Here is a 54,252-nt window from a genome sequence, read left to right on the forward strand (position 1 = left end):
CGTCGGCGGCGGCCCACTCCAGCGCGAGGGCACCGGCCACGGCTGCGGTGAGCGCGCCGGCGCAGCCGACGGGTTCCTCGCCGGTGACGCGGTGGAGGCCGCGGCTGACGGTCACCACCCGGGTGGGGCCGTCAGCGCAGGCGGCGCGGTGCGCCTGCACGGCGAGGACGAGGGAGAGACCGGCGCCGTCGAGAACCGGTCGGAGTTCACCGGGGGTGATGTCCAGCGGCACCGGTTCGGCACAGCCCGCCAGGTGCAGGAGCGTCGTGGGAGTCCGGTTCAGCTCGCGGAGTTCGGCCCACAGGGCGTCCCACTGGGTGCGCTCGGCGAAGTCCAGGGTGTAGCGGCCGAGGCCGATGCAGGCGTATGAGTCGCCCTGGGTCACGACGACAGCAGCCGCGAACGGTCCTCCTCCGGCAGTGAGTTCGGCGGCGAGGCCCGTCCGGTCGGCCAGCACCAGGGTGGTGGCCGGGTCGACGGGCGGCGCCGTCCGGCCGGTCCCGGGCAGAGGTTCCCAGACGGCGCGGTGGAGGGCGTCGGGGACGGTGCGGGCGTTGCCCTCGGCGAGATCGAGCTCCCGCAGGACGTCGTCGAAGCCGCCGTCCAGGAAGCGCCGGCGGATACCCGTCCGCTGGATCTTGCCGCTGGTGGTCTTGGGAAAATCCGCTGCGGTCACCGGCACCACCTGGGCGCCTGCGAGCTGGAAGCGCCGGGCCAGTTCGGCTCTGATCCGGCGGACGGCCGGTACCGGGTCCGCGGGCGCCACGGCGGTCTCTGCGGGAACGAAGAACACCACGAGTTGCTCGCTGCCGGTGCCGGGCGCGGGCACGCCGCAGGCGGCGACGGATCCGGCGGTGACACCGTCGATCGAACCGACCGCGTCCTCGAGTTCGTGGCAGAAGTAGTGGCTGCCGTTGATGATGATGACTTCTTTGCGGCGGCCGGTGATCGTCAGCTCGCCGTTGCGGAGGAACGCGAGGTCGCCGGTGTCGAACCAGCCTTCGCCGCGGAACGCCTCGGCGTTGGCTTCAGGGTTGTCCAGGTAGCCGGGGGTGACCCGGCCGCCGGCGACCTGGAGTCTGCCGATGCGGCCCTCGGGCAGGACACGGTCCTCGTCGTCGCAGATCCTGAACCGGGCGCCGAGGGTGGGAGCACCCATGCTGAGGAAGGTGGTCCGCTCGGCCTCCGCCACCTCGTCGCCCACCCATTCCAGGTCGCCGGTGAGCGATGACTTGCGCACGCGGTGCACGGTTCCGGGAGAGCCGAACCGCTTGTAGCTGATGGCGGTGCAGGTCTCGGCCATGCCCCAGGCCAGGAGCATCGCATCCTCGGCGACGCCGAACGGGGCGGTGGCGGCGAGGAAGTCCGTCACCACGGGCAGGGTGCACTGTTCGCCGGCGTTGATCAGCGAGCGTACGGCGGACAGGTCCCAGCGCCGGTCCGGCCTGCGGCGCAGTGCCTCGACGACCAGCTTGTAGCCGAAGTTCGGGGACCAGGAGTGGGCGGCCCCGTGGCGTTCCAGGAGGTCGAGCCAGAGCAGAGGGTCGGCGACGACGAGGTCGGTGGGGGTGTGCACGGCGGGGCATCCCAGGACCGTGTCGCGCAGATGGAACATCAGCAGTCCGGCGACGTGGTCCAGCGGCAGCCAGTTGACGGTGGTGTCGCCCGGTCCGGTGCCCTGGGCGCGGGCGCCGGCCACGTACTCCATCACGCCGCGGTGGGTGATCCGGATGGCCTTGGAGTGGCCGGTGCTGCCCGAGGAGAGCTGGAGCAGGGCCGTCTCGCCCGGGTCGGGAAGGTGCGGTTCGGTGACGGGCTCGGCCCGTTCCAGTTCCTCGACGTCCAGGACGCTCACGTCCTGCATCGGGTAGAGGGCGGTCATGGCGCGCACGCCGTCCACCGATGCCCCGGAGGCGACCACCACGGGTTCGCGCAAGGTCTGCCAGGCGTGGTGAAGCTTGTCGAGCACGGCTCCCCGGGTGTCGTAGCCGGGGGGGCCGGCGACCGTGACCGGCTGGATGCCACCCAGCAGACAGGCCCAGAGGGCCGGGAAATACCGGTCCAGGGAAGGAACTTGGAGGATCGCGCGATCGCCGGCGGCCACTCCTGCTGCCCGGAGTCCGCCGAGTATCCGCTGGGCGCGGCTCAGCAGTTCGGGGTAGCTCAGGAAGACCGTACGGTCACGTTCGAGAACCAGGTGCAGTCCCGAGTCGGGCCGTTGCCCGGCGGTGCGCAGCAGGGCCTCGGGCAGGGTGCGCGGAGCCCCGGGGTCGGGGACCGGATCGGGTCCCCTGCTGAGGGCGGGCGTCGCGGGGGCGGCGTGCAAAGTGGCGCTCCCGGCCCGGGCATCGGAGGCAGGCCGGGCGTGACCGGCCGAGGGCGGGGCCTCGGCGGGCGGTTCGGGGTCGAGCCCGGCCAGGTGCAGCCGGCCTGCCGCGAACGGGGTGGGTTCCAGGGCGAGCGCGGTTCCCGCTCCGCAGTGCGCGTCGCCGTGGCGTCGCAGCAGGGCCTCACTGAGGACGGGGACCCGGTCCAGCGCTCCGAGGTCCACGGTCCCGTCCGGCAGCCGCGGAACGTCGTCGACCAGGACCGGCTGCACGGGCAGGCCGGCTTCGAGCGCGGTCACGGCGACACGTCGTTTGAGACCGGCGAAGCCGGCCTGGGCGGCGGGCACGACGAAGGCCACCGGTTCGGCCGGAGTTGTGGCGGGGCCGTCGCCGGTGGGGACGATGGCGCAGTCGAGCACATCCCGCAGGGTGCGCAGGCGTGCTTCGAGCCGGGATACGGACGGGTCGGTCGCCATCGTTGCTGTTTCCTGGAGTCGTGGGGAGGCGGACGGGGCACGGTTCGGGACGTTCACGTGTCCCGGGGCGCAGGCAAGGACGGTGCCGCGGGACCGAGCGGGCGACGGGCCGGGATCAGCCGGGGGAGGTACGGGACGCGGCGGTCTCCTGGGCCGGGGCCCCCACCGGTGGCCCGGAGGCGTCCCTGCCCGGAGAAGTGCGCGCGAGCGCGGGGACGGTGACGAGGAGCAGGAGGAAGCCCAGGGCGAGAACGATGGCCGTGCCGTGCGCCAGGGCGACGACGGTGAAGGGCGCCAGCCGGTCGAGCAGTGTGGCGCACAGCACCGTACCGATGCCCAGGGCCGCGGTCTCCGCCATGGCGGCCGTGCCGAGCAGCCGGCCGCGCTGGTCGTCCGGGAGGGCCTGGAGTCGTGAGTCGTAGACGATCTGGGTGAAGCCGTCCGCCAGTCCGGCGCCGGCCGCCACCACGATCAGGGCCGCGGTGGGCAGTCCGCTGAAGGCGACGATGAAGAAGCCGGACATCAGGCACGTCCCCACGGCGAACGCCCGCTCCCCGCCGCCCCGGCCGTCCCGGCCGCCGGCCCACCGGTTCAGCAGCGGGACGCGGGAGACGAGTTGGTGGGCGATCAGGCAGCCCACGGCCCAGGCGGACCAGAAGCGGCCGACGAAGGCCGCTGCGGTGTCCTCGTCGATCTGCGCCGCGTAGACGGGAAGGCCCACCTGGTGGGAGGCCGAGCCGAGGTTGTCGACGGCGCGCACGGCGACCAGGCAGAGCACCACGGGTGCGTACCGCCGCAGCCCCGTCAGCCACACGCGGGCGGCGAACCGCCCGCTTGCAGCGCGGACTTCGCCGTTCTCGGCTCCGGTGTGCGCGTCCCGCCCGGCTTCCTGCGGGCCGCTGACGCGCCGCCCCGACGCGGTCAGGGGAAGCAGGGCGAGGGTCGCGGCGGACACGAGGAAGGTCCCGGCATCGAGGACGAAGGCCGCGGTGTACCCGGCCCAGGCGACGACGACACCGGCGGAGGCGAACCCGAACACCATGGCCAGTGAACGGCCGGTCACCAGCAGTCCGTTGGCCCGCACCCGGAGGTCCTGGCCGACGATCTCCGGAACGCTGCTGCGCAACGCGACACCGGACAGGGTGGAGCATGCACCCATGACCGCCGCCAGCCCGTACAGCAGCACCTCGCGGGCACTGTCGGGTGACAGGGCGAAGCCGAGCAGGGCGAGTGCCTGGGTGAAGTCGCCGCCGATCATGAGGTGTTTGCGGTTGAACCGGCCGACCAGACGCCCGGCCGCGAAGCCGGCGAGGAAGGAGGACCCGATCCGCAGCAGCAGGAAGATTCCGACGGAGAGCGCGCTGCCGGTCGTCTGCAGGGCGAACAGGTTGAGCGCCACCATGTTGAGGAACGAGCCGTAGGACGAGACGGCGTTGCCCACGACCAGGTACAGGAAGGGGCGGCCGACCCGCCCGGCCCGGAGCGGAGCGGACGTCATCGCACGACTCCTCGTGGGCCTCGGTCGCTCGGGTCCGGTGCGCTGACGCCGGTCTCCGCAATCCCCGCGGCGGGTTGTCCGGGCATGCGTGCCGGATGCCGGTGCCCGGGCTGCAGCGCTCGGCGTGAGCACGTCCCTCGGCGGTTCTCCATGTGCTCTTCCCCCTGTGCCGACCCGTCGGACGGCCGCGCGTGAAGGTGTGCGTCCCGTGGGGCGGCCGGCGGCTGCCGCCGGTTCCCGGGGCGGAGGCAGTGGCCTGTCCGCCTCGCGTGGAGCTCTCGTGCCCGGGTGCGCAGGGGCCCGCGGCACACGGACGGCCTGTGCAACCCGGGGGTCGCACAGGCCGTCGTCATGCATCCCGCCTGGCGCAACGGCGTTCTGCGACAGGGCGGTTCCGGTGAACTACGACCGGATCAGGCGTGTACTGCTCGGCGCGGGGCCGGTCAGTAGACGCTGACGCCGTAGTAGCTGAGCGCCTCGGTGATGGGCTGGAAGAACGTGGTGCCGCCCGAGGAGCAGTTTCCGCTGCCGCCCGAGGTCAGGCCGACCGCGCTGTTGCCGGAGCGCAGCGAGCCGCCGGAGTCGCCCGGCTCGGCGCAGACGTTGGTCTGGATCATGCCGTACACGATGTCGCCGCCGCCGTAGTTGACGGTCGCGTTCGTGCCGGTCACGGTTCCGCTGTGGGTACCGGTGGTGGAGCCGTGACGGGTGACATACATGCCGACGTAGGCGTTGGCCGCGCCGGTGATGTCGGTACCGCCGGCGGTGCCCGGGTGGGTGACCGAGCCGTCGTAGCGGACGATGCCGAAGTCGTTGGTCGGGAAGTACGAGTCGACCGTGGGGCCGATGTAGGCGCCGGAGCCGGTGGTCCAGCTCGGGTAACCGTCGGTGCAGTGACCGGCGGTGATCATGTAGTAGGTGCCGCTGCCGCTGCGGACGTTGAAGCCGGCGGAGCAGCGCCATCCGGCGCTCGCGTAGATCGCGTCGCCGCCCTGGAGGAGCTTGGTGAACTTGCCCTCGGTGCGGTTGACCTCGATGGCACCGGCGTTGGCGCCGGCCTCCTTCTTGATCTTCGCTATCTCGGCCTTGGAGACCGTGGAGTCGGCCGTGACGACGACCTTGTCCGTCTTCTGGTCGACGTACCAGGCGGTGCCGGCCACGTCGGCCGTCTTCACCGCGTCGCTGACCTTGGACAGCGCCGAGGCGCTGAACGTGGTCGGGGCGGACTGCGCCGAGGCAGTGGCTGCCGGGACGGCGAGGGCGGCGGTGGCCGCGAGACCGGCGGTCAGAGCCATGAGACGCGCGCGTCTCGCGGTGGAGCGACCGGTGAAGGCAGAGGGGATCTTCACGTATTCCTCCAGGTTGGGGGGATCTCCAAGACCGCCGGGAGGCGGACCCGAACAGCGAAGCCGGAGACATCGGCTGCGATTCGCCGTGCCCCTGACAAGCGCCGCTCAGGAGTATTCGGCTCGTCACTCCCCGGCGCAAGAGCACCGGCGGGAGTTCATCGGCAGAAACACGCCAGAAACAGCACACGGGAAGTAAATGGTCGCTTTGGTCACCGTATGAACGTTGAGAGCCGGCAGCCGACCGGCATGTGCGGAAACCCCCAACCTTCGTTCCTGAGCTGGGACTTGGGGTGAACGGACGCTCGGTGGGGCAGGTGCGGCCCTCATCCCGGCAGAGCTTCTCCCGGACGAGACGGCGCAGCTCGGCCGGGCCCGTTTTCGAGCGATTCCCGGCGACCGCCCGGTCCGGCGCGACGGGACGGAAGGGGACATGTCGCTTGCGCCGTCGACTCCCTCGGGCCGGCGGCGCACGGCCGAAAACCGTTCGTCGAGTTGCGTGGCAGAGGCAGCCCCTCGCTGCGGACGGTCGTCCGTGCCACTGAGGACGACTCAGGCAGCCTCACCGGCAGGGTGGATGCGGAATGTTCCGCCCGCCGGGGCCGCGGCGGCGCGCCGAGGCCGTCCGAGAGGGTTCGTCAGGCCGTCGGCGAGCCCCACACGTCGGGTCTGCCGACGGGCGCCAACGGGCATCGGCGTTCGCCGTGTTCCGCCCCTGCCGGGGGCCGGCTCAGTGCGGGCCGAAGAAGGTGACCGGGCGTTCCCGGCGTTCACCGTCGACGACGATGTCGGCCCGCTCGTTGTAGAAGGCCACCCTGCCCCTGATCGCGTCCACCGCGGGCAGGGGGTCCGGGTAGCTCCAGGCGACCCCGGATTCGCCGCCCGCGCTCCAGTATTCGGTCGCCGCCCCCTTGTACGGGCAACGGGTGTGCTGCGACTCGGCGGTGAGGAGATCGAACCGCACGTCCTCGCGGGGGATGTAGTAGCGGACGGGCAGCCCGGTCTCGAACAGGAGCACCGGATCCCGGGTGTCCGCGACGACCGTACCGCCGATCGCGACCCTGACATGACGGCTGCTCGGCAGCGCATCCACCCGTTTGTGCGGGTCACGGGGGTGGACGAAGACCTCCTCGTCCTCCTCGTACCAGTGGTCCAGCACGTCGCGCCCGAACCAGTCGAAGGAAACGTAACCGGCGAGTTCCTCTCCGGGGTACGTCCAGGCCGCGGATCCGGCGCGTTCGCCCGCGGCCTCCAGGTCGTAGAACCGTGTCGCCCCGGCATGCCGCCCGGTGGGCGGGTGTTCGGCCGGACGCAGCAGGTCGGTGCGGACGTCCCTCTCGGGGAAGGCGTACAGCGGTACGGGGCGGCCCGGCTCCCAGACCAGCAGCGGCCGACGGCTGTCGACGACGGTGACGTCGCCCTTGACCGCCCGGACCCAGCGTTCGCAGGGCTCCCAGACGACGCTGTCCTCCGGGTCCGGCGGGCGGCGGACGACCCGGGGGGGTTCGCCTGCGTTCTCTCCCGGCATGTGGCACTCTCCTTCCCGGGGGCGGTTCTTCCGGCACCCACCCTGCCCGGCAGGGGCACGGTCTGCCACCACCGACCGTCAGAACGGGCCGTGGAGTTCCCCGAGCCGGTCGGTCAGCCGCAGGTTCTCCGCATAGTCCACGGGACAGGCGATGACGGAGACGGCGTCCGCGGCCAGGGTGTCCCGGAGGACGGGCAGCAGATCGTCCGCCGCTTCGATCCGGTGCCCGTGCGCGCCGAAGCTCTCCGCGTAGGCCACGAGGTCCGGATTGGTGAAGCGGGTGTGGCTGTGCCGTCCGAGTTCGAGCTCCATCTTCCAGGTGATCAGCCCGTACTCGCGGTCCACGAGCACGAGCACCACCAGCGCAATGTTCTCCCGCACGGCGGTCTCGAGCTCCTGCGAGTTCATCAGGAACGCCCCGTCCCCCGTCATCGCCAGCACCCGGCGGGCGGGCCGGGCGAGTTTGGCGCCGAGCGCGCCGGGCAGGGCGAAGCCCATGGTGGACAGCCCGTTGGACAGCAGACAGGTCTCGGGGGCGAGCGTCGGGTACAGGCGGGCCATCCACATCTTTCCGGCGCCGGTGTCGGCGAGCACGATGTCCTCCGGGTCCAGGGCGGCCCGTACGTCCGCCACGATGCGCTGCGGCACCAGCGGGCAGGACTCCGAGTCCCGGCCGTAGTCCAGTTCGCCTGCCAGCAGTGCCCGGATGCGCGCGGGCTCCCCGTCGCCGAAGCGCCGGCCGACGGCAGCGGCCAATTCGTCCAGCGCCTGCGGGAGATCGCCCTCGACGCCCACCTCGACCGGGTAGTGGGCGTCGACCTCGGCCGGGAAGCGGTGCAGGTGCACGATGCGCTTGTCGGCATCCGGATTGATCTTGGCCGGATCGAACTCCTGGATCTCGTAACCGACGCAGACCAGGACGTCCGCTGCGTCGAAACCGAAGTTGCCGTAGTCGTGCCGCATGAACCCGACTGCGCCGAGCGCATTGGGGTGGTCGTCGGGGAAGACACCCTTGCCGTGGAACGTCGTCGCGACCGGCAGCCCCAGCTTCTCGGCGAACCGGACGAGGGCCGCGCCGGCCCGTGCACGGGCGGCGCCGTGACCGGCCAGCACCACCGGGTTGCGGGCGTCGGCCAGCACCTTCGCGGCCCGCGAGATCTGCACCGGGTGCGGGGCATCGGCCCGTACCCGGTCGAACGGCAGGGGCGTCAGGGGCTCGGCCGGCCGAGCGGCCTCGATGTCCTCGGGAACGGCGAGGAACACGGCGCCCGGGCGCTCGCTCTGGGCCGTCTTGAACGCCCTGCGCATCATCTCCGGTACGGCCTGCGGACACTGGACCCGGGCCGACCACTGGGTGACCGGGGCGAACATCGTCGCCAGGTCGATGACCTGGTGGGACTCCTTGTGCGTACGGTTCAGCGCGCCCTGCGCGGCGAGCGCGACGAGCGGTGTGCTGTTGGTCGACGCGTCGGCGGTTCCCAGCAGCAGGTTGATCGCGCCCGGGCCGAGAGTCGCCGAACAGACCCCGGCGCGGCCGGTGAGCCTGCCGTACATCTCGGCCATGAACGAGGCGGCCTGCTCGTGGCGGGCCAGGACGTAGCGGATGCCCGAGCCGTTCAGGGCATCCACGAAGCGGATGTTCTCCTCGCCGGGTATCCCGAAGACGTACTTGACACCTTCGGCCTCCAGGCAACGCACCAGCAGATGGGCGACATCCTGGCCACCGCTCCCGGGGGTCCGGCTCCCGGCCTGTGAACCCATGTGTCGAGCCTAGGCCGAAGTGCGGCAGGTGTCGCGACGAGTGCCGGGGGCACTACACAGGCTGCGGGAGCGGCAGGCCCGTCCACCCGTTGTCCGCCTACCGGCCGGGCCGTGTCAGGCGCGGGCGTGCGCCAGCAACGCGGTGTGCGGCAGCGCCAGGATCCCGTCGGCGACGGCGAACTCCCCGCTCATCTCCAGGTAGTGGCGCCGGATCTCCGCGGTCACGGCCGGTGTCTGGCGCGCCACGGTCTGCCCGATCGTCCCGACCCCATCGGCGTGTCCGGCCCACCACACCTCCGTGTCGACCCGGTGCTTCCAGGCGAGCGTCCGGCACCCGGCATCCTCCAGTCCGGCCGACTCCATGAGCGCCGCGAGACCATCCCCCGTGCGCGGGAAGTCGTCCTCGGGCCGCAGGGCCGGCAGGTCGGCCGGGCGGCGGGCACCCGATGCCTCGACCGCCCGTCCGACCAGCGCCTGACCGGCCCCGGGGGGCCTGGCCCAGATCGTCACCGCAACCCGGCCCCCGGGCCGGGTGATGCGTTTCAGCTCGGCGAGGGCGGAGCGGGGCCGGCCGACGTGGTTCAGCACGAAGTTGCCGGCCACGGCGTCGAATTCGTCGTCTGCAAAGGGCAGTCGGGGCAGGGCGGCCAGGCGTACATCGGCCTGCGGCGCATTCCGGCGGGCGAGCACGGCCATGTCCGGGTCGGCGTCCACCGCGACGACGTCCGCGCCGCGGGCCGAAGCCGCCGCCACCACCGCGCCCGCCCCGGTTCCGACGTCCAGGACCCGGTCACCCGGCCTGACATGCGCGGCATCGAGGAGCAGCGGAATCGGGTACGCGCACAGGTGTGCGAAGCTCTGCGCGTAGGCCCGGGCCCGACCGGCCCAGATCCGCCGCTCGCTCTCGTCGAACACGGTCGTCGCCACGGAGGGCGGGACGGATGCCTCGCGGGGCCTGCTGCGCTCGCCGGGAACGGTCAAGGAATCAGGCCTTGCTCGCCATTCCGGCGACGATGAGTTCTTCCCACACCGTCAGTTCGCTCTTGCCGCCCGCGATCCGGGAGACGCCCTCGGGCTCCGCGTCGGGCTTCCACAGGACGGTCGGGACGATGCCCGGCTCGAGGATCTCCATGGGGCCGAAGAGGGCGGATATCTCGTCGTCGCTGCGCCACCGGCCGCGGCCGAACGTGCTCTGCAGCAGGTTCTCGGCCGCTTCGGTCTCGGGGTTCTCCCCGGTGCGGAAGTGGCTGATGAAGATGTGGCTGCCGGAGGGAACTCGATCGTGCCAGAAGCGGACGATGCCGGCCGGGTCCTCGTCGTCGTTGATGTGGTGCAGGATCGCCGACATGATGACGGCCACGGGCTGTTCGAAGTCGATGAGGGCTTCTACGTCGGGGTGGTTCCGGATCGCCTCGGGATCGCGCACGTCCGCCTTGATGACGCTCGTGAACTCGTTCTCCTGCAGGAGCGCGCGACCGTGGGCGAGGACGATCGGGTCCGCGTCGACGTAGACGACCCGGGCATCGGGAGTGTGGCGCTGGACGATCTGGTGGACGTTCTCCGCGGTGGGCAGACCGCTGCCCATGTCGATGAACTGGCGTATCCCGGTGTTCGCCACGAGGTCGCGGACAGCACGTCCGAGCACCTTGCGGTTGCCCAGGGCGATGGCGATCGAACCGGGCAGGTCCTTCTTGAAGCGGTCGCCGATCGCCCGGTCGACGGCGTAGTTGTCCTTGCCGCCGAGGAGGTAGTCGTAGACGCGAGCGATGCTCGGCTTCTCCTGGTCGATCCCGGAGGCGGTGCCGTCGTCCATGAGCGTTCGTTCCCTTCCCAGGCGTCGTACCGATCATCGTAGGCGGTGGCGATCGTCCCGGGGGGAGCGGATTCCCGGCAATCGACCCGCGCCCGCCGTAGGCCGGATCCGCGGGCGGGCGCTGGGAGTTGTGCGTGGTCAGGGGCGTATGGACCTGACGGGCCACCAGGCACGGGAGCCGATGTCACGCACCAGTGCCGGCACCAGGAGCGACCGGACGACCAGGGTGTCGAGCAGCACGCCGAAGGCGACGATGAAGGCGATCTGCGCCAGGAAGGCGAGCGGGATGACGACGAGCGCGGCGAAGGTGGCCGCGAGCACGACACCCGCGGAGGTGATCACGCCTCCGGTGGCGGTCAGTCCGCGCAGTGTTCCGGCGCGCGTTCCGTGCAGCAGTGCCTCCTCACGAACGCGCGTCATCAGGAAGATGTTGTAGTCGACGCCGAGTGCGACGAGGAACACGAACCCGTAGAGCGGCACGGAGGCGTCGGTCCCGCCGAATCCGAGGAGATGGGTGAAGACGAGTGCCGAAACGCCCATCGTCGCACCGTAGTTGAGGGCGACGGTCGCCACGAGGAGCAGCGGCAGCAGCAGGCATCGCAGCAGGACCACCAGGATGACCAGGATGATCGCGAGAACCACCGGGATGATGAGGTTCCGGTCGTGCACGGCCGTCTGCTGGGTGTCGTACTGCTGGGCGGTGTAGCCCCCGACCAGGGCGCCCGCTCCGGGCACGGCGTGCACCTCGTCGCGCAGCCGTACGACCGTCTCCTTCGCGGCATCGCTGTCGGCGGCGTCGCGCAGGGTCACGTTGACAAGGACCCGGCCGTCCACGACGACCGGCTCGGACCCGGGCCGGCCCGAGGCCGTCATGGGAACGGCTGTGGCGACGCCCTCGGTCTTCCGCGTCGCGGCGATCACCTCTGCCGCCCGGCCGGCGTCGGCGATGACGACCGCCGGGTTGCCCGAGCCCCCGGGGAAGTGCTCGCCGAGCACGCGCTGGCCCTGCGCCGACGGTGCGTCGTTGATGAAGATCTCGTTCAGCGGGACGCCGCGGGCGTCGAGCGTGGGTGCGAAGGCCGCACCGGCGACGAGCAGGAGGAGGGTGGCCGCCCAGATGCGGCGGGGCCTGCGGTCGACGGCCCGCGCGATGCGGGCCCACAGCCCGCGGCTCCCGGATTCTGCGGCGCCCTCGTCACCGTCGCCGGCCTGCAGCGTCCCGTGCCGCGGCCGGACCGGCCAGAAGGCGACGGAGCCGAGCAGGGCGAGCACGGCCGGCAGGAAGGTGAGCGCGCTGAGCAGCGCGCAGGCGATGCCGATGGCGCCGACCGGACCGAGTGCACGGTTGTTGGTGAGGTTGCTCAGCAGCAGGGCGAGCAGGCCCAGTGCCACGGTCGCCGCGCTGGCGGTGATGGCGCCGAACGACCCGCGCACAGCGGCCCCGACGGCCCGGAACCGGTCCCCGTGCACCGCGAGTTCCTCGCGGAAGCGAGCCGTGAGCAGCAGGGCGTAGTCGGTCGCGGCGCCGATGACCAGGATGGAGAGGATGCCCTGGACCTGTCCGTCGACGCGCACCACGTCGCGCTCGGCCAGGTAATAGACGACGGCGCAGGCCAGGCCGAGCGCGAACACCGACCCGGTGATCACGACGACGGGCAGCAGCACGCTGCGGTAGACGAGCAGCAGGATGAGCAGCACGACGCCGAGCGCCGCGCCGAGAAGGATCCCGTCGATCCCCGCGAACGCCTCGGACAGATCCTTCTGGGCGGCTGCGGGGCCGGCGACGTGGACGTCCGTGCCCGGGACGTCCCGCGCCCCGGCCTCGATGCGCTCGACGGCCGGCCCGAGCTTCTTGCCGAGGTCCGCGCGGAGCTTGACGACCCCCTGGAGCGCCATGCCGTCCTCGGAGGGCAGCGGGGGCGAGACCTTTCCGGTGGCGCCGGGGACCTCGGCGGCCTCGGCGAGGGCGCGGGCTGCGGCCGCGCGCTGCTGCGCTGCGACGCTGCCGTCCCGGGCGACCCAGACGACGACGGCGGGCAGGGTGTCGGACGTCCGGAAGGAGTCCTGGAGGTCGTTGACGCGGGTGGATTCGGCGCTCTGCGGCAGGAACGCCGCCCGGTCGTTGGTGGAGACCTCCCCGAGCTTGCCCGCGAAGGGGCCCAGTGCTCCGCCGATGCCCAGCCAGACGGCGAGCAGGAGCAGGGGGAGCAGCCATCGCAGACGGCTTGCCGCGGGTTTCATCCGTTCCTCCGAGCGGTCGCAGTTGTGTCGCGTCTTCCTCGCACCTAGAAACCTTAATCATTAAGATTTCGTACTCTTGACGGGTGCCATCTACCGATCTGCAGGCGTTCGCCGTCCTGCTGCGCCGGATGAACGCCGAGTTCACCCGGATCGCCCACGAGTTCGCCCGCTCACACCGGCTTCACCCCACCGACGTGCAGGCACTCGTCGAGATCCTGGACGGCAGGAAGGCCGAGGCCTTGGCGGAGGGGCGTGAGGTCTCGCCGGAACCCGAGCCGGTCACCCCCGGGCTGCTCGCCGAGCGGCTCAACCTCACCTCGGGGGCCGTCACCGCCTGCCTGGGCCGCCTGGAGCGGGCGGGCCACGTACGGCGGGAACGCGATGCGATGGACCGCCGTGTGGTCCATGTCCACTACGAGCTGAGGGGAATGGAGGTGGCCCGCGAGTTCTTCGCGCCCCTGGCCCGCGGCACCGAGAGCGCGCTGCACCGCTTCGACGGCGGCGAGCTCGAGGTGGTCGCCCGGTTCCTCGCCGCCATGAACGAGGAACTGACGGCCGTACGGGCGTCCGCGGAGGCCGAGCCTCCGGAGTGACGCCGGGTGCCGCGACCGTCACCGCCGGCGGAACTCCCGCCGCATCCGCACCTGCTGTACCGCGCGTCTCCCGGCGGGTCACGGAATTCCGTACCGTGGTGCGGGGACGTGCGGCCCTCCCCCGGCGGCGCATCAACACCGCGGCCGAGGGTATCCGCCGGGAACCCGGAAAGCAGCCGCGGGCAGGTACGTCACGGTGACGCGCGGCCGAATCGCGGACGAAAAGCAACGGCCTCGGGATGCTCAATGTCGATGCATGGTGCACTGCGCAAGCACAGGGCGGACCTGGAGAACGAGTGGGCGCGGCTGGTGCCCGGCCCCCGCACGCCGCAAAGCCTCCCCGTCGCCGGCACGGCGCTGCGTCCCGAGGTGACCGAGTCCTGGATGCGCTCGCTGGGCAGGGTGGACCCCGCCACGGACAGCGCCCCGGTGACGGACGGGGGGCGGGTGGGCCCCGGGTGGCCGGGGTCGCCGTTGCGGAACGCCGTCGGGAGGGTCGCCGGGGAACTGCGGAGCATCGCCGACGACGCCGGTTTCGTCGCCGCGGTCACCGACGAGACGGGAACCATCCAGTGGACCTGCGGTGGCCGGGTGATGCGGCGGCGGGCGGAGCGCGTGAACTTCGCCCCGGGCGGCCGGTGGGACGAAGGGGCGATGGGCACCAACGCGCTCTCGCTCGCCCTGCTCACCGGCCGCCCGAGCTCGGTGTTCTCGGCGGAGCACCTGGTCGCCGCGCTGCACGGCTGGGTCTGCTACTGCGCGCCCGTCCGCGGACCGGGCGGGCGGATCCTCGGCGTGCTGGACCTGTCGACGACCTGGGACCGGTCCCATCCGCTGGCGATGTCGACGGTGCGCAGCGTGGTGTCGACGATGGAGGCCGCGTTGCGGGAGAACGGCGGTGCGTCCCCGCAGGCCGGATTGCCGCTGCTGGTGCGGTGCCTGGGCCGGGAGGAAGTGATCAGTGACGGGAGCATGCTGCACCTGCCGCCGCGTCAACAGGAGATCCTGACGCTGCTCGCCCTGAACCCGGAGGGCCTCGGATCCGAGCAGCTTCGCTGGGCGCTCTACGGGGAGCGTCCGGTGAGCTCGTCCACCTTCAAGGCGGAGGTGTCCCATCTGCGGCGGGCCCTCGGCGGCGCCATCACACCCCGGCGCTACACCCTGACCGCTGCGGTGGACTGCGATGCCGTCGAGGTGCTGCGCGCGCTGGGCCGGGGCGACACCACCACGGCCGTCCGCCTGTACCGGGGGCCGCTGCTGCCGCGGTCGCAGGCGCCGGGAATCGCCGAGTGGCGTGAACAGTTGGCGGTCGGCGTGCGTGAGGCGGTACTGGCGAGCTCGCGTGCCGAGCACGCGCTGCGGCTGGGGGAGCACGCACCCTTCGACACGGAGATCCACGAGCACGCACTGCGGCTGCTCGGCCCCGAGGACGTGCGCCGGGCGGTGGCGGCGGGCCGGTTGAGCACCGCGTTGCACGACTGATCGCGGGTCCCCGGCCCGAGAGGTGACGGACCGAGCGGTCGCGAACTCCGACACCACGAGCAGCCCGATGCCGGGCCACTGAGCACTTCCGAAGACGTCGACCGGTGGCCTCGCGCCGGTGGACGCCGGCATCAGGACAGCACCCGGCGGCGGAAGTTGCGCAGCCCCAGCCCGAGGAAGAGGGCGCAGAACAGCACCAGCACCGGGTAGATGATCCACAGATGCATGTGGGAGATGTCGGTGAATGCCGCCCGCATGCCCTCGCTGATGTAGATCAGCGGGTTCACGAGCACCAGGGTCTGGAGCCAGTGGAATCCGCCGATGTCGACCAGGGACAGCTTGGTCCACTGGTAGTAGGTGCCACCGAGAAAGACCAGCGGAAGAATCACGAAGCCGAACATGACTCCGATGTTCCGCGGTTCGAAGGAGGTTCCGAGGAAGAGTCCGAGTGCGGTCATCGCGAGACACGACAAGGGGATCAGGGTGACCGCGGTCCACCAGTGGATCCTCAGGTCCGGGTGGACCCCGGGTGCGTGGACCACCGCGGCGATCGGCAGCACGATGACGGCCGAGATCAGCCCCTGGGCCGCGCCGGAGAGGACCCGCGCCAGGGCCACCAGCCAGATCGGGCAGGGAGCCTGCACCCGGTCCTCGATCTCCCGGGTGTAGCCGAACTCCTGGGACATCTGAATGGCGACCGACTGGATGCCCTGGAACATGATCGCGACGGCGACGACACCGGGGACCAGGACGGTGGCGAATGCGGATTCACCGCGCGCCCCGCCGGAGGAACCGATGCCCTGCCCGATCGAGGGGAAGACGTAGAGGAACACGAACACCAGCAGGAACGGCTGCATGACGGTACGGCCCACGAATTCGCCGAAGTTCTTTCTCAGCACGGTCAGGTCCCGCTGGACGAGAGCCGAGAGTGCGGCACGGCTGGAGGACATCACGGACCGCCCCGGTGGCGTGGGGCGTTGCCGCGGCGCAGGGTCCACGGGCCGGGAGGGCGTCGGGGAGCCGGAAGACATCAGTCCCTGAGCTCCTTTCCCGTGAGGCTGATGAACACGGTCTCCAGCGTGCTCTCGGTGATCGAGAGGTCGACGAGGTCGAAACCGCCCCGTTCGGCGCTGGCGACGACCTGGGGCAGGAGCCGGTCGTTCCCCTTGACCTGGAGTTCCACCCCGCCCTCGAGCAGCCGGGTGCGCACCACGTCGGGGATGTCGTGGCCGAGCCGGCTCGCCAGTTCCTCCGGCCGGCCGGAGGTGGCCACCGTGACGATGGTGTCGGCTCCCAGGCTCTGCTTGAGTTCGGTGGGAGTGCCGAGGGCGAGAATCCGGCCGTGGTCGATGATCGCCACCCGGTCGCAGAGATGGTCCGCCTCCTCCATGTTGTGCGTCGTGAGCAGGATCGTCTGCCCCTCGTGGATCAACTGGTCGAGCGTTTCCCAGAGAGCCAGCCTGCTCTGCGGGTCCAGACCGGCGGTCGGCTCGTCGAGGAAGAGGACGGTCGGACGGTGGAAGACCGCTCGTGCCAGCATCAGCCGCTGCGCCATGCCCCCGGACAGGTCGTACACGGAGGAGTCGGCCCATCGCGAGAGGCGGAACTGGCCGAGCAGTTCGTCGGCTCTCCTTCCCGACTCACGGCGGGGGAAGCCGAACAGGAGCCCGTGGAAGAAGAGGTTCTCCCGCACCGTCAGCGCCCTGTCCAGGGTGTTCTGCTGGGACACCACGGCGATGTGCTGCTTGGCCGACGTGGGTCTGTGCACCACGTCCACTCCCGCGACACGAACGGTTCCGGCGGTGGGAACCACGCGGGTGGTCAGCATTCCGACCGTCGTGGTCTTTCCCGCACCGTTGGGACCGAGCAGTCCGAAGATCTCCCCGCGGCTCACACGCAGGTCGAGGCCGTCCACCGCCAGGAAGTCGGCCTTCGGGTACCTCTTGGTCAGGCCGGACGCGACGATCGCAGCGTCGATGGCGGGGCGCGGTGAGGACCGTCCCTCGGTGACACCGCTGTCCGGCTTCATCCGCCATCCCTCGAGTCCGTGCCCCGGGCAGCCACTCGACGGGGCGGGGCCGGCCTTCACGCGACGGCGGCGGCCGGGCCCGGCCGCCTGTGACCACGGCCGGCCGGTGCCGGTGGCGGTCCTGCCACCCACCAGTCGACCACCGTGACGGCGGCTCCGCATCCCGGACGGGGCGCTCCCGGCTCCCCTGTGCGCCCGCACCGGTGCGCGGTCGCGGGGCCCGGACCGGATGCCCGTCACGGGATCCGCCCGGGCCGCCATGCACCCCGTCGGCGCGGCGGGCGGTCCCGCGCCGTGCCGAGCAGCCACCCGGCGACGGTCACCAACCTTTCGCCAACCTCGGGCTGCCACGGTGTGCGGTGCGGCGGTCGTCCGGCCGCCGCGGGACACCCCACGCATCCGAAGGAGCCGCAGCATGATGTACGCGCAGCCGGGTACCGAAGGAAGCATCGTCAGCTTCGGCCGGCGCTACGACAACTTCATCGGCGGCGACTGGGTCGCCCCGGTCGAGGGCGAGTACTTCGAGAATCCCTCGCCCGTCACGGGTGAGGTGTTCTGCGAGGTCGCCCGCTCGACCGCCGCGGACATCGAACTCGCCCTGGACGCGGCACACTCGGCCGCCGGCTCGTGGAACCGGACGTCCGCCACCGAACGCTCGGTCCTCCTCAACAGGATCGCGGACCGGATCGAGGAGAACCTCGAAATGCTGGCCGTGGCCGAGACCTGGGAGAACGGGAAGCCGGTCCGCGAAACGCTCGCGGCCGACCTTCCGCTGGCCGTCGACCACTTCCGCTACTTCGCCGGAGTGGTGCGGGCCCAGGAGGGCAGCATCGCCGAGATCGACGCGGACACGGTCGCCTACCACTTCCACGAGCCGCTGGGCGTGGTCGGCCAGATCATCCCCTGGAACTTCCCGATCCTGATGGCGACCTGGAAACTCGCTCCCGCACTGGCGGCGGGCAACTGCGTCGTGATCAAACCCGCCGAGCAGACCCCGGTCAGCCTGCTGAAGCTCATCGAACTGATCGCCGACCTGCTGCCGCCGGGTGTGGTCAACGTGGTCAACGGCTTCGGTGCGGAAGCCGGCAAGCCGCTCGCCTCCAGCCCCCGGGTGGCCAAGGTGGCGTTCACCGGTGAGACCACGACCGGCCGCCTGATCATGCAGTACGCGAGTGAGAACATCATCCCGGTCACACTGGAGCTCGGCGGGAAGAGCCCGAACATCTTCCTGCCCGACGTCACGGAGGCCGACGACGACTTCCTCGACAAGGCGGTCGAGGGCTTCGTGATGTTCGCGCTCAACCAGGGGGAGGTGTGCACCTGCCCGTCCCGGGCCCTGATCCACTCGTCGGTCTACGACGAGTTCATGAGCCGGTGCATCGCCCGGACCGAGGCGATCACCCGCGGCAACCCGCTGGACCCGGCCACCATGATCGGCGCGCAGGCCAGCAACGACCAGTACGAGAAGATCCTCTCCTACATCGACATCGGCAAGCGGGAGGGTGCGGAGATCCTCACCGGAGGCTCACCGCGCACGGTCGAGGGGCTGGAGAACGGCTTCTACATCGAGCCCACCGTCTTCCGCGGCAGCAACGACATGAGGATCTTCCAGGAGGAGATCTTCGGCCCGGTGGTCTCCGTCACCACGTTCGACTCGGTGGACGAGGCGCTGAAGATCGCCAACGACACCCTGTACGGACTGGGTGCGGGCGTCTGGACCCGGGACGGCAACACCGCCTACCGCCTCGGCCGCGAGATCAAGGCCGGACGGGTCTGGACGAACTGCTACCACGCCTATCCCGCACACGCGGCATTCGGCGGATACAAGAAGTCGGGCATCGGGCGTGAGAACCACCGGATGATGCTCGACCACTACCAGCAGACGAAGAACCTGCTGGTGAGCTACTCGGCGAAGAAGCTCGGATTCTTCTGATGGACGACCGGACCGAGCGCGTACGGCTGACGGCCGAGGCGGAGGCCCTGCTGCACCGGCTCGCATCGCGGCACGGCCCGCTGATGTTCCATCAGTCCGGCGGTTGCTGCGACGGCAGCGCGCCGATGTGTTATCCGCGGGGCGAGTTCCGGGTCGGGTCCTCGGACGTGCTCCTCGGACGGGTCGTCGGGGAGACGCCCTTCTGGATGAGCTCCGACCAGTACGGCTACTGGCGGCACACCCACCTCACCGTGGACGTGGTCAAGGGCCGGGGCAGTGGTTTCTCCCTGGAAGCCCCCGAGGGAGTGAGGTTCCTGATCCGGTCGCGGCTCCTGACCGACGAGGAGAGCGAACGGATCGCCGCCGAACCACCTTTGGCCACGGGGGCGGACCATCCCGACGGTACGGCCGGCTGACACCGGCGGGGCCGTCCCACCGGCCCTCCGGCACGGGCCCGGGCACGGGCAGTACGAGCCGTGCCCGGGCCCGCGCCGATCCGGGGTACCCGAACGGCGGTACTTCCCGGGCGCCACGGGCCGTCCCGCTTGACGATGGGCGAGATGGGCCGTCACGGCTCAGCCGAATCGTCGGAAGTGGGAAGACCATGGCTGACATGCACAGCGGCAAAGAACCCAAGGTGCCCACGTTGCTGGCCGAGCTCTCGGCGGAGTTCGCGGGCACCATGATCCTCATCCTGTTCGGCTGCGGCGTCGTGGCCCAGGTGGTGACGGGCGGTCTGCTTGTCGACGGGGCGCTGGGCGACCACGACAGCATCGCCTGGGCCTGGGGACTGGGTGTCACCCTCGGCGTGTATGTGGCGGCACGGGTCAGTGGTGCGCACATCAACCCGGCGGTCACGCTCTCCTTCGCCCTGTTCAAGGGGTTTCCCTGGCAGAAGGTCGGGCCGTACGTGCTGGCGCAGACGGCGGGCGCCTTCGTCGCCGCGCTCATCGTCCGGTGGAACTACACCGAGGTGCTGGCGGCGGCCGACCCCGGTCACACGCTGAAGACCCAGTTCGTGTTCTCCACCCTCCCCGGCAACGGTGCGCTGCCCGTCAGCGAGTGGGGCGCCTTCCGCGACCAGATCATCGGCACGGCCATCCTCGTGATGCTGATCTTCGCGGTCATCGACCTGCTCAACACCCCGCCCGGGTCGAACCTCGGACCGTTCATCATCGGCCTGATCGTGGTGGCCATCGGTATGGCCTGGGGCACGGACGCGGGCTACGCGATCAATCCCGCACGTGACTTCGGCCCCCGGCTGGCCAGTTTCATCACGGGATACGGCGACGCCTGGCGCGACCAGTACGGCAACATCTACTTCTGGGTGCCGATCGTCGGTCCCCTCATCGGCGGACCGGTGGGCGCCGCCGCGTACAAGCTCTTCATCTCCCGCTATCTCCCGGTGGCCGAACCCACGGTGGCGCGGACCCCCGAGCCGTAGTCCCCGCCGCCCGGCCGCCTGCGCACGGCACTGCTCCGGGACCCGGCGCGCCCGGGTCCCGGAGCCCCGCCTCGCGGCGGACGGCACACCCGGCCGGGCAGGCCCGGTACGGCCGTCATGGCGAGTCAACGGGCCCCGTACGACGTCTGTCTGAGAGGGAGCAGCGATGCCTGAATTCGTCGGTGCAGTGGACCAGGGCACCACCAGCACACGCTTCATGATCTTCGACCACTCCGGCAACGAAGTGGCGCGCGACCAGCTCGAGCACCGTCAGATCCTGCCGCGGGCGGGCTGGGTGGAGCACGACCCGGTGGAGATCTGGGAGCGCACCAACACCGTGATGCAGAACGCGCTGCGCAACGGCGGGCTTTCGGCCACGGACCTGGTGGCCATCGGCATCACCAACCAGCGCGAGACCACGGTCGTCTGGGACCCGCGGACGGGCCGGCCGTACCACAACGCGATCGTGTGGCAGGACACCCGCACGGACACCATCGCGTCCGCCCTCGAGCGGGACGGGCACGGTGACGTGATCCGCCGCAAGGCGGGGCTGCCCCCGGCCACGTACTTCTCCGGCGGCAAGATCAAGTGGCTGCTGGAGAACGTGGACGGCCTGCGGGAGGCAGCGGAGTCCGGGAACGCCGTCTTCGGAACCACCGACTGCTGGGTGCTGTGGAACCTCACCGGCGGGCCGGACGGCGGAATCCACGCCACCGACGTCACGAACGCCAGCCGCACGATGCTGATGGACCTCGAGAGCCTCGACTGGGACGACGAGCTCCTGGGCATCTTCGGCATCCCCCGCGCCATGCTGCCGACCATCAATCCCTCGTCCCACCCGGAGGCGTTCGGGAAGGCCAGGTCGTCGCGGCCGCTGCGGGCAGCGGTGCCCATCACCGGTGTGCTCGGCGACCAGCAGGCGGCCACCGTGGGCCAGGTGTGCTTCACCCCCGGCGAGGCCAAGAACACCTACGGCACCGGCAACTTCCTGCTGCTCAACACCGGTACGGAGCTGGTGCGTTCGAAGTCCGGTCTGCTGACGACCGTCTGCTACCGGTTCGGCGACGAGCCGGCGGTCTACGCCCTGGAGGGCTCGATCGCAGTGACCGGCGCGGCCGTGCAGTGGCTGCGCGACCAGCTGAAGATCATTGCGGCGGCGGCGGACAGCGAACGGCTGGCCGCCACGGTCGACGACAACGGCGGGTGCTACTTCGTCCCGGCCTTCTCCGGGCTGTTCGCACCGTACTGGCGCTCCGACGCCCGTGGCGCGATCGTCGGCCTCACCCGCTTCAACGACGGCGGTCACATCGCGCGGGCGACGCTGGAGTCCATCTGCTATCAGAGCCGGGACGTCGCCGAGGCCATGGAGAAGGACTCGGGCGTCCACCTGGACGTGCTCAAGGTGGACGGCGGCGTGACGGCCAACGAACTGTGCATGCAGATCCAGGCGGATGTCCTCGGCGTACCGGTCAGCCGTCCGGTCGTCGCCGAGACGACCGCGCTCGGTGCCGCCTACGCGGCCGGTCTGGCCACCGGTTTCTGGCAGAGCACCGACGAACTGCGCACCCACTGGCAGGAGTCGAAGCGCTGGGAGCCCCGGTGGAGCGAAGAGCAGCGCCGGACGGGCTATGACGGGTGGAAGAAGGCGGTGCAGCGCACGCTCGACTGGGTCAAGGTGGACTGAGAAGCGCGACCGCCGATATCCGTGCCGGTCACGGCCCTGCCGGGGCCCGTGACCGGCACGGCACTGCCGGGGCCCGTCCCGCAAGAGGCCGGGCGCCGCCGGGCCCCCGTCGCGGAGCATCCGAGGTGCCGAACTCCCCTCACCGCGCGGCGTGATCGGGTAACCTCACCGTTCCCAGTAACCGGACGGCCGAGGAGGTGGCACCCATCACCGCTGTGTCGCACAGGGTGCACTCCTCCCGGAGCCCGAGGGCCGGCCGGCCCGGCTGACGGGACGGGGCGCCCTTCGGTTTCCGGAAAGGCTCCCATGCCCGCCACCTCGTGGTCACATCCGCCCGTCGTCCCTCCCACTGTCGTCACCAGACTGCGCGCCTCCGGCTGCGTGTTCGCCGAGGACGAGGCACAGGTGCTCGTCTCCTCGGCCCGGACCCCGGCCGAGCTCGAGGCCATGCTGGAACAGCGGATCTCCGGTCTGCCCCTGGAACACGTCGTCGGCTGGGCCGAGTTCTGCGGCAGGCGGACAGCCGTGGACCCGGGGGTGTTCGTCCCCCGGCGCCGCACCGAGTGCCTCGTCCGACGGGCCGTCGCTCTGGCCCGTCCGCGGCCCGTCGTCGTGGACCTGTGCTGCGGCTCGGGCGCGCTGGGCGCAGCGTTGGCCTCCGCCCTGGAGGGCTGTGAGCTGCACGCTGCGGACATCGATCCCGCCGCGGTGCGGTGCGCCCGCCGCAACCTCGCCCCCCTGGGCGGGCACGTTCACGAGGGCGACCTGTTCGTTCCGCTGCCGGTCCGGCTGCGCGGCCGGGTCGGACTGCTGCTCGCCAACGTCCCCTACGTGCCCACCTCCGACCTCGGGCTGCTGCCACCCGAGGCCCGCCTCCACGAGGCGCGAGTGGCGCTCGACGGCGGACCGGACGGGCTCGACGTCGTGCGGCGGGTGGCCGCGGAGGCGCCGGCGTGGCTGGAGCCGGGCGGTCATCTGCTGTTCGAGGCGAGCGAGCGCCAGCTCCCCCGGGCCGTGGAGGCCGTGGCCGGCAACGGGCTGATCGCGCGCGTGACGGTGTCGGACGAACTGCACGCCACGGTGGTCGTCGCGACCCGTCCCGTCTCCGGCCGCACGGATCCGTAGCCTGCGGAGGGCGCGCGGTCAGTCGGTGTCCGCCGGCTGCTCCTCCCGGCGGAACAGCAGTTCCCTCCCGTCCGGGTCCACGTCGACATGCACCCGGTTGTGCGGCCGGAGCTCGCCGCCGAGCAGCATCCGCGAGAGCTGGTTGTCGACCTCCCGCTGGATGGTGCGCCGCAGCGGACGGGCCCCGTACTCGGGCTGATAACCGCGGTGAACGATCCAGTCCACCGCGGTCCGGGTGAAGTCGATGTCCACCTCCTGGTCGTGCAGCCGGCGACGGGTGTCGTCGAGCAGCACGTCGGTGATCATCCGCAGCTGTTCGTCCTCGAGACTGCGGAAGACGACGATCTCGTCGATCCGGTTGAGGAATTCGGGCCTGAAGTGCTCGCGGAGGGGGCGCAGGACGCGTTCGCGGCGCGCCTCCTCGTCGCTCTCGTCGCCGCCGCCGAATCCCAGCATGGCCCCGCGTCCGGTGATCGCCTCGGAGCCGAGGTTGCTGGTCATCACCACGACGGTGTTCGTGAAGTCGATGGTGCGGCCCTGGGAATCGGTGAGCCGGCCGTCGTCGAGGACCTGCAGGAGGATGTTGAACACATCGGGGTGGGCTTTCTCGACCTCGTCCAGGAGGAGCAGGGAGTACGGGTGGCGGCGCACCTTCTCGGTGAAGTGCCCGGCCTCCTCGTGCCCGACGTAGCCGGGCGGCGCCCCGATGAGCCGGCTTACGGTGTGCCGCTCCTGGAACTCGCTCATGTCGAGGCGGACCATGCGGTCCTCGCTGCCGAAGAGCGCCTCGGCGAGCGCGCGCGCCAGTTCCGTCTTGCCGACGCCGGACGGGCCGAGGAAGAGGAAGCTGCCGATCGGGCGCTTCTCGCTGGCCAGTCCGGCCCGGGAACGCAGCACGGCGTCGGCCACGGTGGTGACCGCCTCGTCCTGCCCGACGACCCGCCGGCGCAGGTGGTCCTCGAGCCCGAGGAGGCGTTCGCGTTCCTCCTGGGTGAGGCTGCTGACGGGGATGCCGGTCTGCCGGGAGACGATGTCGGCGATGTCGTCCACGGTGACCTCGTCGATGTGGTGGGCAGGCAGGGTCCGGGTGCCCTGCTGGGCCCGCTGTTCGAGGTCGCGGATGCGGTCGCGCAGCTGCATCGCCCGTTCGTACTGTTCGGCACCCACCGCTTGCGCCTTGTCGAGCGCGAGCTGTTCCAGTTCGCGCTCGAGGGTCCGGGCGTCGGCGCCGCGGGTGGAGGAGCGCAGCCGGACGCGGGCGCCGGCCTGGTCCATCAGGTCGATCGCCTTGTCGGGCAGGTAGCGGTCGGTGAGATAGCGGTCGGACAGTTCGACGGCGGCGACCAGCGACTCGTCGGTGTAGCGGACCTGGTGGTGCGCCTCGTAGCGGTCGCTCAGACCGCGCAGGATCTCCACGGCGTCCGCGGCGGACGGCTCCGGCACCATGATGGGCTGGAATCGCCGGGCGAGCGCTGCGTCCTTCTCGATGTAGCGCCGGTACTCCTCGAAGGTGCTGGCCCCGATGACGTGCAGCTCGCCCCGGGCGAGCGGCGGCTTGAGCATGTTGCCGGCGTCCATCGGGCTGCCGTCGGATCCTCCGCCCGCCCCGACGACGGTGTGCAGTTCGTCGATGAAGACGATCAGCTCGTCGGAGTGTGCGCGGATCTCGTCCAGGATTCCGTTGAGCCGCTCCTCGAAGTCGCCTCGGTAGCGGGTGCCGGAGACGACCGCGGAGAGGTCGAGCTGGATGACGCGCCGGTGGAGCAGCGTGTCCGGGACGTCGCCGTCGTCGATGCGCTGGGCCAGCCCCTCGACCACGGCTGTCTTGCCGACGCCTGCCTCGCCGACGAGGGCCGGGTTGTTCTTGCCCCGGCGGGCCAGGACCTCGATGGTCTGCTCGATCTGCTCGTCGCGGCCGATCACCGGGTCGATCCGGCCCCGGCCGGCCAGCTCCGTGAGGTCGCGGCCGTAGCGGTCCAGCTCGGGTGTGTTGCGTTCCTTGGTCTCGGCGCGCTTTTCGCCGACGCCTCCGACGTTGCCGACGGCGCCGGGTGCGGCGGCGGGCATGTTCGCGGCGCCGGCACGCGGGTCGAAATGGGCTGCGCTGAGCATCTGTCCGGCAGCGGAGTCCCGGTTGGCGGCCAGGGCGATCAGGACGTGCTCGGGCCCGATGTAAGGCGCTCCGGTGGACCGGGCTATCTCGTGGGCGTCCAGCAGCGCCCGCTTGACCGCCGGGCTGACGGCGATGGAGGTGCGCGGCGCCCCCTTCCCGACCTGTTGGTCGATCCGCTCGGCGAGGGCATCGGGGTCGGCCCCGGAGCGGGACAGCATGGCCCGGGTCGGCTCCGTCGTCAGCGCGGCGCGCAGGAGGTGTTCGGTGTCGAGGTCGGTGTTCCCGTGCTTCGCGGCGTAGGACGCCGCGGCGGACACGAGTTCCCTGGCCGACTCGCTCATCAGACGGCGGAAGTCGACGTACCGGGGGTCGGCTCGCCGTCCCTGCGAGCCCGTGCTGAGGAAGTGCGCCAGAAAGTCTCCGAGCGGGTCCTGGCCGTAGCTCTCGGGACCCGTGTCGCCGCTGTTCATAGGAATCCGTCCCGCCGGCCCGGGATGACCGGGCTGTGCTGTGTCGAACCGTGCGTGCCGCAGGGCTGGGCCTGTGACGTGCCGGTGGTGTGCCGACATCTCCAGACTGCGGCCTTTCGGCCGCTTCGGCAGTCGGAGGGGCCGGAGGCCGACCGGGCCTCGGCGTGCCGGGCAGTCCGGGGAGGCGACCGGCCCCGCCGCGGGCGCCGGGCGGCGGTGGCCACCGGCTCGCCACGCTCCCCCGGCGGCCGCATTCCGGTCTCCGCCCGGGGAGCGTTCCGGGCAGGCCCTAGGATGCGAGCGTGAGGACAGCGGGATCCGGCGATGTCGGCAGCGAGCGCGGAACCACCGGCCAGAGGCCTCCCCGGCACCTGATCGTGACGCTCTACGGACTCCACTCCCGCGCCGGCGGCGGCTGGATGTCGGTGGCCTCGCTGATCAGGCTGCTGGCGGACCTGGGCGCGGACGAGTCGGCGGTCCGTTCCGCCGTCTCCCGGCTCAAGCGCCGGGGCATTCTCGAGCCGTCCACGGTTTCCGGGGCAGCGGGCTACACGCTGTCCGACGAGGCCCAGCACATGCTGCGCCAGGGAGACCGGCGGATCTTCTCCCCGCGGCGGGCGACCCTGGACGAGGGATGGCTCCTGGTCGTGTTCTCGGTGCCGGAGTCGGTGCGCAGCAAGCGGCACATGCTGCGCACCCAGCTCACCCGCCTCGGGTTCGGGACCACGGCTCCGGGGGTCTGGATAGCCCCGGCACAGGTGCACGACGAGGCCGAGGACGTGCTCGCCCGGCTGGGTCTGCGGGAGTACGCGGACCTGTTCCGCGCCGACTACCTGTCGTCCGTGGCCGATCTGCCGGCCAAGGCACGGCAGTGGTGGGACACCGAGCGGGTGCAAACGCTCTGCTCGGACTTCCTGCTGGCGCACCGCCCCTCGGCGGCGCGCTGGGCCGGTGACGGGGGTTCCGACGCCGAGGCCTTCGTCGACCACACCGCTCTGGTGACCGACTGGCGGCGGCTGGTGTACCTCGATCCGGGCCTGCCCCGGGAACTGCTTCCGTCCAAGTGGAGCGGCAGTGAAGCCTCCGCCCTGTTCCGCGAGCTCCACGGGCGCCTGGAGGGTCCGGCCCGCCGTCACGTCAACCGGGTGCGCTCGAGCTGACGCCCGGGCGGCGGCCCCCCGTCCGCAAGGGACGGGGGACCGCCGGGACGGGCCGGGGGTGCGGGTCAGACGCCGCAGGTGGGGGCTGACCAGACCTGGCCCGAGCGCCCGTCGACGTGCACGTGGTCGTCGTGGCCGGGGTAGCCCGGACCGAAGATGCCGCCGAAGCCGTGGTTCCGGGCCTGCTTGGCGAGGGTGCACAGCGAATGCGGTCCGGCCCCGATGTCCGCCGCGTCCCCGTACAGGTGACGGCTGTTGGACGCACCGCCGACCGCGCTGTTGCAGGCCTGGGAACGGAATCCGCTGGTGATGCGCAGTGGCTCGTCGCCGAGTGCGTGACGCATGGCCTCGAGCTTCCACATGGTGCGCAGGGCGTTGGACTTGGCGGTCGCGGCGGAGACGGCACCGCCGCCCCAGGTGCTGTTGCACGTGTTGAGCTCGGCGTAGCTGAAGTGGGCGGGTGTGCAGTCGTCGTCCTGGAGCTCGTAGAGCTTCTGGAAGGTCTGCGGCCCCGCCACACCGTCCGCGGAGAGGCCGTAGGCCTGCTGGAAGCGGGTCACGGCGGCTCTGGTCGCCGGGCCGTAGGAGCCGTCGGTGGCGAGCTGTGCGCCGTAGCCGGGGTATCCGCCGACGCGGATCTGGAGCTGGGTGACGTCGGCACCCGAGGCGCCCTCGGAGAGGGTCCGGCTCCAGGTGTAGCAGCCGTCGGCGTGCGCGGGGGCGGCGGTCAGCACCGTCACTCCGGAGAAGACTGTCGCGATCATGACAAATGTGAGCAGGAATCTCAGGGCGCGTCTGTGCATGCGGACCTCCGCACGGTCGGGGAAACGGGTCAACCGAGCCTGACCGCAGCGGACTCGACCCGTCAATACCGCACCGGCCGCCCCGCATGGGAATCCGACGGCCGCGCAGACGTGCGCCGATCGGGTCCATTGCCCCCCGTTCTGCGGAACCCGGCGGTGCGTCCAGTGGTCCGGGCGGCCCTGCCGCACGATGTTGGACGCGCCGTGTGTTTTCCGTGTCCGCACACGCAGAGGAGGGGTCGAGATGCCCGACCTGTACATCGACGGCGAGTGGACCGCCGCATCGACGGGTTCCCGGCGTGACGTGATCAACCCCTTCGACGCCTCGGTGGTGGCAGCCGTCGACGAGGCCGGGGTCGCGGAGGCCGACCGTGCAGTGCGGGCGGCCCGCCGAGCCTTCGACCAAGGCGGTTGGTCGCAGGGCCCGACCCGGCGGCGCGCCGACATCCTGTACCGGGTCTCCCAGCTGCTCCTGCGCGACCGGGAGGACATCGCCCGGACGGAGACGCTGGATACGGGCAAGACACTGACCGAGGCCCGCATCGACGTCGAGGACGTCTCGAACGCCTTCCGCTACTACGCGGAGATCGCGGACAAGGACGGCGGACGGGTGCTCGACGTCGGCCCGGACGTCCTCAGCCGGGTGGTGCACCAGCCCGTCGGCGTGTGCGCACTGATCGCGCCGTGGAACTACCCGCTCCTCCAGGCGTCCTGGAAGGTCGCTCCCGCCCTCGCCGCCGGCAACACCTTCGTGCTCAAGCCCAGCGAGGTCACCCCGCTGTCCACGATCCGGATGATCAGACTGATCGAGGAGGCCGGGGCACCGCCGGGGGTGGCCAATCTCGTCCTCGGCCCCGGCTCGGTCGGTGCCGCCCTGACAGAGCACCCCGATGTGGACCTGGTGTCGTTCACCGGCGGCCTCGCCACCGGCCGAAGGATCATGCAGGCCGCGGCCGCCGGCGTGAAGAAGATCGCGCTGGAACTGGGCGGCAAGAATCCCAATGTCGTCTTCGACGACGCCGATTTCGCGGCGGCCTCGGACTACGCCCTGGACGCGGCCTTCCTGCACTCCGGCCAGGTCTGCTCGGCGGGCTCCCGCCTGATCGTCCAGTCGGGCATCCACGACCGGTTCCTGGAACGCCTGGTGGAACGTGCGAGCCGGATCCGGCTCGGCGACGGCCTCGATCCGCAGACGGAAAGCGGTCCGCTCAGCTCCGCCGGGCACCGGACGAAGGTCGAGGGATATCTGGAAACCGCGCTGGGCGAGGGGGCCCGGCTCATGACCGGCGGATCGCGTCCCGACGACCCCGCTCTCGCCCGCGGCTTCTTCCTGGAGCCGACGGTGTTCGCCGACTGCACCCGCACGATGCGCATCGTCCAGGAGGAGGTCTTCGGGCCGGTGGTGACGGTGGAACGCTTCGACACCGAGGACGAGGCCCTGGAACTCGCCAACGACACGCGCTACGGCCTCGCCGGCGGGGTATGGACCGGCGACGCGAGCCGCGCCCAGCGCTTCGCGAACCGGATGCGCCACGGAACGGTCTGGATCAACGATTTTCACCCCTACGTGCCGCAGGCCGAATGGGGCGGCTTCGGACGGTCGGGAATCGGGCGCGAACTCGGCCCGTCCGGGCTCAGGGAGTACCAGGAGGCCAAGCACATCTACCAGAACCTGGCACCGGCCCCGTCCGGCTGGTTCAAGGGCTGATCCGTGGGGCGGCGCCGCGGGCGCACTTCCCTCCCGACCGTTGGAAAGGCGGCAGCGTGAGCGACGAGAGCGGGTACGACTACGTCGTGGTGGGCGGGGGGACGGCCGGTGCGGTCCTGGCAGCCCGTCTGTCGGAGGATCCCGACTGCCGGGTGTGCGTGATCGAAGGCGGGCCCAGCGACGTCGGAGACGAGCGCATCCTGCGGCTGCGCAACTGGATCAACCTCCTGGGCTCGGAGTTCGACCTCGGCTACACGACCGTCGAGCAGCCCAGGGGGAACTCGCACATCCTGCACTCGCGAGCCCGTGTCCTCGGCGGCTGCTCCTCCCACAACACCCTGATCAGCTTCCTCCCACTGCCCGGCGACCTCGACGAATGGGTGGCCGCGGGCTGCGACGGCTGGGGCCCCGATGTGCTCCTGCCCTACCGGACCCGGCTGCAGAACACCATCGTTCCCGTGGCCGAGGCGGACCGGAACCCCATCGCCGAGGATTTCGTGACGGCCGCCGCGGACGCGCTGGGCGTGCCCGTCGTCGACGACTTCAACGCCGGTGTGTTCACCGAGGGCACCGGCTTCTTCTCCGTCGCGTACGACCCGGCGACCGGCCACCGGTCGTCGGCGTCGGTCGCCTATCTGCACCCGGTGCTCGAGCGGTCCAACCTGACGCTGCGGCTGGAGACGTGGGCCTACCGGCTGCTGTCCGGCGGGGACGGCCGGATCAACCGGGTCCGGGTCCGCAACGCGGACGGCACGACGTCCGTGATCCGGGCCGACCGGGAGGTCCTGTTGTGTGCGGGCGCCATCGACACCCCCCGGCTGCTCATGCTGTCCGGCATCGGCCCGGCCGATCAGCTGCGCGCCCTCGGCATCGAGATCACCCACGATCTGCCGGGCGTCGGCGAGAACCTCCTGGACCATCCGGAGTCGGTGATCGTCTGGGAGACCGGACGCGCGCTCCCGCCGAACTCCGCGATGGACTCCGACGCCGGCCTGTTCCTGCGCCGTGATCCGGGGGCGGAACGTCCGGACCTGATGTTCCACTTCTACCAGGTGCCGTTCACGGTCAACACCGAGCGTCTCGGCTACCCCACCCCGGAGCACGGCGTGTGCATGACCCCGAACGTGCCCAGGGCGCGGTCGGTCGGCCGGATGTGGCTGCGGAGCTCCGACCCCGAGCAGAAGCCGGCACTGGACTTCCGCTATTTCACGGACCCCGAGGGCCACGACGAGCGCACGATCGTCGACGGCCTGCGCATCGCCCGGCGGGTGGCCGCGACGGCACCGCTGAACGCGTGGCTCGTGCGCGAGGTGGCCCCAGGCCCCGAGCTGCAGTCGGACGAGGAACTGTCCGCCTACGGACGCCGGGCGGCGCACACCGTCTACCACCCGGCCGGGACGTGCCGCATGGGAGCAGCGACCGACCCGATGGCCGTGCTCGATCCCGAGCTGCGACTGCGCGGCGTCGAAGGGGTACGGGTCGTCGACGCCTCCGTCTTCCCGACCATGCCCACCGTCAATCCCATGGTGACGGTGCTGCTGGTCGCGGAACGGGCGGCGGACCTGATCACCGGGAGAACCACCACGGATGCCGGCCGGCCGGAAGGAGCACGATGACCACCGGAGGCCTCGCAGCAGGCGCCGACGGGGGGCCGGCGGACGAGCCGGAGCGCGGTTCGGAGTTCCGCAAGGAGATGGGGCCGTGGGCGAACTTCGCCCTCGGTTTCACCTACCTCTCCCCCGTCGTGAGCACCTACACCCTGTTCGGAACCGCGCTCGCCGAGGGCGGTCCGCCGATGATCTGGGCATTCGTACTCGCCGGGGCGGGGCAGTTCCTGGTGGCCCTGGTCTTCGGCGAGATCGTCGCCCAGTACCCGATCGCGGGCGGCGTCTACCCGTGGGCCCGCCGCCTGTGGGGCGTTCGCTGGGCCTGGATGACCGGCTGGGTCTACATGTGGGCCCTGCTGGTGACGATCACCAGCGTCGCGTACGGTGCCGGACCCTACATCGCAATCCTGTTCGGTTTCGATCCCACCGTGCACACCACCGTGCTGTGCACGGTGGTGCTGATCGTCGTCGGAACGCTCATCAACTATGCGGGCACCCGGGCCCTGTCGCATGCTGCGGTCATCGGGTTCAGCGCCGAACTCATCGGCGCGCTGGTGGTGGGCGTCTACCTGCTGTCGACGCACCGCTTCCACGGGCTGGGCGTCCTCTTCGACACCTACGGCACCGCCGAGGGTGGCTCCTACCTGCCGGTCTTCCTGGCGGCTGCGATCATCGGCTTTTACCAGTACTACGGCTTCGAGGCCTGCGGCGACACCGCCGAGGAGGTCGCCAAGCCGGGCCTCGTCATTCCCCGGGCGATGCGCCGCACCATCTACGTCGGCGGCGCGGCGGCCACGTTCACCTGCCTGAGCCTGCTGCTGTCCGTGGTCAGCTACGAGGACGTCATCTCGGGCAAGGACGCCAACCCTGTCGTCAACGTCCTCAACGACGCCCTCGGTACGACCGGGGCGCGGCTGGTCATGGCCGTGGTCCTGATCTCGTTCCTCTCGTGCACGATCAGCCTCCAGGCCGCGGCCGGCCGCCTCATCTACTCCTACGCGCGCGACGACATGATCGTGGGGCACCGGCTGCTCCGCCGGTTCTCCCACGCCCGCGCCGTGCCGGGCTACGCGCTGCTCGTCGCGGCGGTGATTCCGGGGCTCATCGCGTTCGGGTCACTGATCTCCGAGAAGGCCCTCATCAAGATCGTCTCGTTCGCCATCCTGGGGATCTACGCATCCTTCCAGATGGTGGTCCTGGCAGCCCTGCGCGCCCGGCTGCGCGGCTGGGTTCCCCAGGGCGAGTTCACGCTCGGGCGCTGGGGGCTGCCGGTCAACGTGGCCGCTCTCGCCTACGGCATCTTCGCCATCATCAACATCTGCTGGGCCCGCACACCCGAGGAGCCGTGGTACGACAACTACGTCGTGCTGCTCTGCGGCGGCATCGTGCTCGTGGTCGGGCTGATCTACATGTTCACCACCCACCACTACGGCCGCAGCAATGCCCCCGCAGGTGACGCGGTGCCGCAGCGGACCACTACCTGATCCGCGGCTCCTCTTCCTCCTCGTCGGGCAGCTTCACGTCGTCGATGTCGATGTTGACCTCGACGACCTCGAGGCCGGTCATCCGCTCGACCGCGGCGATCACGTTCTGCCGTACGTCGCGCGCAACGTCGATCACGGACACCCCATATGTGACGACCAGTTGCAGGTCGAGCGCTGCCTGTATCTCTCCGACCTCGGCCTTCACGCCCCGGGTGGCGGGCGTGCCGCCGCCGGGGACCCGGTCGCGTACCGCTCCCAGGCTCCGGGACATCCCGCCGCCCATCGCGTGCACGCCCATGACCTCGCGGGCAGCCATGCCCGCGATCTTGACGACCACGTTGTCGGCGATGGTGGTCCGGCCCCGCGCCGTCGTGTCGCCCCTGGCGGCACCCTGCCGGGCCCTCGTCGTTCCGGCCGGGCCGCTGTCCGCAGAGGTGCCGGTCCGGGGCCGCTGTCCTGTGTCGGTCATCGCCTTCGCCCTTCCGAGGGCCGCGTCCCCGACGGCTCGGCGCCCTGCGCCGGCCGCCCCGTGCGGCTGCACCGCGCGGGTCTCCCCGGGACCGCCCCTCCGCAGATGGTGCGTACCTCTCCATTGGAAACACGCCCGCCACTCGACCGCCACCGGTGGACGGGGCCTCGTTCGCTCACCAGTTCCGTAGAGTCGGTACACCTCAGGAGCCGTTCTCCGTGGACTGGCTCACGGAGTCGTTCCGGCCATCCCGGGCAGGTGGAGAGCATGACCATTGACCAGAATCCGGGCCTGACCGCGGACACTGCGGGCTCCGCCACCTCCACCGAGGACCGCAAGCAGCGCATAAGACGCCGCCTGGAGCGTCTGATAGGCATAGCCGCCACCGAGGGGAACAAACTGGTTCCGCTGCGCAACGGCGACCAGATCTTCGCTGCCATGCTGGACAGCGTGCGCAGTGCCCGGCACACCGTCGACATGATGACGTTCGTGTACTGGCGCGGGGACATCGCCCGCCAGTTCGCGGAGGCACTCGCGGAGCGGGCGCGGCAGGGCCTGCGGGTACGGCTGCTGCTCGACGGGTTCGGCAGCCGGCCGATCGAGCAGGAGCTGGTCGACGAGATGCGGCAGGCGGGCGTCGACGTCGCATGGTTCCGCAAGCCCGTACGCCTTTCGCCGCTCAAGCAGAACCACCGGTGCCACCGCAAGGTGCTCGTCGTCGACGAACGGGTGGCGTTCACCGGCGGCGTGGGCATCGCCGAGGAGTGGTGCGGTGACGCCCGCAACGAGAACGAGTGGCGGGACACCCACGTCGAGGTGCGCGGCCCGGCGGTGGACGGCATCGCCGCCGCGTTCGCGCAGAACTGGGCGGAGTGTCACGAGGAGCTGTTCGACGTACGCGACCGCTTCATCGAACAGCCGCCACAGGGTGACTCCGTCGTCCAGGTGGTCCGGGGTTCGGCCAGTTTCGGCTGGCAGGACATGCAGACCCTGATCCGTGTGGTCCTGGAGTCGGCCGAGGAGCGGGTCCGTCTGGCCACCGCCTACTTCGCTCCCGATGCGTACTTCGTCGAGCTGCTGTGCCGGACGGCACGGCGCGGTGTTGAGGTGGAGCTGCTGCTCCCGGGACCGCACACGGACAAGCGGGTGTGCCAGCTGGCAGGGCAGCGCTACTACGACGACCTGATCGCGTGCGGCGTGAAGATCTGGCACTACCAGCCGACGATGATGCACGCCAAGGTGATCACCGTGGACTCTGTGGCGTCGCTCATCGGTTCCACCAACTTCAACCGCCGCTCCCTCGACCACGACGAGGAGGTGATGCTCGCTGTGCTCGACGAGTCCTTCACCAGGGAACTGGACCGGCACTTCGACGAGGACGCCGAGGTCAGCGAACTCATCAACCCGGGCCGCTGGAAACGCCGTTGGGCCGCCCAGCGACTGCAGGAAATTGCGGTCGCACCGATCCGGCGCTTTCTGTGAGGTTCCTGGACGTCTGACGGCGCGGCAAACCGGTGGTTCTCGCGGGCCGTTCGGGAGAGTCTGTGACGGGCGGGCCGAACGCGATCCGCTCATCCCTCTCCCCTGGGAAGGACAGCAGCGTGAACGAGCGCGGCAGGGAAACCGGCACGGTGGCCGCGGGAGCCGAGGTCGGCATCCGCCTTGTCAAGAGCTCCGGCCGCGAGGTCCGGTACCGGGCGCGGGTCCTGGCCGACGACGGCACGCACATCGTCGTACGGGCCCCGTGGGCGGGCGAGGCGACGCGGGACTTCGGATTCGTCCGCTTCGAGGACGGCGACGTTTTCACGGAGCACTACTGGCGCGACCGCTGGTATTCCGTGAAGGAGGTGCGTGACCCGGACGGCGTGCTCAAGGGCTGGTACTGCGACGTGACCCGTCCCGTCCGGGTGACCGCCGACGGTCTCACGAGCGAGGACCTGGACCTCGACCTGTGGCTGTCGGCCGACCGTACCGAGGTGCTGCGACTGGACGAGGACGAATTCGCGGCCTCCGGCCTGCGGTCCCGGGATCCGGATGCCGCCGAGTTCGCGTGGCGGGCCCTGGCGGAGCTGGAACGCTCGGCCCGGGGGGACTTCGAGAAGGTCCTCGGGATCTGACGGCGCGTCCTCGAACCCGGCCGCTCGGCGGACACGGGGGTGCCCCGCCCGGGGCGGGCGGGGCACCGTGGGTTCGCTGTCAGCCCTTGGCCATGTTCGACTGGGCGGTGTTGGACAGCCGGCTGTACTGGACGTCCTTGCAGAACGGGACCGAGCCGGTGTTGACCACGTAGCGTGCGGTGACCCACACCGGGCGGTCGCGGAGCAGGTACCAGATGTCGTTGCCTGCGATGTTCTGCGCGCGGACCTTGCACTTGAGGCCGACCTGCGCGCGATACGGGAGGGTTCCCCGCACAGAGGAGTCGGTGCTCGGGTACTGGCGCTCGTTGACGCCGGTCTGGCTGACCACCGTGCCGTAGGGGCGCGCGGGCACAGCCTGCGCGGGGGCCGCCGCGAGAAGCGTGGCTGCGACGGCGGTGGCCGCCGTCACGGCTCCGGCCCCTGCCACGGTCCGCTTGGTCAGCACGTTGAAGGACTGGAACACAGTGAACTCCTTTTCCGGTACACCGGGTGACGGAGTGCCATATTCCTTGAGCTGTTTTCGCATAAACAGTGAGAAGGTGAACTGTTCCCTCTTATGGGTGGATAAATCACACGAAATGCACAAGATCCTGCTCGGGGACGGTCGGACGCGGGGGCCGGTTCAGGACGCCGTCTCCCGCCGATCGACAACCCTGCGGATCTTCCCCACGGACCGTTCCAGCGTCCCGGGATCGACCACGGCAACCTCCACGCCGATTCCGATGCCGTCCCTGACCTGCCGGGTGATGAGATCCGCGGCGGCCTTCCGGGCCTCTTCACCGGTTCCGGGCCGGGCCTCGACGCGGACCGTCATGTGATCGAGCCGGTTCCGACGGGTGAGGTGGAGCTGAAAGTGAGGGGCGACACCTGGGACCCTGAGCACGATTTCCTCGATCTGGCTCGGGAAGACGTTCACACCGCGCAGGATGATCATGTCGTCGCAACGGCCGGTGACCTTCTCCATCCGGCGGAAGCTCCGGGCCGTACCGGGCAGCAGCCGCGTCAGGTCTCGCGTCCGGTAACGGATGACGGGCATGGCTTCCTTGGTCAGGGAGGTGAAGACGATCTCGCCCTGCTCGCCGTCGCGCATGGTCGCGCCGGTGACGGGATCTACGATCTCGGGGTAGAAGTGGTCCTCCCAGACATGGAGGCCGTCCTTGGTCTCCACACACTCCGATGCGACGCCGGGGCCCATGACCTCCGAGAGGCCGTAGATGTCCACGGCGTGGATGTCGAAGCGCTCCTCGATCTCCCGCCGCATCTCCTCCGTCCAGGGCTCGGCTCCGAATATCCCGGCCCGGAGCGACGTGGACCGCGGGTCGACGCCCTGGCGTTCGAACTCGTCGAGGAGGGTGAGCATGTAGGAGGGTGTGATCATGATGATCTCGGGCTCGAAGTCCTGGATGATACGGACCTGCCGTGCCGTCATGCCGCCAGAGGCGGGGATGACGGTGCACCCGAGGCGTTCGGCCCCGTAGTGGGCGCCCAGGCCGCCGGTGAACAAACCGTATCCGTAGCTGACATGAACCTTGTGGCCCGGCCTTCCGCCGGCAGCCCGGATCGAGCGGGCCACCACGTCGGACCAGGTGGCGATGTCGCGTTCGGTGTAGCCGACGACGGTGGGACGGCCGGTGGTACCGCTGGAGGCGTGGATCCGCCGGACCTCGGAGGTCGGGACGGCGAACATGCCGAACGGGTACTGGGAGCGCAGGTCGGCCTTGGTCGTGAAGGGGAACTGCGCCAGGTCCCCGAGTGTCCGGCAGTCCTCGGGGCGGACCCCTGCTTCGTCGAACTTCCGCCGGTAGAACTCGACGTGCTCGTAGGCGTGCCGCAAAGTGGCACGCAGCCGGTCCAGCTGACAGGCGCGCAATTCCTCCGCGTCCATCCGCTCGCCGGCATCACGCTCCTGAGGAGGAAGCGCCTCCCCCACCCGGCGGGCCGGTCCCGCAGAAGCTCGCAGGTCGCTGGTCATCGGCTCTCCTCACTGCGGATGGTCCGGCTGCGGCCACGGAACTCGGCGATGACGTCGTCCCCGCGCAGCACGCTCACGTCGTAGATGCCGCTGCGGCCGAAGCGGGTGCGCTCCTGAGCGTCGGCGACGAGCACGTCGCCCTCGCGCGCGGGAGCCACGAAGGTGACCTCCGCCCCTGCCGCGACCGTGACCGGCCCGTGGCTGTTGCATGCGCAGGCGAACGCCGTGTCGGCGAGGAGGAAAAGGTAACCGCCGTGCGCCACGCCGTGGCCGTTGACCATGGCCGCGGTCACCGCCATCCGGGCGGACGCGAAGCCCTCCCCCACCTCGAGCAGTTCGATGCCCAGGCTCCGGGACGCGCGGTCCGCGGCGAACATCACCTCGGCCGGTCCGGGCGCCGGCTGTGTCATGCCCACTCCCTCCCACCTACCGACCGTTCGGTCCGACGTTGTCGCGGGCCAGTTAGCCATCCGGCCGGACGCACTGTCAAGGGATCCGCCGCAGCCGTCGGCCGCCCGGATCGCCCACCCGGCCCAAGCCCCTCGCGGCGCCGTCGTCACCGGGTTCCGGAGTGCTAAGGAGTCAGGTGCACGGCAGCGCCGCCGCCGGAGCACCCCAGTGCCGGGCCGCCGGGATCGCGGCAGGCCCGGCATGACGCAGAGAGCGAGGGACCATGACGCGAGTGCTGGTGACGGGAGCGACGGGAAACGTGGGGCGGCACGTCGTCGCCGGACTCGGGGCCAGAGGCGTGCCCGTACGGGCCTTCAGCCGGGACGCCGGCCGCGCCGCGCAGATCCTGGGGCCCGGGACCGATATTGCGACGGGCGACTTCGCCGACCCGCACTCGCTGCGCCGCGCTCTCGACGGCGCCGACCGGATGTTCCTGTGCTGCCCCAACGACGTCCGTCAGGTGGAGTACGGCACCCATGCCGTCGAGGCGGCTGCCGCCGCCGGTGTCGGCCACCTGGTCATGCTCTCCACAGTGGGCGCCGAACCGGGCGCCGAGTCGGTGTTCGCCGACCAGCACGGCCGGATCGAGCAGCACGTGCGGACCGAGGAGATCGACCACGTGATCCTCCGGTCCGGCTTCCTCATGTCGAACATCCTCGGCTCGCTCAGGGCCGTCCGCGAGACCGGCCGCTTCTTCCTGCCCGGCGGCTCCGCCCGGGTGGCGGCAGTCGACCCGCGGGACGTCGGCGCCTGTGCTGCCGCACTGCTCGCCGGGCCCGGCCGAGGCATCCGGTCGTACGTGGTGACCGGACCGGAGGCCCTGACGTTCGAGGCGTTCGCCCGGGAACTGTCCGCCGGCACGGGACGGACGATCGAGTTCACCGACGTCACCGATGACGACGCCGTCGAGGGACTGGTCAGAGCCGGTCGTTCCCGGTGGCTCGCGGAAGGGATCGTGGGCATGTTCGAGGCACTCAGGGAGGGCGTCAACAGCCGCACCACCGACACGGTGCAGCAGCTGACGGGACAGGAGCCCCGCAGCGCCGTCGACTTCGCGCGCGACATCCTGAAACCGCTTCTCACCTCCTGAATCCACCCGGACTCCAGGTGTCCCGGGCGGAGCCAGCAGGATCAGATGTCGACGCCGTGGATGCGGAGGTAGGCCAGTGGGTCGATGTCCGAGCCGTACTCCGGCCCGGTACGCACCTCGAAGTGCAGATGGGGGCCGGTGCTGTTGCCCGTCGAGCCCGACCGCCCGATCCGCTGACCGCCGTTGACCGACTGACCGGCGCGCACCGACAGCGCCGACAGGTGCCCGTACTGGCTGTACTTGCCGTCCGGGTGCCGGATGACGACCTGATAGCCGTAGGCCCCGCCCCAGCCCGCGGTGACGACCCGGCCGCGCGCCATCGCCTTCACCGCGGTACCGGTGGCGACCGGGAAGTCCACGCCGGTGTGGTGACCGCTGGACCAGCTTCCGCCGGACGAGCGGTAGGGCGTGCTGGGGGCGAAACCGGGCACCGGGGCGGCGATGTCCGCGGACGGGGCGCGGTCCGCGCGGGGGACGCCGCCGCGCTTTTTGTGCTCGCCGTTCTTCCGCTCGGCGTCAGGGGCTTCCTGCCCGGCGGAGTGCTTGTCTGCAGAATCCGGCTGCTGCACGGGGTCCGGCTCCGGCTTCGGCCGGGTCCGCGCGGGCGTCGCGCCGGCCGGAACGCCGGAGGTGCGGCGGTCCCGGTCCTCGTCACGGAGCACCAGGCGCTGGCCGGGGAGGATCAGATCGGGATCACGGCCGATGGTCCGGCGGTTGCCGGCGTACAGGTCCCTCCACCCGCCGGCGACATGCTCGGACTCGGCGATCCCGGAGAGCGTGTCACCGCTGACAACCCGGTAGGACGTCGGCCTGGATATGCTCGTCGCGGACCCGCGGTCGCCCTCTTCGTTCCCTCCCTGCGCGCCCCTGCGCTCTCCGGTTGTTTCCACCCCGGCGTCCCGGACCTCCTTCGCACCGTCGGGACACGCGGTCCGCACCTCGGGCGGCGCGCACCCCTCCGGCCTGCTCCAGGGCTCCCGGTCCGCAGCGGTCGCGCCGGCGGCGGCCAGCAGCGGAAGGGCGGCGCCCGCGCCGCCCGCGGTGACGGCGAGTGAGGCGCGGGACAACCGGCTGGGCGGCCGGCGTCGGTGACGTCCCGGATCGGACATGGGCAATCCCTCCCCTGGCACCTGACGATGGCGCGGTTGCCGTGCGCGGGGGAATTACGTCCGGCCTGCCGTGCGGCGGCCTGCGGTGAACGGCTCCCGCCCCGCGCTCCCGGTACTGCTGGCGCGCAGTCCGGCAGCCAACTGCTCCCCCCGCTCCCGCCCTGACAGGTCGACGTCCTCCCCAGCCGGCGGCGGGACGCGGCGAGTCCGGCGGACGGGCACTCTCCGGCACGGAGCCGGTGAGCGCGCCAAAGATATGCGTATCAGCCCACTTGCGGCAAGAGACGGGCAATGTCGGCAGGCCGGACGCTTACCCACACCACTCGCGTTCCCCGCGAGGCCACCGCTCGGCACCTGCACCGCAGCGGCACTGCTGCTGCGTCGAGTTGCGGTCGGCCCGGCCCCGACCCCGGACACGTCGGCCGTTGCGGAGGGACTGCGGGCGCAGGCGCAACAGGCTCGTGAAGAGGCGTGCGGCACGGAAATGCGCTCCGCTTCTCCTGCGGATGACTGGCGCACCACGACAACCCGTGGTGTTCTGAGCACGGACCGTTCCCCGGCCCGCGTGCGTTCCGCATGGAATCGACCATTCCAGCAGGAGGACTGCAGATGATCGGCGACGTCCTGTCGAGATTCCTCGAGGTGCTTCCGCCGGCGGACCGGGAGTGGGTGCAGGCGCAGCCGGGCGAGCATCAGCAGCGGATGGCCGGGCAGTGGGCGCTCGCGGGCAGCCGGCTCGTCAGGCCGGACGTCTTCGGAGCCGGCCTCACCCGCAGTCCGCAGCATGCCGCCCTGGACATCGTCGCGCTGTACCGGCTCACCCCCTGACCCGGGGACTGCCGGCGGCCTGCTGCACGGGTCCGGCTCGCGGACACGGATCTGTTCTGCTTCCCCGGAAGGGGGAACCCGGGAAGCGGAACCGATTCCTCTGCGATCCGACGCCGACAGGAGGCAGCATGCGACTCTCACTCCTCGAGCCGCTCATCGATCGCCCAGGACCGTGGGCCTCCGTCTACACCGAAGTACCCCCCGCATCGACGGCCGACGCCGTCAAGCAGCGGGAGCTCTCCGCGCGTGCCCTGTGCGACCAGCTGACCGGGCAGGGCGCAGATGCTGCGACCTGCAACTCCCTGTACGAAGCCCTCAGCAGGCGTCCCGAGGGAGTGGTCGGGTCACCGGGCCGCAGCATCGGACGTGCGGTGTTCGCGACCGAGGGGAAGGTCCTGCTGGACACGCCCATGCCGGGACCGCCCCCCGCCACCCTGGCGGCCTGGTCGGCGCTCCCCCGGATCGCTCCCCTGCTCGACGGCCTCGGCGAGGATCCGGTATGTCTGGTGGTCCATGCCGACCGCAGCGGCGCCGAGTTCGAACTGCGCAGGGACCTCGGCCGCGACCCCGCCGGCCGCATCCGCAATTCCGGCTGGCCGGTCCGCCGGACGTCCGAGCGCCCCGAGCGGCACTACCGCGCCGAGGTCGACAGCGCGTGGGAGCACACCGCGCAGGAGATCGCGGACGCCACCCGCGAACTGTGGGAACAGAGCGGCTGCGAGGTCCTTCTCCTCGTGGGCGAGCCCTGGGTCTGCCACGCGGTCCGCGACCGGATGCCCGAGCCGCTGCGGTCGGCCGCCGCCGAGACCGAGCACACCGAACGGCCCGGCAGTCCACAGCTGGAACGCGACATCGCCCAGGTGCGTGCCGTTCACGAGGTGGAACACATCGCCGACGTGCTGGACCGGTATCTGGCCGGGCGGGCGGACCACGGGGGCATGAAGACGGCAGTCGAGAGCCTTCCGGCGCTCGTGCAGGCGGCTCGTGAGCACCGGATCGACACCCTCCTGCTGGCCCCCGGCGGCACGGACCTCGGCCGCGAGGTCTGGGTGGGCGCCGATCCCGACCAGCTGGGCGTGCGCAGTTCCGAGCTGCACTACCTCGGGGAGATGCATCCGCAGGCGGCGCGGGCGGACGACGCGCTGCTGCGGTCGGCCGCGGCGAACGGAGCAGAGGCGGTCGTCGTGCACGACCCGGCCGAAGCCCCGGTGGGAGGCATCGGTGCCCTGCTCAGGTGGCCGGCCCCGGACCCCCACTGACCGCGGACTCCCCGCCCCCGGGCTCCGGGGGCGGCACGCTTCATGCAGACGTGGGGCGCCGGGGCGCCACACCGGACCGGGTCCACGCGAGGAGTTGTTCCGCGGTCCACGTGGTGATGATCCGCGCCGCCGGGATTCCGGCCTCCTGTGCCCGTGCGCAGCCGTGGAGCTGCCAGTCCAGCTGTCCGGGCGCGTGCGCGTCGGTGTCGACCGCGAACAGACAGCCGGCGCTCTGCGCCACCGGGAGCAGACGCCGCGGGGGGTCGAGCCGTTCGGGACGGCAGTTGATCTCGACTGCGGTACCGCCCTGTGCACAGGCTTCGAACACCGCCTCCGCCTCGAACGCCGACTCGGGACGGGTCCGTCCCGAGAGCAGCCGGCCGGTGCAGTGCCCGAGGATGTCCACGAGCGGGTTGGACACGGCCTCGATCAGGCGACGCGTCATGGCGGCAGCGTCCATGCGGAGCTTGGAGTGCACGGAGGCCACCACCACGTCGAGGTGGTCGAGCAGGTCGTCCTGCTGGTCGAGACGGCCGTCCTCGAGGATGTCGCACTCGATACCGGTGAGCAGCCGGAAGGGGGCGAGCCCGGCATTGATCTCGTCGACGACGTCGAGCTGCTGCCGGAGCCGGTCCGCGGACAGGCCGCGCGCCACCTTCAGGCGCGGCGAGTGGTCGGTCAGGACGACCCAGTCATGGCCGAGTTCGCGTGCGGTGCGGGCCATGGTCTCGATCGGGCTCCCGCCGTCCGACCAGTCGGAGTGCATGTGGCAGTCACCGCGCTGGGCCTGCCGGAGTTCGTCCCCTCCCTCGGCCAGCGGGGAGCGGGGGCGCCGTTCGAGCTCGGTGAGGTATTCGGGAGTGCGCCCGGCCAGCGCCTCGGTCACCACCTGGGCAGTGACCGGGCCGATGCCTCTGAGCGCAGCGAGCTGGGAGGTCGTGGCGGGGAGTCGGGTGCTGCCCTCCAGGAGCGAGCGGATGGTTCCGGCCGCGCCGCGGAACGCCCGCACCCGGTACGTGGACGCCTGGTCACGTTCCAGCAGGAAGGCGATGCGTTCCAGTGCTCGCACGGGATCCATGGCAACCATGTCCCCCGGCTCCGCCGGGTTTACGCAAGCCGGGGGGGACGGCGGGGGCGGGCAGCGGCGGACCGTCGGAGCCGGAGCCTGTCTCCGCGCGCCGGACCTCCGTCCGTGCCAGAATTTTTCCGGATGGGGCCGGCGGTTTCCTCCGGTCGGCCCACCGCCGCCACCAGGCGCAGAAGGGCGCCCTGCACCCTCCCGCCGGCCCCGCGGCCGGCGGCCGGCCGGACCACGGCCCTGGGCGGAGAGCTCCACATGATTCTCAGGACGCTCCATCGACGGTTGCGCGGCTGGGTCGCCCGGGCCCATCACGCGATGGCGGTGCTGCACGCCCGGCCGCGGACCTGAGGCCCGCACCGGATCACGCCTCGGCCGCCTCGGCCGCCGCGACCTCGAGTTCCCGGCGTTCGCGCCGGGCCCGTTCGCGGTCCTCGGCGGATGCGTCGGTGATGTCGAGGAAGATCTGGTCGACCATGGGCCAGTCGGTGCAGATGGTGCTGCGCAGCCGCTTGGAGACCTCCTCGACGACCTCGCTGTCCAGTCCGGGCATCAGGTCGATCCGGGCGGCCACGAGCACCGAATCGGGTCCCAGGCGCATCGTCAGCAGGGTGGTCACCGTGTCGACCTCGGGCCGGCTGTCCAGGAACTCGCGGATCTCCTGCCGCTGCACGGGGTCGACCGCTTCGCCGATGAGCTGCTTGCGGCTCTCCCGGCCGAGCTGGTAGGCGACGTACACGAGCAGCATCCCGATGAGCAGGGATGCCCAGGCCTCGTACAGAACGTCGCCGGTGACCGCGTGGAGGCCGAGCCCGGCGATGGCCAGCAGGACGCCGAGGCAGGCGGTGCTGTCCTCGGCGAGAACGGTGCGCAGCGCCGGGTCGTCCGCGGCCCGGAGCTGGCGGAACATGCGGCGTCCCTCCCGCCGGGCCTGACTGCGCACCTGCAGAAGGGCCTTGGCCAGCGAGGTGCCCTCCGCGATCAGGGCGACGGTCAGCACGGCGAATCCGACGATGAAGCCGGTGCGCGAGTGCTCGCCCTCGGAACGCATGGCTTCGATGCCTTGGTAGAAGGAGAAGCAGCCGCCCATGACGAAGATCCCGACGGCCGCGAGCAGCGACCAGAAGAACCGCTCCTTGCCGTAGCCGAACGGGTGGTCGGCATCGGGCTTGCGCTTGCTGCGGGCCAGGGACGCCAGCAGGAACACCTCGTTGAGGCTGTCCGCGACGGAATGCGCCGCCTCCGACAGAAGTGCGGGCGAGCCCGCGAAGGCACCTCCGACGGCTTTGGCGGCGGCGATGACCAGGTTGGCTCCCAGGGCGACGAGGACGGTCACCTTGGTCTTCCCGTCTTCCGCGGCCTGGCCGGTCCGCTCGGATTCCGCGTGCTGCTGCTGTTCGGTCATGCAGCCCGTCTGCCCATGTCGGGCCGGTAGAAGCACGCCGCAGCCATCCGGAGCACTCCACGCCGGATTTACGTCACTTTATGTTACGAATGATGTACATGTTGTCGTGCCGTTCCGGCCCCACCTCCACGGAAAGGACCACGCATGAGCAGCAAGTTGATTGCCGCCGCTCTGACCACCGCCCTGGCGATCGGTGTGCTGACCGCCGACGTCTCCGGTGCGACCACGCGCCCGCAGAGCGACGGGCCCCGAGCCGCTTCGAGCGGACAGGCCCCCGGGCCCGACGCCTCGGCGGACGGTGCCAGTAGCACGGCCCGGATGAGCATCGGGCCGCTCGGCAGGGTTCTCACCTCGGTCGATGCGCTCGTCGACGCGGCGAATCCGCCGTCGGGCTCCGCCCGTACGAACGCACTGCAGGAACGGTTCGCAGCCGTGGACGCGGCCGCGCGGGAACTGCGGGACGCCTACCGGGAGCAGGCCCTCGGGTCGTTCGCCTCGCTGAGCCCGTCCGTGCCCCTGGCGCGCACGAGCGTCCGCCCGAGCCCGCCGTCGGCCATCGCGGCCGACGACCCGACGATCCTGCCGGCGAAGGAGGACGAGCCGAGGATCCTTCCGGCGGAGGCCGGGCAGGAGCCCAGGACGCTCCCGGCCCAGGAGTCGAGCACCAGGCCCGCACCGCTGGATCTGCACAGCGCCCTGGGCGTCCTCGTCGAGGACGCCCAGGCCCTGGTCGAGACGGCGAGCGACCCGAACGCGGACGAGGCCGCCGTACGCAAGGCCGCGCAGCCCATCACGCAGGATGCGGTCGCCGTCGTCACCTCGACCGTCCAGGGGATCAAGCGCTCGTGACCGCCCCTGCTGCCGCCCGGCCGGCGCGGCCGGGTGGCAGCGGGAGCCGGCGTACGGGCCGGGCGCGTTCGGCCGGCCCGAAGCTTCCCGGGAATGTGCCGGAGGGACGCCGGTCAGCGGATGGGCACGCCCGACAGGGTCCGGGCGATCACCAGGCGCTGGATCTCACTGGTGCCCTCGAAGATCGTGTAGATCGCAGCATCGCGGTGCATCCGCTCGACCGGGTACTCACGGGTGAAGCCGTTGCCTCCGAGTATCTGCACGGCCTGGGCAGTGACCTTCTTGGCCGTCTCACTGGCGAACAGCTTCGACTGGGAGCCCTCGGCCGCAGTGAACGGCCTGCCGCTGACCGCCATCCAGGAGGCGCGCCAGACCAGCAGCCGGGCCGCATCGATCCGAGTGCGCATGTCGGCGAGCTGGAAGGCGACGCCCTGGTTGTCGATGATCGGGCGGCCGAACTGCTCGCGGGTCCTGGCGTACTCCAGGGCCTCCTCGTAGGCGGCGCGGGCGGTGCCGACGGCCATGGCCCCGACGGCCGGGCGGGATGCCTCGAACGTGGCCATCGCTGCGTTCTTGAGGCGCTCACCGCCGGACTTGGCCTTCTCCCGGGCACGGGCGAGGCGCTCGTCCAGCTTCTCCTTGCCGCCGAGGAGGCAGGAACCGGGAACGCGCACGTCGTCCAGGACGACCTCGGCGGTGTGCGAGGCGCGGATGCCGTGCTTCTTGAACTTCTGGCCCTGGGAGAGACCGGGGGTGTTCGGCGGGACGATGAACGAGGCGTGCCCCTTGGAACCGAGTTCGGGGTCGACGACCGCGACCACGACATGGACGTTGGCGATGCCGCCGTTGGTCGCCCAGGTCTTGGTGCCGTTGAGGATCCACTCGTCCTTGGCCTCGTCGTAGACGGCGCGGGTGCGCATCGAGGCGACGTCCGAGCCGGCGTCGGGCTCGGAGGAGCAGAAGGCGGCGACCTGCACGTCGTCCGGGGTGCCGTACATCTGCGGGATCCAGGTACCGATCTGCTCCTCGGTGCCGTTGGCGAGGACCCCCACCGCGGCGAGACCGGTGCCGACGATGGACAGGGCTATACCGGCGTCGCCCCAGAAGAGCTCCTCGATCGCCATGGGAAGGCCGAGGCCGGTCGGATCGAAGTACTGCTGGGCGTAGAAGTCCAGAGAGTAGATTCCGACCTTGGCCGCTTCCTGGATGACCGGCCAGGGGGTCTCCTCGCGCTCGTCCCACTCCGCAGCCGCGGGCCGGATCACGTCCGCGGCGAACCCGTGGATCCAGTCGCGGACGTCCTTCTGGTCGTCGTTGAGTTCCATGACGAACTCTGCCATTGTCCCCTCCACCTGCCTGTTACTTGCGGTAACATCAGTGTGTTACCCACCAGTAGACGGTGTCAAGACAGCGTGGGTGTTACGTTGCGCAAGCACGGAGGAAACACACGGGCGGGGAGACGTCATGGAGACCACCAGCCATCGGGGCGACCACCACAGATCCGCCGAACACCGGCGCAGGGAACTTCTCGAGGCCGCCGAGCGGGTCGTACTGCGCGACGGTCCCGGAGCGTCGATGAACGCCATCGCAGCGGAGGCCGGGATCACCAAGCCCATCCTCTACCGTCACTTCGGGGACAAGGACGGACTGTACCGAGCCCTGGCCGTCCGGCACACCGACGCCCTCCTCGACGGCCTGCGGGCCGCCCTGGACGCCCCGGCCGACCGGCGGCGCAGGGTCGAGGCCACCCTCGACACCTATCTCGCGGCGATCGAGGCGCGGCCCCAGGTCTACCGCTTCCTGATGCACCCGTCCGAGGAGACCAGGGGCGACGAACAGGGCTTCGACGTCGGACGCCAGTCCGCCCCCGTGCTGCGCAGGATGGGCGAGGAACTGGCCCAGGTCATCGCCGAACGCCTGGACCTCGGTCCCGGCGGGGAGGAGCAGGCCCGTGTCTGGGGGCACGGGATCGTCGGCATGATGCATGCCGCCGGTGATTGGTGGCTGCGCGAACGCCCCTGCTCCCGAGCACAGTTGGTCGCCCATCTCGCGGAGCTGCTGTGGGGCCGGCTCGCCGTCGTCCACGACCGGGTGGGCGCTCCCGGCTTCTGAGCCCGCGCCCCTCCGGTTCCGGCGACGGCATGCGCCCGCTACGACGACGGAAGCCGGGAGACCCGCCGTACGGCACGCAGCGCCCGGCGCCGGCGGAGGCCGGAGAGACGGTCGGTGAAGACCCCGCCGTCGAGATGATCCGTCTCGTGCTGCAGGCAACGGGCGAAGAACCCCGTGCTCTCGACCCGTACCGGGGCCCCGTCGGCGTCCAGGCCCTCGACGACCGCCTCGTCGTAACGGCGGGTCCCGGCCTCGATGCCGGGAAGGGAGAGGCAGCCCTCGGGGCCGGTCACGCTCACCCCGCCCAGTGCCACGATCCGGGGGTTGACGAGGTGGCCGAGGTGACGGCGGTCCTCGTCGTCGGGGCAGTCGTGGACGAAGACCTTCAGCGGGACCCCGACCTGGTTCGCCGCGAGCCCCACGCCCCGGGCGGCGTACATGGTGGCGAACAGATCCTCCACCAGTTCCCGCAGAGGTGCGCCGAAGGTCAGCACTTCATGGCACGGCGACCTGAGCACCGGGTCACCGAACGGGCTCAACGGGCGCACACGTCCAAAACTCCCGGGAATCGCACGATGTCGCATGGCCGTCAGCGTACGGTCCGCGCGGCAACGGGCAGGTCCTGCGGGTGGGCGGTTCGGGTCCGCGGGAAGATCTCGGTAGGCTGACCCGACCGAAGCCTCCCGCCCGGCGATTCGGCGTGGAGGGGTGCGTTCCACCGGGACACCGGGCACCCACGGCGTCCGGGGAGCCCGGACACGGGGGTACCGACCGGGAGCGGGTGCGCCGCCGGACACGAGGAGGAACAAGGACGATGGCAGGCAACACGGATCCGCTGTCGCCACGGGCCAAGCTGGCCGTGACGGCGGGCAAGGCCGCAGCGGCGGTCTCCCGGGCCGCGGGCCGCGGCAGCGGATCGGTCATCGGCGGACGGGTGGCGCTCAAGCTCGACCCCGACCTGCTGGCCAGGCTGGCCCGGCACCTGGACGTGATCCTGGTGTCGGCGACCAACGGCAAGACCACGACGACCAGGCTGATCGCGGAGGCGCTCCGCGCAGCCGGCCCCGTTGTGTCCAACGCCCTCGGCGCCAACATGCCCGCCGGTATCACCTCCGCTCTCGCCGGTGGCTCCGACGCCAGGTTCGGGGTCATCGAGGTCGACGAGAAGTACCTCGCCGGTGTCGCCCGCGACGTGACCCCGAAGGCGATCGCGCTGCTCAATCTCTCGCGTGACCAGCTGGACCGGGCCGCCGAGACGCGGATGCTCGCCGAGAAGTGGCGCGAGGGTCTCTCGGGCAGCAAGGCCATCGTGGTGGCCAACGCCGACGACCCCCTGATCGCCTGGGCTGCCTCCTCCTCGCCCAACGTGATCTGGGTCGCGGCAGGCCAGGAGTGGAAGGACGACGCCTGGTCCTGCCCCTCCTGCGGCGGCGTCCTGCAGCGCCCCGACGACGACTGGAACTGCGGCGACTGCGGCTTCCGCCGGCCCATTCCCAGCTGGGCGCTGTCCGGCGACTACGTGCTCGACCCGCACGGGTCGGCCTGGCCCATCAAACTCCAGCTGCCCGGCCGGGCCAACAAGGCCAACGCCACCACCTCCGCCGCCGTGGCGGCCGCCTTCGGTGTCCCGCCGCAGGTGGCGCTGGAGCGGATGTACCAGGTGCAGGCCGTCGCCGGCCGCTACGACGTGGTGAACTTCCATGACCGCGACCTGCGGCTGCTGCTCGCGAAGAACCCGGCCGGCTGGCTCGAGACCTTCTCCCTCATCGACGCCCCGCCCGCCCCGGTGGTCCTCTCCGTGAACGCCCGTGGCGCGGACGGCACGGACACCTCGTGGCTGTGGGACGTCGATTACACCCGCCTCGCCGGGCATCCGATCTTCGTCATCGGCGACCGGAAGCTGGACCTCGCCGTGCGTCTGGAGGTGGCCGGGCTCGACTTCCGTGCCTGTGACGACGTGGACGAAGCGGTCCGGCACGCTCCGCCCGGGCGCATCGAGGCCATCGCCAACTACACCGCGTTCCAGGACCTGCGCCGCCGCGTCGGCAACTGACCCGAAGAGGACTTGCGAGCATGAGCGACAACAGCCTGCGCCTGGTGTGGGTCTACCCCGACCTGCTGAGCACCTACGGAGACCAGGGCAACGCCCTCGTCGTGGAACGGCGGGCCCGCCAGCGGGGTCTGGAGGTGTCCCGCGTGGACGTCCGCTCCGACCAGCAGCTGCCGACCTCCGGCGACATCTACCTGATCGGCGGTGGCGAGGACCGTCCGCAGCGCCTCGCGGCCGAGCGGCTGCGCCGGGACGGCGGCCTCAACCGTGCGGTCGACAACGGTGCGATCGTTTTCTCGGTGTGCGCCGGTTACCAGATCCTGGGCCACGAGTTCGTCAACGACCTCGGGGAGCCCGAGCAGGGTCTCGGTCTCCTCGATGTGGTGAGCACCCGCGGCCATGCCGAACGGTGCGTCGGTGACGTCCTCGCGGACATCGACTCCCGGCTGGGTCTGCCGCCCCTGACGGGCTTCGAGAACCACCAGGGCATCACTCACCTGGGTCCACACGCCCGCCCGTTCGCCCGGGTCCGCTTCGGCAACGGCAACGGAACCGGCGACGGCACCGAGGGCGCGTACAACGACACCGTCTTCGGCACGTACATGCACGGGCCGGTGCTGGCGCGCAATCCGCAGATCGCGGACCTGCTGCTGAAGCTTGCCCTGGACGTCAACGCCCTGCCGCGGGTGGACGACCAGTGGTACGAGGCGCTGCGGGCCGAGCGCATCGCCGCGGCCACCCAGCCGGCCTGACCACCCCGCGGCGGCTCCGCCCCCCCCGGCGGAGCCCGAGCGTCCGGAATGCGGAGCCTTGTGATGGCCGCGCGGCAGCGCTTGTAAGGTGGCCGGACCCAACCGGACGACGGGGTCCGGTCGTCCGGTTGAATGGCAAAGGTATTTCCGGCAATGCGCATTGGTGTCCTCACTTCCGGCGGCGACTGTCCCGGCCTGAACGCCGTCATCAGGTCCGTCGTGCACCGCGCCGTGGCAGACCACGGCGACGACGTCATCGGGTTCCACGACGGGTGGAGGGGGCTGCTCGAGTGCGACTACCGCAAGCTCGACCTCGATGCAGTGGGCGGCATTCTGGCCGCCGGGGGCACCATCCTCGGCTCGTCGCGGGTGCAGCCCGCCCATCTGCGTGACGGGGTGGAGCGGGCCCGCGGGCACGTCGCCGAGCTCGGTCTCGACGCCGTCATCCCGATCGGCGGCGAGGGCACCCTGAAGGCGGCCCGGCTCCTGTCGGACGCGGGACTGCCGATCGTGGGCGTGCCCAAGACCATCGACAACGACATCGCGGGGACCGACGTCACCTTCGGTTTCGACACCGCGGTGGGCGTGGCCACCGAGGCGCTGGACCGGCTCAAGACCACCGCCGAGTCCCACCAGCGCGTGCTGATCGTGGAGGTCATGGGCCGCCACACCGGCTGGATCGCCCTGCACTCCGGCATGGCAGCCGGAGCGCACGCCGTGCTCGTCCCGGAGCGCCCGTTCGACATCGAGGAGGTCTCCGACGTCGTGGGCAGGCGCTTCTCGGCGGGGAAGAAGTTCGCGATCGTGGTCGTCGCCGAGGGCGCCAAGCCCCGCGAGGGTTCCATGCGATTCGACTCCGGCGGCACGGACGTCTACGGGCACCAGCGCTTCGCCGGTGTGGCCCGGCAGTTGGCGGTCGAGCTCGAGCAGCGGCTCGGCAAGGAGGCCCGTCCGGTCATCCTCGGCCATGTGCAGCGCGGCGGCACCCCCACCGCCTACGACCGGGTGCTGGCCACCCGCTTCGGATGGCACGCGGTGGAGGCGGTGCATCGCGGGGAGTTCGGGATGATGACCGCGCTCCGCGGCACCGAGATCGCCCTGACGCCGCTGGCAAAGGCCGTGGAAACCCTGAAGACCGTGCCGACCGAGCGCTACGACGAGGCCGAGTGCGTGCTCTGACCCGGGCCGCCCGACGTTCACGGGCACCGCGGTAACCGCCCCCGGCCCAGGACGCGGCCGGGGACGGTCCTAGTCTGGTGCGGACGCATCGGCGCGAAACAGGAGCGAGCGGATGGATAACGGCGGACACGGCATGATGATGGATCTGCCGCCGTTCACACTGGACCGGGGACTGGCGTTCACCGGCGAACCGTTCTTCCTCGTCGGCTCGCTGCTGGCGCTGGCGCTCTACGGCTGGGCTGTGCTGCGACTGCGGCAGCGCGGCGACGCCTGGCCGGTGGGCCGCACCGTCGCCTTCGCCGTCGGCGTGGCCACGGTCCTGGTGACCATGTGCACCGGGCTCAACGAGTACGGCATGGTCATGTTCAGTGTGCACATGGTGCAGCACATGATCATCAGCATGGTCTCCCCGATCCTGCTGCTGCTGGGCGCGCCGGTGACGCTGGCACTGCGCGCCCTGCCGTCCGCCGGCCGCGGCTCCACCGGACCGCGTGAACTGCTGGTGGCTCTTCTGCACAGCCGCTATGTGCGCATCCTGACCCACCCGGCCTTCACCATCCCACTGTTCATCGCGAGCCTGTACGCGCTCTACTTCACCCCGTTGTTCGACTTTCTGATGGGCAGCAGGGCGGGCCACATCGGGATGATGGTGCACTTCCTGGCCGTCGGCCTGGTGTTCTTCTGGCCGATCATGGGCGTGGATCCGGGCCCGCACCGCCCCGGATACGTGATGCGGATGCTGGAGCTGTTCGCCGGCATGCCCTTCCACGCGTTCTTCGGCATCGCGCTGATGATGGCCTCGGAACCGATGGTGGGCACCTATGCGCACCCGCCTTCCTCGCTGGGGATCGACGCCCTGGCCGACCAGAACGCCGCGGGCGGCATCGCGTGGGCCTTCAGCGAGATCCCCTCCGTGCTGGTGCTGATCGCCCTGGTCTTCCAGTGGTACCACTCCGAGCAGCGTGAGGCTCGGCGGTCCGACCGGGCGGCGGACCGCAACGGCGACCGGGAGCTGGAGGCGTACAACGCCTACCTGGCGACACTGCAGAGCCGGGCGCGGTAGCGGCGGGGGCTTTCCGGCGTCACCATGGTTCTCCCACGACAGTGCGGGCCGGGGGCCTGGCCGCGCGAGGAGGATGCGGGATGACCGGATCTGCGAGGACACCGGCCGTGTGCGCCCTGATCGGGCTGGTGGCCGTGAGCTGTTACACGGTGGCGCTGGGGGCGAACGGCTGGCTGTGGTTCGGCTGGGTCGTGCTGGTGCTGGTGGCGGTGGGAATGGCGGCGAGCCGGCGCACCTGACGGCCGCTCACGGCCGGGACGGGCCTCAGAACCGGAAGACCGGTCCCGTGGCGGAGTCGAGAACGCACGGGTTGGAGAAGGTCCGCTCCCAGTGCACCGGCCGGCCCGCCCATGCGCCGGTCGCCGCCACGGCGACCGGATGGTACTCGCGGGTGCAGGGATGCGCTGTCACCGCGAGGGCGTCGAGATCGCCGCCGGAGTGCACGAGGACCGCGCATGCCTCGACGCCGTGCGGGTGCGAGCCCTCCACCGGGAAGCAGCTCAGGAGGACCTCGCGGGTCGAGGAGTGGGGGACCTCCGAGAGGGTCAGGACGAGGCCTGGAACCGGATCGGCGGCCCGGACCGGGTCCGCGGTCCACGCCGGTTCGGCGGCCCCCGCTGCGGCGGGAACCGTGCCCCCGATCAGAACCAGGACGAGAGCGGCGGGCACAGCGGTGAGGCGGAGGGGACGTGCGGACAACGAAAACCTCCTGGTGGGCACGGCCCCCGCAGGCCAGGGCACCTCTTCACCGGCCGCGCGGGCAAGCGGCCGCGCCGCCGGTTCACCCGGCGGAAACCACCGGACTGCGCTGTTCGGCCGCGGGCATCGAACACCCGGTGCACCGGCCGCAGATCATGCCACAGCGAAACGGCGACGCCGGTGGGAACGGATTCCGGTCGGCATCGTGGACCTCGGCCTCGCCCGGACGCCGCAGCCCGGTGACGGCCGACGGCTCTTGCGTGAAAAGACCTCGCGAGGGCGGTGCGTGAGAGCACCGAGTGGGAATCGCCCGCGCGACGTGGGGCCGCGATCACCGGTGCAGGTCGCGGGACGGTCGTCGTCGCACACCTCCCGCCCGGCACGGCGTTACGATGCGTCCATGCATCTTTCGTCGTGTCCGAGCCGGTGGCGCTCCTCGTAGGAGCGGCCGCCTCTCGTGCATGAACAACCGGGCCGTTCGGACGGACGGCCCTTGTGTGTCCCCTGGAACAGGTGGCGTCGTCCCGACGGCGCCACCCACCAGGAGACCTCATGGACATCACCCCGCAGACCGCAGATCCCGCGACCCCCGCCTGCGGTTCCTCCACCGACGCACTCCGCATGTCCGCCGCGCGGGCCCGCAGTGCGGTACTGGAACAGCTGATCCTCGAGGACCCCGGGCAGTTCCGGGTGCTGACCGGAGACCGCCCCACCGGACGGCTGCACCTGGGCCACTACTTCGGCACGCTGCAGAATCGGGTACGTCTCCAGAACCTCGGTGTCGAGATGTTCGTGATCATTGCGGACTACCAGGTGCTGACCGACCGCGACGTCGCCGGCAACCTGACCGGACACGTCGAGGAGCTCGTACTGGACCACCTCGCCATCGGCATTGACCCGGCACGCAGCACGCTCTTCACGCACAGCGCCGTGCCCGCCCTGAACCAGCTGCTGCTGCCGTTCCTCAGCCTCGTCTCCGTTGCCGAGCTCCGGCGCAATCCGACGGTGAAGGATGAGATCGCCCACTCGCAGCAGGCCGCTGTCAGCGGTCTGATGTTCACCTACCGTTCCTCATCAGTGAGCAGGAGTGGGTCTTGGACCCATTCCTGGTCTCTGCGGACATCC

45 protein-coding genes and 1 pseudogene are annotated in these 54,252 nt (G+C 71.0%); 24 read left to right on the forward strand and 22 right to left on the reverse strand.

All coding sequences use genetic code 11. The features are described 5' to 3' along the window. From M1E25_RS16585 to M1E25_RS16620, 8 genes are all read right to left on the reverse strand, one after another. Window positions 1-2,803, reverse strand: a 2,803-nt coding sequence (locus M1E25_RS16585) for an AMP-binding protein (protein WP_251416211.1), incomplete at its 3' end; no start/stop codon positions are given. A 115-nt stretch (window positions 2,804-2,918) separates the two neighbouring features. Beyond that, a complete protein-coding gene (locus M1E25_RS16590; protein ID WP_251416213.1) occupies window positions 2,919-4,301 on the reverse strand; it encodes an MFS transporter in 1,383 nt (460 codons plus the stop codon). A 443-nt stretch (window positions 4,302-4,744) separates the two neighbouring features. Then, a complete protein-coding gene (locus tag M1E25_RS16595; RefSeq protein ID WP_372500928.1) occupies window positions 4,745-5,650 on the reverse strand; it encodes a S1 family peptidase in 906 nt (301 codons plus the stop codon). Between the two features lie 727 nt (window positions 5,651-6,377). Further along, window positions 6,378-7,175 (reverse strand): DUF427 domain-containing protein, encoded by a 798-nt coding sequence (locus M1E25_RS16600; protein WP_251416215.1) that lies wholly within the window; start codon window positions 7,173-7,175, stop codon window positions 6,378-6,380. 78 nt (window positions 7,176-7,253) lie between these two features. After that, on the reverse strand, window positions 7,254-8,936 hold the full coding sequence (locus M1E25_RS16605) for an acetolactate synthase large subunit (RefSeq protein WP_251416217.1): 1,683 nt from the start codon (window positions 8,934-8,936) through the stop codon (window positions 7,254-7,256). Between the two features lie 114 nt (window positions 8,937-9,050). Continuing rightward, window positions 9,051-9,863 carry a class I SAM-dependent methyltransferase gene (locus tag M1E25_RS16610; protein WP_251416308.1) on the reverse strand — a complete coding sequence of 271 codons (813 nt, stop codon included), beginning with the start codon at window positions 9,861-9,863 and terminating at the stop codon, window positions 9,051-9,053. Between the two features lie 58 nt (window positions 9,864-9,921). Beyond that, window positions 9,922-10,749, reverse strand: coding sequence for an SAM-dependent methyltransferase (locus M1E25_RS16615; RefSeq protein ID WP_251416219.1), 828 nt, complete (start codon window positions 10,747-10,749; stop codon window positions 9,922-9,924). Between the two features lie 138 nt (window positions 10,750-10,887). Further along, window positions 10,888-12,990 carry an MMPL family transporter gene (locus M1E25_RS16620; RefSeq protein WP_251416221.1) on the reverse strand — a complete coding sequence of 701 codons (2,103 nt, stop codon included), beginning with the start codon at window positions 12,988-12,990 and terminating at the stop codon, window positions 10,888-10,890. A gap of 128 nt (window positions 12,991-13,118) precedes the next feature. Here M1E25_RS16620 and M1E25_RS16625 point away from each other — a divergent pair, with 128 nt between their 5' ends. After that, a complete protein-coding gene (locus M1E25_RS16625; RefSeq protein ID WP_251416310.1) occupies window positions 13,119-13,583 on the forward strand; it encodes a MarR family winged helix-turn-helix transcriptional regulator in 465 nt (154 codons plus the stop codon). A 246-nt stretch (window positions 13,584-13,829) separates the two neighbouring features. Then, window positions 13,830-15,065: a helix-turn-helix domain-containing protein gene (locus M1E25_RS16630; RefSeq protein ID WP_251416223.1), complete on the forward strand. Its 1,236-nt coding sequence runs from the start codon at window positions 13,830-13,832 to the stop codon at window positions 15,063-15,065. 131 nt (window positions 15,066-15,196) lie between these two features. On the opposite strand, the gene M1E25_RS16635 is transcribed toward M1E25_RS16630, so the two are convergent. Next, window positions 15,197-16,015, reverse strand: coding sequence for an ABC transporter permease (locus M1E25_RS16635; protein ID WP_251416225.1), 819 nt, complete (start codon window positions 16,013-16,015; stop codon window positions 15,197-15,199). Between the two features lie 80 nt (window positions 16,016-16,095). Further along, entirely contained in the window at window positions 16,096-17,094 is a 999-nt protein-coding gene (locus M1E25_RS16640) for an ATP-binding cassette domain-containing protein (protein WP_251416227.1), read from the reverse strand. Between the two features lie 415 nt (window positions 17,095-17,509). On the opposite strand from M1E25_RS16640, the gene adh reads away from it, so the two are divergent. The 5 genes from adh (at window position 17,510) to M1E25_RS16665 (ending at window position 23,280) form a co-directional block, all read left to right on the forward strand. Continuing rightward, window positions 17,510-19,027 (forward strand): aldehyde dehydrogenase, encoded by a 1,518-nt coding sequence (adh, locus tag M1E25_RS16645; protein ID WP_251416229.1) that lies wholly within the window; start codon window positions 17,510-17,512, stop codon window positions 19,025-19,027. Continuing rightward, entirely contained in the window at window positions 19,027-19,443 is a 417-nt protein-coding gene (locus tag M1E25_RS16650; RefSeq protein WP_251416231.1) for a DUF779 domain-containing protein, read from the forward strand. Before adh ends, M1E25_RS16650 begins: the two co-directional genes overlap by 1 nt. 197 nt (window positions 19,444-19,640) lie before the next feature. Further along, window positions 19,641-20,471: an MIP/aquaporin family protein gene (locus M1E25_RS16655; protein WP_251416233.1), complete on the forward strand. Its 831-nt coding sequence runs from the start codon at window positions 19,641-19,643 to the stop codon at window positions 20,469-20,471. A gap of 166 nt (window positions 20,472-20,637) precedes the next feature. Beyond that, window positions 20,638-22,155 (forward strand): glycerol kinase GlpK, encoded by a 1,518-nt coding sequence (gene glpK / locus M1E25_RS16660; RefSeq protein ID WP_251416234.1) that lies wholly within the window; start codon window positions 20,638-20,640, stop codon window positions 22,153-22,155. Window positions 22,156-22,461: 306 nt separating this feature from the next. Then, window positions 22,462-23,280, forward strand: a complete 819-nt coding sequence (locus M1E25_RS16665) for a putative protein N(5)-glutamine methyltransferase (protein WP_251416236.1) — start codon at window positions 22,462-22,464, stop codon at window positions 23,278-23,280. An 18-nt stretch (window positions 23,281-23,298) separates the two neighbouring features. On the opposite strand, the gene M1E25_RS16670 is transcribed toward M1E25_RS16665, so the two are convergent. Next, window positions 23,299-25,863: an ATP-dependent Clp protease ATP-binding subunit gene (locus tag M1E25_RS16670; protein ID WP_251416239.1), complete on the reverse strand. Its 2,565-nt coding sequence runs from the start codon at window positions 25,861-25,863 to the stop codon at window positions 23,299-23,301. A 302-nt stretch (window positions 25,864-26,165) separates the two neighbouring features. On the opposite strand from M1E25_RS16670, the gene M1E25_RS16675 reads away from it, so the two are divergent. Beyond that, window positions 26,166-27,023: a PaaX family transcriptional regulator gene (locus M1E25_RS16675; RefSeq protein WP_251416241.1), complete on the forward strand. Its 858-nt coding sequence runs from the start codon at window positions 26,166-26,168 to the stop codon at window positions 27,021-27,023. Between the two features lie 65 nt (window positions 27,024-27,088). Here the strand turns inward: M1E25_RS16675 and M1E25_RS16680 are convergent, their stop codons facing one another. Next, window positions 27,089-27,826 carry a D-Ala-D-Ala carboxypeptidase family metallohydrolase gene (locus tag M1E25_RS16680; RefSeq protein ID WP_251416243.1) on the reverse strand — a complete coding sequence of 246 codons (738 nt, stop codon included), beginning with the start codon at window positions 27,824-27,826 and terminating at the stop codon, window positions 27,089-27,091. A 244-nt stretch (window positions 27,827-28,070) separates the two neighbouring features. Here M1E25_RS16680 and M1E25_RS16685 point away from each other — a divergent pair, with 244 nt between their 5' ends. Genes M1E25_RS16685 through M1E25_RS16695 form a run of 3 tightly spaced genes read left to right on the forward strand, consistent with a single transcriptional unit; the run spans window position 28,071 to window position 32,625 of the window. Further along, a complete protein-coding gene (locus M1E25_RS16685; RefSeq protein ID WP_251416245.1) occupies window positions 28,071-29,534 on the forward strand; it encodes an aldehyde dehydrogenase family protein in 1,464 nt (487 codons plus the stop codon). A gap of 56 nt (window positions 29,535-29,590) precedes the next feature. After that, the gene (locus tag M1E25_RS16690) at window positions 29,591-31,150 is read left to right on the forward strand and encodes a GMC family oxidoreductase (RefSeq protein ID WP_251416247.1); all 1,560 of its coding nucleotides are present in this window, start codon (window positions 29,591-29,593) and stop codon (window positions 31,148-31,150) included. Next, window positions 31,147-32,625, forward strand: coding sequence for an APC family permease (locus M1E25_RS16695; RefSeq protein ID WP_251416249.1), 1,479 nt, complete (start codon window positions 31,147-31,149; stop codon window positions 32,623-32,625). The genes M1E25_RS16690 and M1E25_RS16695 overlap by 4 nt, the downstream gene beginning before the upstream one ends. Here the strand turns inward: M1E25_RS16695 and M1E25_RS16700 are convergent. Further along, on the reverse strand, window positions 32,618-33,094 hold the full coding sequence (locus M1E25_RS16700) for an Asp23/Gls24 family envelope stress response protein (protein ID WP_251416251.1): 477 nt from the start codon (window positions 33,092-33,094) through the stop codon (window positions 32,618-32,620). The genes M1E25_RS16695 and M1E25_RS16700 overlap by 8 nt on opposite strands. Before the next feature lie 267 nt (window positions 33,095-33,361). Here M1E25_RS16700 and M1E25_RS16705 point away from each other — a divergent pair, with 267 nt between their 5' ends. Together M1E25_RS16705 and M1E25_RS16710 are read left to right on the forward strand one after the other, a co-directional pair. Continuing rightward, window positions 33,362-34,576: a phospholipase D-like domain-containing protein gene (locus tag M1E25_RS16705; RefSeq protein ID WP_251416253.1), complete on the forward strand. Its 1,215-nt coding sequence runs from the start codon at window positions 33,362-33,364 to the stop codon at window positions 34,574-34,576. Window positions 34,577-34,695: 119 nt separating this feature from the next. After that, window positions 34,696-35,211: a ribonuclease FAU-1 family protein gene (locus M1E25_RS16710; RefSeq protein ID WP_251416255.1), complete on the forward strand. Its 516-nt coding sequence runs from the start codon at window positions 34,696-34,698 to the stop codon at window positions 35,209-35,211. A 79-nt stretch (window positions 35,212-35,290) separates the two neighbouring features. Here the strand turns inward: M1E25_RS16710 and M1E25_RS16715 are convergent, their stop codons facing one another. The 3 genes from M1E25_RS16715 to paaI form a co-directional block, all read right to left on the reverse strand. Then, window positions 35,291-35,695 carry an SH3 domain-containing protein gene (locus M1E25_RS16715; protein WP_251416258.1) on the reverse strand — a complete coding sequence of 135 codons (405 nt, stop codon included), beginning with the start codon at window positions 35,693-35,695 and terminating at the stop codon, window positions 35,291-35,293. Between the two features lie 159 nt (window positions 35,696-35,854). Continuing rightward, the gene (gene paaK, locus M1E25_RS16720; protein WP_251416260.1) at window positions 35,855-37,204 is read right to left on the reverse strand and encodes a phenylacetate--CoA ligase PaaK; all 1,350 of its coding nucleotides are present in this window, start codon (window positions 37,202-37,204) and stop codon (window positions 35,855-35,857) included. Further along, complete coding sequence (gene paaI, locus M1E25_RS16725; protein ID WP_251416262.1) at window positions 37,201-37,614, reverse strand: hydroxyphenylacetyl-CoA thioesterase PaaI; 414 nt, start codon at window positions 37,612-37,614, stop codon at window positions 37,201-37,203. Before paaI ends, paaK begins: the two co-directional genes overlap by 4 nt. Window positions 37,615-37,877: 263 nt before the next feature. Here paaI and M1E25_RS16730 point away from each other — a divergent pair, with 263 nt between their 5' ends. Further along, window positions 37,878-38,744, forward strand: coding sequence for an NmrA family NAD(P)-binding protein (locus M1E25_RS16730; protein ID WP_251416264.1), 867 nt, complete (start codon window positions 37,878-37,880; stop codon window positions 38,742-38,744). Between the two features lie 41 nt (window positions 38,745-38,785). On the opposite strand, the gene M1E25_RS16735 is transcribed toward M1E25_RS16730, so the two are convergent. After that, window positions 38,786-39,853: a M23 family metallopeptidase gene (locus M1E25_RS16735; RefSeq protein ID WP_251416266.1), complete on the reverse strand. Its 1,068-nt coding sequence runs from the start codon at window positions 39,851-39,853 to the stop codon at window positions 38,786-38,788. A gap of 609 nt (window positions 39,854-40,462) precedes the next feature. Between M1E25_RS16735 and M1E25_RS16740 the strand changes: the two genes are divergently transcribed. Together M1E25_RS16740 and M1E25_RS16745 are read left to right on the forward strand one after the other, a co-directional pair. After that, window positions 40,463-40,681, forward strand: coding sequence for a hypothetical protein (locus tag M1E25_RS16740; protein ID WP_251416268.1), 219 nt, complete (start codon window positions 40,463-40,465; stop codon window positions 40,679-40,681). A 128-nt stretch (window positions 40,682-40,809) separates the two neighbouring features. Next, a complete protein-coding gene (locus M1E25_RS16745) occupies window positions 40,810-41,940 on the forward strand; it encodes a baeRF2 domain-containing protein (RefSeq protein ID WP_251416270.1) in 1,131 nt (376 codons plus the stop codon). Window positions 41,941-41,980: 40 nt separating this feature from the next. Here the strand turns inward: M1E25_RS16745 and M1E25_RS16750 are convergent, their stop codons facing one another. Together M1E25_RS16750 and M1E25_RS16755 are read right to left on the reverse strand one after the other, a co-directional pair. Beyond that, window positions 41,981-43,018 (reverse strand): PHP domain-containing protein, encoded by a 1,038-nt coding sequence (locus M1E25_RS16750; protein WP_251416312.1) that lies wholly within the window; start codon window positions 43,016-43,018, stop codon window positions 41,981-41,983. A gap of 364 nt (window positions 43,019-43,382) precedes the next feature. Next, complete coding sequence (locus M1E25_RS16755; RefSeq protein ID WP_251416272.1) at window positions 43,383-44,423, reverse strand: cation diffusion facilitator family transporter; 1,041 nt, start codon at window positions 44,421-44,423, stop codon at window positions 43,383-43,385. A 144-nt stretch (window positions 44,424-44,567) separates the two neighbouring features. On the opposite strand from M1E25_RS16755, the gene M1E25_RS16760 reads away from it, so the two are divergent. Then, window positions 44,568-45,272 (forward strand): hypothetical protein, encoded by a 705-nt coding sequence (locus M1E25_RS16760; RefSeq protein ID WP_251416275.1) that lies wholly within the window; start codon window positions 44,568-44,570, stop codon window positions 45,270-45,272. 113 nt (window positions 45,273-45,385) lie between these two features. On the opposite strand, the gene M1E25_RS16765 is transcribed toward M1E25_RS16760, so the two are convergent. Next, window positions 45,386-46,612 (reverse strand): acyl-CoA dehydrogenase family protein, encoded by a 1,227-nt coding sequence (locus M1E25_RS16765; RefSeq protein WP_251416276.1) that lies wholly within the window; start codon window positions 46,610-46,612, stop codon window positions 45,386-45,388. 124 nt (window positions 46,613-46,736) lie between these two features. On the opposite strand from M1E25_RS16765, the gene M1E25_RS16770 reads away from it, so the two are divergent. Then, window positions 46,737-47,384 (forward strand): TetR/AcrR family transcriptional regulator, encoded by a 648-nt coding sequence (locus M1E25_RS16770; RefSeq protein WP_251416277.1) that lies wholly within the window; start codon window positions 46,737-46,739, stop codon window positions 47,382-47,384. 38 nt (window positions 47,385-47,422) lie between these two features. Here M1E25_RS16770 and def read toward each other — a convergent pair whose 3' ends face one another. Beyond that, a complete protein-coding gene (gene def / locus M1E25_RS16775; RefSeq protein WP_251416278.1) occupies window positions 47,423-47,968 on the reverse strand; it encodes a peptide deformylase in 546 nt (181 codons plus the stop codon). A gap of 230 nt (window positions 47,969-48,198) precedes the next feature. On the opposite strand from def, the gene M1E25_RS16780 reads away from it, so the two are divergent. From M1E25_RS16780 to M1E25_RS16800, 5 genes are all read left to right on the forward strand, one after another. Continuing rightward, a complete protein-coding gene (locus tag M1E25_RS16780; protein ID WP_251416283.1) occupies window positions 48,199-49,437 on the forward strand; it encodes a MurT ligase domain-containing protein in 1,239 nt (412 codons plus the stop codon). A 20-nt stretch (window positions 49,438-49,457) separates the two neighbouring features. Next, window positions 49,458-50,186: a type 1 glutamine amidotransferase gene (locus M1E25_RS16785; protein ID WP_251416285.1), complete on the forward strand. Its 729-nt coding sequence runs from the start codon at window positions 49,458-49,460 to the stop codon at window positions 50,184-50,186. A 153-nt stretch (window positions 50,187-50,339) separates the two neighbouring features. Beyond that, window positions 50,340-51,365, forward strand: coding sequence for a 6-phosphofructokinase (locus M1E25_RS16790; protein ID WP_251416287.1), 1,026 nt, complete (start codon window positions 50,340-50,342; stop codon window positions 51,363-51,365). Between the two features lie 112 nt (window positions 51,366-51,477). Beyond that, window positions 51,478-52,428 carry a cytochrome c oxidase assembly protein gene (locus M1E25_RS16795; RefSeq protein WP_251416295.1) on the forward strand — a complete coding sequence of 317 codons (951 nt, stop codon included), beginning with the start codon at window positions 51,478-51,480 and terminating at the stop codon, window positions 52,426-52,428. 80 nt (window positions 52,429-52,508) lie between these two features. Further along, window positions 52,509-52,667, forward strand: coding sequence for a hypothetical protein (locus tag M1E25_RS16800; protein WP_251416297.1), 159 nt, complete (start codon window positions 52,509-52,511; stop codon window positions 52,665-52,667). A gap of 25 nt (window positions 52,668-52,692) precedes the next feature. On the opposite strand, the gene M1E25_RS16805 is transcribed toward M1E25_RS16800, so the two are convergent. Next, window positions 52,693-53,127: an SSI family serine proteinase inhibitor gene (locus tag M1E25_RS16805; protein ID WP_251416301.1), complete on the reverse strand. Its 435-nt coding sequence runs from the start codon at window positions 53,125-53,127 to the stop codon at window positions 52,693-52,695. Window positions 53,128-53,679: 552 nt separating this feature from the next. Between M1E25_RS16805 and M1E25_RS16810 the strand changes: the two are divergent. Further along, window positions 53,680-54,252 (forward strand): annotated as a pseudogene (locus tag M1E25_RS16810) (hypothetical protein); the annotation flags it as partial.

Source organism: Streptomyces meridianus (genome assembly GCF_023703325.1).
GTDB classification, from domain to species: Bacteria; Actinomycetota; Actinomycetes; order Streptomycetales; family Streptomycetaceae; genus Streptomyces; species Streptomyces meridianus.

What these genes read in the sequence shown, in the direction of transcription:
- glpK (WP_251416234.1), top strand. Translation starts at nt 20,638, where the DNA reads ATGCCTGAATTCGTCGGTGCAGTGGACCAGGGCACCACCAGCACACGC.
- M1E25_RS16800 (WP_251416297.1), top strand. Translation starts at nt 52,509, where the DNA reads ATGACCGGATCTGCGAGGACACCGGCCGTGTGCGCCCTGATCGGGCTG.
- M1E25_RS16685 (WP_251416245.1), top strand. Translation starts at nt 28,071, where the DNA reads ATGCCCGACCTGTACATCGACGGCGAGTGGACCGCCGCATCGACGGGT.
- M1E25_RS16640 (WP_251416227.1), bottom strand. Translation starts at nt 17,094, where the DNA reads ATGAAGCCGGACAGCGGTGTCACCGAGGGACGGTCCTCACCGCGCCCC.
- M1E25_RS16765 (WP_251416276.1), bottom strand. Translation starts at nt 46,612, where the DNA reads ATGGCAGAGTTCGTCATGGAACTCAACGACGACCAGAAGGACGTCCGC.
- M1E25_RS16620 (WP_251416221.1), bottom strand. Translation starts at nt 12,990, where the DNA reads ATGAAACCCGCGGCAAGCCGTCTGCGATGGCTGCTCCCCCTGCTCCTG.
- M1E25_RS16790 (WP_251416287.1), top strand. Translation starts at nt 50,340, where the DNA reads ATGCGCATTGGTGTCCTCACTTCCGGCGGCGACTGTCCCGGCCTGAAC.
- M1E25_RS16750 (WP_251416312.1), bottom strand. Translation starts at nt 43,018, where the DNA reads ATGGATCCCGTGCGAGCACTGGAACGCATCGCCTTCCTGCTGGAACGT.
- M1E25_RS16590 (WP_251416213.1), bottom strand. Translation starts at nt 4,301, where the DNA reads ATGACGTCCGCTCCGCTCCGGGCCGGGCGGGTCGGCCGCCCCTTCCTG.
- M1E25_RS16760 (WP_251416275.1), top strand. Translation starts at nt 44,568, where the DNA reads ATGAGCAGCAAGTTGATTGCCGCCGCTCTGACCACCGCCCTGGCGATC.
- M1E25_RS16745 (WP_251416270.1), top strand. Translation starts at nt 40,810, where the DNA reads ATGCGACTCTCACTCCTCGAGCCGCTCATCGATCGCCCAGGACCGTGG.
- M1E25_RS16625 (WP_251416310.1), top strand. Translation starts at nt 13,119, where the DNA reads ATGAACGCCGAGTTCACCCGGATCGCCCACGAGTTCGCCCGCTCACAC.
- M1E25_RS16670 (WP_251416239.1), bottom strand. Translation starts at nt 25,863, where the DNA reads ATGAACAGCGGCGACACGGGTCCCGAGAGCTACGGCCAGGACCCGCTC.
- M1E25_RS16635 (WP_251416225.1), bottom strand. Translation starts at nt 16,015, where the DNA reads ATGTCCTCCAGCCGTGCCGCACTCTCGGCTCTCGTCCAGCGGGACCTG.
- M1E25_RS16700 (WP_251416251.1), bottom strand. Translation starts at nt 33,094, where the DNA reads ATGACCGACACAGGACAGCGGCCCCGGACCGGCACCTCTGCGGACAGC.
- M1E25_RS16600 (WP_251416215.1), bottom strand. Translation starts at nt 7,175, where the DNA reads ATGCCGGGAGAGAACGCAGGCGAACCCCCCCGGGTCGTCCGCCGCCCG.
- M1E25_RS16705 (WP_251416253.1), top strand. Translation starts at nt 33,362, where the DNA reads ATGACCATTGACCAGAATCCGGGCCTGACCGCGGACACTGCGGGCTCC.
- M1E25_RS16695 (WP_251416249.1), top strand. Translation starts at nt 31,147, where the DNA reads ATGACCACCGGAGGCCTCGCAGCAGGCGCCGACGGGGGGCCGGCGGAC.
- M1E25_RS16655 (WP_251416233.1), top strand. Translation starts at nt 19,641, where the DNA reads ATGCACAGCGGCAAAGAACCCAAGGTGCCCACGTTGCTGGCCGAGCTC.
- M1E25_RS16730 (WP_251416264.1), top strand. Translation starts at nt 37,878, where the DNA reads ATGACGCGAGTGCTGGTGACGGGAGCGACGGGAAACGTGGGGCGGCAC.
- adh (WP_251416229.1), top strand. Translation starts at nt 17,510, where the DNA reads ATGATGTACGCGCAGCCGGGTACCGAAGGAAGCATCGTCAGCTTCGGC.
- M1E25_RS16650 (WP_251416231.1), top strand. Translation starts at nt 19,027, where the DNA reads ATGGACGACCGGACCGAGCGCGTACGGCTGACGGCCGAGGCGGAGGCC.
- paaK (WP_251416260.1), bottom strand. Translation starts at nt 37,204, where the DNA reads ATGACCAGCGACCTGCGAGCTTCTGCGGGACCGGCCCGCCGGGTGGGG.
- paaI (WP_251416262.1), bottom strand. Translation starts at nt 37,614, where the DNA reads ATGACACAGCCGGCGCCCGGACCGGCCGAGGTGATGTTCGCCGCGGAC.
- M1E25_RS16735 (WP_251416266.1), bottom strand. Translation starts at nt 39,853, where the DNA reads ATGTCCGATCCGGGACGTCACCGACGCCGGCCGCCCAGCCGGTTGTCC.
- M1E25_RS16755 (WP_251416272.1), bottom strand. Translation starts at nt 44,423, where the DNA reads ATGACCGAACAGCAGCAGCACGCGGAATCCGAGCGGACCGGCCAGGCC.
- def (WP_251416278.1), bottom strand. Translation starts at nt 47,968, where the DNA reads ATGCGACATCGTGCGATTCCCGGGAGTTTTGGACGTGTGCGCCCGTTG.
- M1E25_RS16680 (WP_251416243.1), bottom strand. Translation starts at nt 27,826, where the DNA reads ATGCACAGACGCGCCCTGAGATTCCTGCTCACATTTGTCATGATCGCG.
- M1E25_RS16770 (WP_251416277.1), top strand. Translation starts at nt 46,737, where the DNA reads ATGGAGACCACCAGCCATCGGGGCGACCACCACAGATCCGCCGAACAC.
- M1E25_RS16795 (WP_251416295.1), top strand. Translation starts at nt 51,478, where the DNA reads ATGGATAACGGCGGACACGGCATGATGATGGATCTGCCGCCGTTCACA.
- M1E25_RS16630 (WP_251416223.1), top strand. Translation starts at nt 13,830, where the DNA reads ATGTCGATGCATGGTGCACTGCGCAAGCACAGGGCGGACCTGGAGAAC.
- M1E25_RS16615 (WP_251416219.1), bottom strand. Translation starts at nt 10,749, where the DNA reads ATGGACGACGGCACCGCCTCCGGGATCGACCAGGAGAAGCCGAGCATC.
- M1E25_RS16605 (WP_251416217.1), bottom strand. Translation starts at nt 8,936, where the DNA reads ATGGGTTCACAGGCCGGGAGCCGGACCCCCGGGAGCGGTGGCCAGGAT.
- M1E25_RS16740 (WP_251416268.1), top strand. Translation starts at nt 40,463, where the DNA reads ATGATCGGCGACGTCCTGTCGAGATTCCTCGAGGTGCTTCCGCCGGCG.
- M1E25_RS16780 (WP_251416283.1), top strand. Translation starts at nt 48,199, where the DNA reads ATGGCAGGCAACACGGATCCGCTGTCGCCACGGGCCAAGCTGGCCGTG.
- M1E25_RS16785 (WP_251416285.1), top strand. Translation starts at nt 49,458, where the DNA reads ATGAGCGACAACAGCCTGCGCCTGGTGTGGGTCTACCCCGACCTGCTG.
- M1E25_RS16665 (WP_251416236.1), top strand. Translation starts at nt 22,462, where the DNA reads ATGCCCGCCACCTCGTGGTCACATCCGCCCGTCGTCCCTCCCACTGTC.